The organism is Bacillus sp. FSL K6-0042 (genome assembly GCF_038006685.1).
Lineage (GTDB): Bacteria > Bacillota > Bacilli > Bacillales > Bacillaceae_G > Bacillus_A > Bacillus_A pseudomycoides.
In genome coordinates, this window is record NZ_JBBOVS010000005.1 from 1 (window position 1) to 57,671 (window position 57,671).

The following is a 57,671-nucleotide window of genomic DNA, read 5'->3' on the forward strand; positions in this document are numbered from 1 at the left end:
CATAACGTGTTGAGGTTTTTTTCTATTTGGTTGTTCTACATATATCTCATCAAGGGAACTATCTTTGCCCCACTTTTGTCCATGTTAAATTCTTACCCCACATAAGCATCATATTTGCCTTGTTCATTCTCAATGATTTTAGGAATAATAAGAAAATACATATTGGCTGTGATTTCAATGCTTTTATGACCTAATCGTTCTGTATATATTGTCGTTAATATGAGGCGTTGCTTCTTTCTGACAAAAGGAATCACGAAGAGGACGCGTGATTCCTTGTATTTGTAACTTATATAGTTTAAATGAAATGTTTGTTTGGGAATGAAATGGATTACATATAACTTATTTAGAGGGAATAATGTTGGAAGGAATAAAATGTTTCGAGTTAATAGGCATAAGAGCAAACTTATATTCACCCTGAAAGAACAACGTGGTCTATAAAAATTGTTATTTTCTTTTTTTAAGACTGCGAGTATTGTTTAATTTGGTTAATACATAAATTTCTCATCTTTGCACTGGAGTACGTATTGTAATTTTTATACCAATCTACCGTATAGTCTAAAGTCTGTTGGAGGGACCATTTTGGTTCCCAATTGAGTTTGAATTTCGCTTTACTTATATCAAGGTTTAGGAATGTTGCCTCATGAAATTCTTCTTGATGTACATTTGATGATATCCAATTCCCACATCCCCAAGTCTTTATTATACCGGTAACAAGTTCTTTTACTGAGGCAATATTATTTAATTTTGGACCAAAGTTCCATGCACCAGAAAAAAGGATACCATCTATTAAAATTTTTTCTGTTAGAAGTAAATATCCACTTAAGGGTTCGAGTACATGTTGCCAAGGTCTTATTGCATTAGTATTTCTAATAAAGATTTCTTGATTTGATTCCAATGCTCGTATACAATCAGGAATAATCCTGTCTATTGACCAATCCCCTCCGCCAATTACATTGCCAGCTCGAACACTTGCGATTATTTTTTTATGATGCTCATATTTTTTTTCTGGAAAGTAAGAATTACGGTAGGAAGAAATTAAAAGTTCACAGCATCCTTTGCTAGAGCTATAAAGGTCATATCCGCCTATTGGGTCATTTTCGCGATATCCCCAAACCCATTCACTGTTCTCATAACATTTGTCACTTGTAACTATAATTCCTACTTTAGTTGATTCATGTAAACGAATTGCTTCTAATATATTCATTGTTCCCATAACATTTATATCATACGTGTCTCTAGGATAATCATAGGAATATTTAACAAGTGGTTGTGCGGCTAAATGAAATACAATCTCAGGTTTATATTCTTTGAAAACCTTATTTAATTTATTAAAGTCTCTAATATCCCCACGAATATCAATTATGTCGTTTTGAAGATTTGTTAACATAAAATTATCTTTTTTATTTTTAGGATCTAAAGAATATCCAATTACAGTCGCACCTAATTCTTTTAACCATATGGATAGCCAAGAGCCTTTAAAGCCAGTGTGACCTGTAATTAAAATCTTTTTTCCATGAAATACATTATTAAAGCTATTATTTAACAATTGATTCACACCTTAGAAATAGATTTTCATACATTCAGATATAGATGTGCATTATGTTTATACCAATTAACAGTTTTAATAATACCTTCTTCAATACTTATGCGTGGATCCCAGGAGAGCATACTTTTAATTTTATTAATATTCGGCTTAGAAATCGTTCGTTCATTAGTTCTATAGGATAATGCACCATAATTGGGTCTGTTATTTGTCTGCAAGTGTTTAAAGAGTAATTCCACATAATGTTTTAAAGAGTAAATTTCGCCACTTCCAATATTAAAAATCTCATTTCGTATAGAATTATTTTCAATTGTTAGCATACAAGCATCTATAATATTATCTATATAGCAGTAATCTCTTAATTGATTACATAAGGTTAAATCTACAGTTCTATTCTGCAATACTTGTAAAATAATATAACAAAAAATTTTATGTGGTTCTTCACCTTCTCCAAATATTCCAAAGGGTCTTAAGGTTATAAGATTAGTATTATTTTCAGCAGCAATTTGGTGAGCAAGTATAGTGGCTGCCGCTTTGCTACTTCCATAAATATCTATTGGTGTTAGTGCCATACCTTCATGAATAGAGTCTGTTTTATTTCCATACTCAGAACTACTTCCAATATTAATAATCTTTTTGCAATCTATAGACTTTGCCGCTTGAATAATATTAATTGTACCTAAAACGTTTGTTTCAATGGCATTCATGTAATCTGTATGAGCTGAATTTACCCCATATGCAGCAAGATGAAAAATATAATCGGGACGAATTTGTTTTATAATATTTTGAACTTTCATTTTATCGCGTATATCTACTTCATACAGTTTGATACTTTTTGATACGTCTTTAAGACGCCAAGGGTTCGATGACTTTCTTGTCAAAATAACGATTTTTGCTTGTAATCTTAATAATCTTCGTACTAAATGAGAACCAATAAAACCGTATCCGCCAGTGATAAGAAACGTTTTATTTTCAAAATGATCAATCGTATTCATAGAATTTCATTCGTCTCCTTGAAAAAATTTTTAGGTAAAGGGGATAAATAATTTTACTTAGAAAGTTTTGTAGGAATTAGGGAATAATACCATTTATATAAAAGAGAGAACGGATTTCATCTGAAATGCGATGTAGGGTATTGAAAATAGTTTTTTACTGAGGACTTATCTAATTGTCCAGCAAATAAAGGGGTAAGAGAAAAAACATTTTGAAGTATGCGACATGTATTTTTTATTTTTTCGATATAAGGGATATATATATATTCTAAAATTGATTGATCAATTTCTACATGTTCTTGTTTCCATAAATCAAATTCATTTGGATTAATAATTTTCATACTCCCAAAGTGGAAAGTGATTAATTCATCTTGGTCTATAAAAATCTTACTTTCTGTTTTTGTTATAGAAGAATGATTATTTAAAATTAGATTCCAAGGTGCAGTGTTAATACCCTTTTGAGTCATGATTTTGATATTAGAAAATAAATCAGGGATGTGATTTAAATATTTTTGATCTCCCCATCTATTCATCTCAATATCATATACATCCTTGCAATATTCTAGGCACTTATCTTTCCACCATGTTAAAATATCTTTACTGTTTTGATCATTTTTAAATCCTATTAGGCCCGCCTGATACATACCATGTACATTTTCCAGTTCAGTAGTACCTCTCTGTGGACAAAGAAATACAGAGTACTTCCACCATTCATCTAGAATTATATTAGGTTTTGCAAAGAAAAACATATCTGCATCACAGTATATAATGTGATCAACTTCAGAATAATGATTAAGAATATGGAGGCATAGAGGGGCTTTTAATGTCCAACAGTATTCCTGTAAACTTCTTTCATTTTTTATATTTAAGAGTTCTTGATTTTCTATGTCTTTCACATGAATCAGTATAGCATGCTTCAATTTTAGATTTGTTAAAATTTGATAAGTTAAATTATCCATACAACAGATCCATACAGTAAAATTTGTGCCATGGCTTTCAAGTGAATAATAACAAGTCAGACCTTGAATTAAACGTTTTTGACTTATAATCATTGAGTAATTCATAAAATGATTTGATTGATTCATTTTTCTTCTTAATTGTGAATCTTTATATAAAGTTTGCGCTTCATTTATATCTTTAACACTTAATAGTCGCTTTGCTGTTTCACCTAATTTTTCTGTTGATTTTTTGAGAGTAAACTGAATTTGTTCTAAATAGGGGGTATAGATATGGTTTAATATATTATTTGGTATTGAGATTTCACCTAAAGACCAAAGGTCAAAATCCTTTTCATTGAAAATGGTAATGCAAGCAAAATGATATACAACTAGTTTATCTGTTTCGATGTATACCTCACTTTGATTTTTATCAATTTTATAATTGTTATTATAAATACAATTCCATGGTGCAGCATTTATACCTAGATTTCTGGAGATTTTTACTTTTGGAAAATAAATAGGAATAAAATCTAAATATTTTTGGTCACCAAATCTTCCATTATCAGGATTAGCACTACACCAATCTAAGCATTTATCTTTCCACCATCGTACGCTTTTTAATCCGTAGAAATCGTTTTTAAATCCAATTAACCCAGCTTGATATTTCCCATATTTTTCTTCTACCCAGTCACGGTCTCTCTGCGGACAAAGATAAATAGAATTGTCACCCCATTCTTCAAATATCGTATTAGGATCAGAGAAGAAATATAAATCACTATCGCAATAAAGAACAGATGGCAAATCATAATTTACCAATAAATATTCAATAAGTACGGACTTTAAAGTCCAACAATATTCATTGACTGTCCTATTTCGTTTAATGGCTTTCAAATTTGCATCCTCTATATCATCGACCTGTAAGAGATTTACATTATTCAAGTTCATTTCTTTCAATACTGAATACGCAAATGAATCTATACAACAAATCCATAATGTGAATCTTTGTGAATTTTGTATTAGAGATTGTCGCAAGGCAATTGTTTTTAAGACATATTCTGTTCCAACAATGGCACAAAAATGATTTCCGGAGTGGGGCTGTTTATTATAAAATAGAGGGTTGATTTTTTTGATTGTAGATTTTTTAGAATGATTTATATCAGGAGCATCTGAAGTATCTGGGGATAACAGAACATCTTTTTCTATTTTAGAGGGAATATAAAGGCGCGGGTAACTTTCCTTTCTATCGTTAAAATTCAATGTTCATTCATTCCTTTCAACTATTTTTGTTAGGGTTCCAGCTTTCATTTGCGTCTTTAAGATCTTTAGGTGTATCAACGCTAATCCAAAAATCATTGTGCTCATAAACTGAAAGTTCCTTGTTTTTTATTAAATTAAGTAGAGGTTCCTCTTCAAGCATACAATCATTATCATTCAAATAATTAAATATTCCTTTATTAAATACAAAGAACCCTCCATTTATTACAGTATTAAGTAGGGGTTTTTCCTTAAAATCTATAGCAATCCCATTTTCAACCTGTAATAAACCATATTGACTATTTTTTTTAATGCCAGTTAATGTTGCAGTTTTCCCTTTGTCTTTATGAAATTTTATAAGTTCATTAATATTTATCTTTGCTAATCCGTCACCATAAGTTAATAAAAATATCTCATCCTGTATATGCTTTTCAAGTTTTTTTAATCTGGTTCCGGTCATTGTTTCAAGCCCTGTATCTATAAATTTTATATTCCACTGTTTTGGTTCTTCAAGCAACTGGTAATGATTATTCCTTAAATCTAAATTAAAATCATGTTCTTTCCATATATAGTCCATGAAATATTCTTTGATTTTTTCACCTCCATATCCCAATGGTAGGATGAATTCATAATGCCCAAACCTGCTATACCAATCCATTATATGCCAAATGAGAGGTTTTCCTTGAACTTGAACTAGTGGTTTAGGAATATCTTTGAGAATCCCTTGCATCCTCAGGCCTTTTCCACCACACAAAATTATGACTTTCATAACATATTTGCCACCCTTCTGTTTATATAACTAATTTAAACTATGTGGTACATATATAACTTGTATCCACGTATGTACGGACATTTATAAAAAAATGAAAATTTTAAAATATGGATTTACCGAATAGTTATGACTTACTCAGACTACTTAAAACAATCTTACTAAAATATGATTCTTTACTAAGAGTCTCGGCCTTTTGACATATAACAGTAATAATATGTACTTTAAATTACTTAATTATTCTTATTACTCAACAGTAAGCAAATAGGGAACTAATAGGTATTAATTTTGATTTTAAGCATATAAGTTTAGAAAGTTTATCTTGATGGCCAAGGAGTGAGCAGAGTGAACAGGGTAGGAAAAGATGATTTTGTTTCAGGATTTGTACCTAATCATAATCATGGTTCTGTTGATTATACATCTGTTGAGGCGGGGCATGTACATCAATGTTTAGATGTAACCTCTCCGCCAATTTCGGTACAGGACGGAGGACATATACACTATACAGAAGGATATGTAGTATTCGAAGATGGACATACGCATTATTATAAGGCGCACTCAGGGCCAGCTATTCCCGTTGGAAATGGGATGCATGTCCATTATTACGATTTTTATACAACAGAAGATAATGGACATAAACATCGTATTAGGGGAGTGGACCAGCCTGCGCCAGGTAATAAATAAAAAGATATTTTTTAAAAGGAAAACTCACGTCCTAATGAAATGTGAGTTTTTTATTTGTAAGTATCTTTTCTTTACAAAACACTAGATTTACAGTTCTTAATGATGCAGTTTAAGTATGATGGGAATCGTCTATTCATATACATGGTGTAGTAGTGAAATTTTCACAAATGAAGTGGGATTTTAATGACTAACGGACAACAACCAATTCCTGATTATTTTGTCATGGATAAGCAAAGGGCTATGCTGCTTCCGTCGGAATTGAAAGCTGCGCCTTTTGAATCATTAACTGAACAATTATTTATTGAACGCTCTTTAACTGAAAATCGATTTTGGTTACGGATTATGAAGGAAGATGCACTTTTTCTTGGTGAAGGATTTAATCGGAAAGCTAAATAAAGATAGTGAAAATGCCACAGTTGAATTGAGAAATTTCAAAAAGGCGGGATTGGAACTTATTCAAACATGCCAAATTCGAAATGTAATTAATCCATTACTAGCTGATCATGTTACAAGAGAAGCTGAGCATTTCTTATTTATGATTCATGTGTTGGAAGAAAGGTTGAAACAAAAACAAATGCAGCAATCGATGGAATGAGTGCTTTGTTATCATGATGGATACATACTAGAGTATTCATTTGTTAAAAAAGTCCATTTGATGGTGCGCTTTTTTATCATGCAACAACTCAGGTCATTTTCATCATGAAAAGGTCGGTAATTCTTGTACTAAGGAATGATCGGTCTTTTCTACTCTTACATTACAAACCATGTATGAGGAATATTATTTTTTCTTTTTATATGGGAATTATAGATAAAAAAGGATGGTGAAAATATGACAATTGATCGAATTTGTACAATTGGACCGGCGAGTAATAATAAGGATACTTTGTCTCAGTTAATAAGAAATGGTATGAATATTATCCGCCTTAATTTATCGCATGGTTCCCATGAAAGCCATAAGGAAATAATTCAATTAGTAAAATCTTTAGATGATTCCATCAAAATTTTAGGGGATTTACAAGGGCCCAAGATAAGATTGGGAGTTATTGAAGAAAATGCAGTTACTCTTCAAGCAGGAGATACTTTTACTTTATACATTCATTCTATTTCTGGAAACAAAGAAGAAGCAAGTGTTGATTATCCAGGGATTATTAATGACGTGAAAGTTGGAAATAGAATTCTTATTAATGATGGACAAGTTGAGTTAACGGTTGAAAAGATAAGCGAGGATAAAATAGAAACAAAAGTAAAGGTAGGTGGCGATATAGCTTCTCATAAGGGGGTGAATTTACCAGGTACAATCGTTAGCTTACCAGCTATTACAGAGAAGGATAAAAAAGATATTCAGTTTCTTTTAAGTGAGAACGTTGATTTTATTGCATGCTCATTTGTTAGAAAACCTTCTCATATACAGGAAATCCGGAACTTTATCCGCCTAAAAAATGAAACTTCACCAAATCTAATTGCTAAGGTGGAAACGATGGAGGCCATCGAGAATTTTCAGGAGATATGTAAAGAAGTGGAGGGTATTATGATTGCCAGGGGTGATTTAGGTGTAGAATTACCGTACCAATTTATTCCGCTTTTACAAAAAATGATGATTCATGAGTGTAATCGCACAAATACATATGTGATTACGGCAACGCAAATGCTTCAATCCATGGTGGATTATTCTATTCCTACAAGAGCTGAGGTGACTGATGTATTTCAAGCTGTATTGGATGGAACGAATGCTGTTATGCTTTCTGCTGAAAGTGCATCAGGTGATCATCCGATTGAAAGTATTAAAACATTGCGTCTAGTTTCTGAGTTTGCTGAGCGTGTAAAAAAAGATGCCCCCTTTGTTATGAAAGATGTGCTGGAATTATTACATAAATCCATTTAGTGTATAGAATTGTATGATATTATTTATCACGATTTCTCCATGTTTAGGTAAGGGGAATCGTGATTCTTTAATTTGTTTGGTATAAAGAAAAGAGAGGCGGAAAACGGTATTTTATTAAATAGATAACAAACAGTACCTTGCAATAAACAATAGTAAATGGTATATTATGGGTGACGCAAGTACCTTGCATTGAGTGGTACTGATCGGAAAGGAGGATTATCTTTGAACGTCCAGTTTAAAAAAGGTGTGCTAGAACTTTGTGTACTGGCACTTGTCAAACGAAAAGATTGCTACGGTTATGAGCTCGTTCAGCAAATCTCCAATAAATTTTTAATATCGGAAGGGTCTGTATATCCGTTATTACGTCGATTAACAAAAGAGGGCTATTTTCAAACATATTTAAAAGAATCAACAGAAGGGCCACCGCGTAAATATTATCAATTAACAAATCAAGGCGAAGAACAACTCCATTTACTTGTAACGGATTGGCGTGTTTTTGCTAGAGGGGTACAAGAAATTATTGAAGAGGTGTAATGAGATGAACAAAGAACAGTTTCTTCGAAATCTATCAGGACATCTTAGAAAGCTATCAGAAGAAGAAAGACAGGATATTTTATACGATTATGAGGAGCATTTTCAGTTTGGATTAGAGGAAGGGAAGACAGAGGTAGAAATTATAAAAGGACTCGGTTCGCCAAAAGCAATTGCGAAAGAGATGTTGGCGTTATATCGTTTTGATGAGATGAAAAAGGATCCATCTGCTTCAAATATAACAAGAGCTGTAATGGCGGCAATTGGTCTTAGTTTATTAAATTTTATTCTTGTATTAGGTCCTTTAATCGCAATTATAAGTTTTATATTTGCACTTTGGGTTGGTGGAGTTGCTAGCGTTGTGGCACCACTATTTGTAGTAATTAAAATCCTAACTGGTACTTTTTTGTGGCTTGAGGTATTCGTGTCTATTACGTTTGTTGGTGTTGGATTATTGTTATGTATAGGTGCTTACTACTGTACAAAATGGTTTAAAAATTTTTGTGTGCGCTATGTCAATTGGAATCTCAAAATGATTAGAGGGGAATAGATGAGATGAAAAAGATATTGTTAGTAGCGGTCGCTTGTATCATCATTGGTGTTGTTGGTATATCACAAACATATTCAAAAACAGTAGATGCGGCGGAAAAGGGAGAAACTGAAAGAGTTATAAAAAATGAAGCAATTAAAAATCTAGAAATTGATTTGGATGCTGGGGATGTTACAGTTCAAAAAGGGGATGATTCTTCTTTTTATATAAAACAATCAGGAAATACTACGAAGCAAAAAATAAGTATTGATGAAAAAGGAGATATATTAAAGGTTCAAGGTAAGATAAAAAAAGGAATTTCATTTGATTTTTCATTTTTATCTTTCGGATTTAAAACGCCAGGTGTAACAATTGTTGTTCCGGAGCGTTCCTATCAAGAAATAAAAGTAAGTTCATCTGCAGGTGAGATAACAGTAAATGATGTGAAAAGTGAACGTGTAGAAGCAACAACGCTTGGTGGAGATGTAGAAATAGAGCGGGTGACAGCGAAGAAAGTGGAAGGATCTTCAAAAGCGGGCGGAATTAAAATGAAAAAAGTAAGTGGAAAAGTTGTTGCGAAAACAACAAGTGGAGATGTGGACGTTATTGATCATGACTCTAAATATGATGTGGAAGCAAGCTCGACTGCAGGAGATGTTGATATTCGTCTACTTGAAAAGCCTCAAGATGCGACTGTAAGTGGGAAGACATTTACCGGTGAAGTTAAGGTTTTCAAGGAAGAAGAAAGAAATGTAGTAGTAGGGAATGGGAGCGTAAAAATTAGCGGACAAACATCTGCTGGAGACGTGACAATTGAAGCGAATTAAAAAATAGACCAGTTAAACTGGTCTATTTTTTAATGTAAATCACGATATACACCGATTACTTTTCCAATAACAGAGACTTCATCTAAAATGATTGGCTCTAAAGAAGAGTTTTCGGGTTGTAAGCGGAAATGATCTTTTTCTTTGTAAAAACGTTTTACAGTTGCTTCATTATCTTCTGTTAAAGCAACAACGATTTCTCCATTGTATGCAGAATGTTGCTGACGAACAACAACTAAGTCTCCATCCAGAATACCCGCTTCAATCATACTATCTCCAGAGATTCGTAGCATAAACACCTGGTCTGCTCCAGCAACAACGCTTGCAGGAAGCGGGAAGTGTTCTTCTATACTTTCAACTGCTGTAATTGGTAAACCAGCTGTAACTTTTCCGACAATTGGGACTTGAACAACTGATTGTGTGTTTGTTTCGATTCTTACTTCTCCTAAAATTTCAATGGCTCTTGGTTTTGTTGGATCACGTCGAATATAACCTTTTTCTTCTAGACGTGATAAATGTCCGTGCACCGTAGAACTAGAAGCAAGGCCAACCGCTTGACCGATTTCGCGTACGGAAGGTGGATAACCTTTTTCTTGTACTTTTAGTTTAATGAAGTCGAGAATGTCTTGCTGGCGTTTTGTTAACTTTTCCATGTTTTTTTAACACCTCGTTTTCTTTCAATTTTCTTACTTATAAGTATAACATGCAAAAAAACATTCTACAAACATAAGTTCGAACAAAAGGGCGATTTGTGATACACTAAAGGGAAAATTGAAATGAGGAAGAAGGTTTTAAAATGAATGCAATCATTTATGCCCGTGTAAGCACAACGAAAGAAGCGCAGGAAACTTCATTATCACGCCAAAAAGATGAATTATTGCATTTAGCTGAGCGGTATCAAATGAATGTTATAAAGGTGATTGAGGAGAAGGCAAGCGGCTATACGATTGAACGAGACGGTATATTAGAAGTGTTAGATATGATTCGAGATGAACAGGTCGATGTGCTTCTCATTCAAGATGAAACGCGGCTTGGAAGAGGGAATGCAAAAATTGCTTTAATGCACTGTTTACATAAAGAAGGAATACAAGTATATACACATACGCATAATGGTGAATTACAGCTTTCTGATTCGGATTCTATGGTGCTAGATATTATTGGTATAGTTGAAGAGTATCAGAGAAAGATTCATAATTTGAAGATTAAACGTGGAATGCAGAGAGCGGTAGAAAGAGGGTTTCGTCCAGAAAAAAACTTAAAAAACCGACATTTAAGTACAGGACGTGAAAAGAAAGAAGTGCCGATTGAAGAAATTGTACGTCTGCGTCGCAATGAATTAACATTTGAGGAAATTGCAGCAACGCTTCGTGGTTTTGGACACGATGTATCTAAAGCAACAGTACATCGCAGGTACGTGGAATACACGAAGCAATTGCTTGATAAACAAGACTAACTATTGTATGATAATAATCAGTTTTAAGTAGAAAGGGGATTCGAGATGCTAAGTCACGAACTCATTGAACGCATTAACTTCTTAGCGAAAAAAGCGAAAGCTGAAGGATTAACTGAAGAAGAACAACGTGAGCGCCAATCGCTCCGTGAACAATATTTAAAAGGATTTCGTCAAAATATGTTAAACGAATTAAAAGGCATTAAAGTCGTTAACGAAGAAGGTAAAGATATTACACCGGCGAAATTAAAAGCATTGAAAAAACAAGATAATACAAAGTTAAATTAAGAGGTGGGCGCAGCCCATCTTTTTTTGATTTTAATAGAATTGTTTATTTGATGACTTTCCAATTATGGTTGGTCTTTGCTTCAATTGTCCCCCGTTCTAATATGTAATTCGCGATAAGCTCAGACATATCAATTGGTATGTCTTTTATGATGGGTTTATTTTGATACATAAAATAATTTCCGCCACCACTTGCGCGATAATTATTCATGACTACGTCATATTCTTGATTAAAGCGAATGGGAGATCCGTTATATTCTAAGGAAACGACTCGTTCACCAACTGGTTTTGAAATGTTTAATATGTATGAAATTCCTTCCCACATATCGTAATTGTAATGCTGTGGTTTTGGTGTAGTGTAAGCGGGATTTGCAATAATATCTCCCTCGGTATTTAATGTGAAATATTCAGCTGATAGTTCAAGAGCATCTTTAATATCTTTTCCTGTAATATGTATGACCTTTAATGTATTTGGATAAATATAATTCGATACAATATCTCTCATTGTAATTCGATTTGGAAAGCCAGAAGATTCATTATGAAATAGGCTTGTACAAGAAATGTTGACTCCAGCTACCTCCATTTGTACTTTGTTTATAAATTCAATAAAAGGATTGTCTTGTAAACGTGTTTGCATCGCAGTGTGAATTTGCATGTCACCAATAATGGTGCCGATTGGTTGATCTAGCCATTGTTGCGTTTGATTTTCGTAGTCAGATACAAGTGAAAGTGCTTTTTCGTCTGCTTGAACGCCTTTAACAGACAACAGTTCCGAATGACATTTTTTAATTATCCATCGATCTTTATTTTGTTCTAACTCCACTCGAACTTTTCCTAATGAATGGCCATTAGATCCGGGTTGTACAACTGTTACACCATTTACTTTCGTATTTGCAATAGAGCGATGTTGGTGACCTGTTAGTAATATATCAATACCATCTATTTCTTGGCACATCGCATATCCTTGATTCTCACCGGTTAAAATTTCTATTGGTTCTCCAGATTGTAAATCCCTTTCAAAGCCACCATGATATGCTACGACTAATAAGTCAGGTTGCTCTTGGTTATGAATGAGAGAAACCCATTTTTTTGTTGTTTCTAGTGCATCTTCAAATAGTAAATCTTTAATATGATGTGGCTGCTCCCAATTTGGGATGTAATGTGTTGTAACTCCCAAAATAGCGACTTTTATATTAGGATGTATGTGTTTAATGATATAGGGTTTCCTAAAATAAGGATCCTTTGTATGTTTATTTAAAATATTTGCAGATAGATAAGGCATATTCGCGTTTAATACAGCTTTGTTTAATACATCCATTCCATAGTTGAATTCGTGATTTCCGATAACGGCCGCATCATAACCAATGTAATTCGCGATAAGTGACATTGGGTTGTTTTTATGCTGTATATATTTAGCGTAGTGATAGGTGAATGGAGTTCCCTGTATAAAATCGCCGTTATCGATCACAATTACATGTTCATGTTGGTTACGCTCTTGTGTGATACGTGTTGCAAGTTTGGCTAATCCTATTTCTGCATTTTCATTATTTTGATAGTGAATCGGATAGACTGTACCATGTACATCGCTTGTTAGTAGAATGTTTATATGAACAATGTTGTTCTTATTCAAGCTTATCAACCTTCTTTTTTTGTTATCTTATGATAAATCATAACAGATAATATAGGTTTGTTTTTTTATTGAATGTTTAGAAAATCTAAAATTTATAAAGAAGAAAATGAAAATGTTTTCGGAGTATCGTATGATGACAGGAGGAGGGTATTGTGGCTTTGCAACATGAATTTGTATTTGTTTCAAATGAAAAAGGAGAGCTAAGTTCTGAAGATTTTTCTTGGCATGACAGGGAGTTTTTTTATAAAGATGGAATGGTTGTTGAAGAATGCGTGATATTCAGTGATGAAATTGTTTTGTATGTGTCAGATTTTTTACAGTGGATTCCAACATATAATCCTTTTAAGAAAGAGAAAGGGTTTGGTATCCATTATTGGTATTACAAAAATCGAGAAAGAGGGAGCAGAAATAGCGATCAACCTATTTCGCTCATTAGTCAATCTCATTTCATTGGGACCTGAAAAAATAGAACTCACAGGCTCATTTCAATGGACGGTATGAACACCTTGTTTTTAATCGAGATATTCTTTGTACAGAGTTAGAGTCTTTAATTAGACTACTCTATAAAGTGAACGCAGGAGAAGGACACCTTTTGCATTTTGGAATTTAATTTTTTATCGAGCGTAGTGCTCAGACATAACAAATGTTAATTTTTTCTAAATAAAGCTGAAATAAAAGAAATAGCAATTGCTATAAATAAAGAAATAATGGCGATAAGTAACGAGAGGATTGCAATGAGACTATATAAATAACCTAATCCTTCACTTGTTATCATTACACCCCGATCAAAATACAGTATGCCAAACGTACCAATGGAGAGAATAAGTATGACAACACCTGGGATGTATTTATGGGGTGATTTTAATTTTACTGAAAGGTAAATAGAACTAATTGTAATAAGGGAAAAAACAATTAAAAAGGTGTAGGAAGCCACTTGTTCACTCATCATTTCTCCTCCCGCAGTTTTTATTTGATATATACGATGAAAATCAATATATATTCATTTCTATCTATATGTTGTGAATAAATGGTAAATAAAGGAGTGGTATGGAGGGGGGCAGAATATTTGCTAAATATTTTTATGAGCCACGTATGAAAATGCAGATAATTCCCTTTATTATCAATAAATGAATAATAAAAAAGTATAGCAGATTGAAACCCTATACATTGTGAAATTAAGTATGTTTTTTGAACAAATTCGAAAAAACATCAACATATTTGTCGATACATGTTGTATAATCTTGCGTGGGAAGCTATCATATAAATGTGTAAAACGTTTACTAATATAAGCGAAGGGAAGAATAGCATGTCACATTCAATCGAACAACTTTCTATCAACACGATTCGCACATTATCCATTGATGCGATTGAAAAAGCAAACTCTGGTCACCCAGGAATGCCAATGGGTGCAGCACCAATGGCTTATACATTATGGACTCAATTTATGAAACATAATCCAAATAACCCAACGTGGTTTAACCGCGATCGTTTCGTATTATCTGCAGGTCATGGTTCAATGTTATTATACAGCCTACTTCATCTATCTGGTTACGATGTAACAATGGATGATTTAAAGAACTTCCGTCAATGGGGAAGCAAAACTCCAGGACATCCTGAGTATGGGCACACAGCAGGCGTAGATGCAACAACTGGTCCGCTTGGACAAGGTATTTCGACAGCTGTTGGTATGGCAATGGCTGAGAGACATTTAGCAGCGAAGTATAACCGTGATGCATACAATGTAGTTGACCATTATACATACGCAATTTGCGGTGATGGCGATTTAATGGAAGGCGTTTCTGCTGAAGCATCTTCATTAGCTGCTCACTTAGGATTAGGTCGACTTGTTGTATTATACGATTCTAATGATATTTCATTAGATGGTGATTTAAATCGTTCATTCTCTGAAAGTGTAGAAGATCGTTATAAAGCATACGGTTGGCAAGTAATCCGTGTTGAGGATGGAAACGATATTGCAGCAATTGCGAAAGCAATTGAGGAAGCGAAAGCTGACGAAAAACGCCCAACGCTAATCGAAGTAAGAACAACAATCGGTTTCGGTTCTCCAAACAAATCAGGAAAATCAGCTTCACACGGTTCTCCACTAGGTGTAGACGAAACAAAATTAACAAAAGAAGCGTATGCTTGGACAGCTGAACAAGACTTCCATGTATCAGAAGAAGTATATGATAACTTCCGTAAAACGGTACAAGATGTTGGCGAAACAGCTCAAGCTGAGTGGAACACAATGCTTGGTGAATATGCACAAGCATATCCAGAATTAGCAAATGAATTACAAACAGCGATGAAGGGTCTTCTTCCAGAAGGTTGGGATCAAAACTTACCAACTTATGAATTAGGATCAAAAACAGCAACTCGTTCTTCTTCAGGTACTGTAATTAACGCGATTGCAGAAGCTGTACCATCATTCTTTGGCGGATCTGCAGACCTTGCTGGTTCTAACAAAACATACATGAATAACGAAAAAGACTTTACAAGAGCTGACTACAGCGGTAAAAATATTTGGTACGGTGTACGTGAGTTCGCAATGGGTGCAGCAATGAACGGTATCGCACTTCATGGCGGCTTAAAAACTTACGGTGGTACGTTCTTCGTATTCTCTGATTACTTACGTCCAGCAATCCGTCTTGCAGCGTTAATGCAATTACCTGTAACATATGTGTTTACACATGACAGCATCGCTGTTGGAGAAGATGGTCCAACGCATGAACCAGTTGAACAATTAGCAGCGCTTCGTGCAATGCCGAATGTATCTGTTATTCGTCCTGCTGATGGTAACGAATCTGTTGCAGCTTGGAAATTAGCGTTAGAATCTACAAACACACCAACTGCATTAGTCTTAACTCGTCAAGATCTTCCAACATTAGAAGGTGCAAAAGACGATACGTATGAAAAAGTAGCAAAAGGTGCATATGTCGTTTCTGCAAGCAAGAAAGAAACAGCTGATGTAATTTTACTTGCAACTGGTTCTGAAGTAAGCTTAGCGATTGAAGCGCAAAAAGCATTAGCAGAAGATGGTGTTGATGCAGCTGTTGTCAGCATGCCATCTATGGATCGCTTTGATGCGCAATCTGCTGAATATAAAGAATCTGTATTACCAAAAGCAGTAACAAAACGTTTCGCAATTGAAATGGGTGCGACTTTCGGATGGCACCGTTACGTTGGTCTTGAAGGAGATGTACTAGGTATCGATACATTCGGTGCTTCTGCTCCTGGTGAAAAGATCATGGAAGAGTATGGATTCACTGTAGAAAATGTTGTTCGTAAAGTAAAAGAAATGCTTTAATGGTTTGTGAAAAATCTCTCCGGCATGGAGAGATTTTTCTATGTAAATGAGTTTATTCGACAGAAAAAGTTTTTTCTTTCTCCGTAGTCAGACAATCATTGCATATTTTCTTCTATATAATGAAGAGAAAAGGTTGTCCAGAGCGGGAGGGAAAGTATGAAAACGTATGAATTGTATTTAATTCAAGAAGATATTGCGAAGGCATACTTTGGTCGGGAGTATTTGTTTTTTGATTTATTTGCTCGATTTTCAGAATCTGATTCCCTTTCGGAAAAGAAAGTGTTATATAAGCAGATGATGTATATTACGATGCCATTACAAGTAATGAGAATTCACCATAAATTAGAACAGGTTTTACGTAGTTTTGGGAAGTATAATAGAACACATCATACACACATGCTTTATACTGGGGCAGAATACGGCGAAATAACGGTGAAATCACAATATATTCAAATGAGTACATCCGGAAATGTATCGATGGAAACGACTTTCTTTGAGGTTCTCAGGAAATGCGAATTGACATTTTTAGCAATGGATTATGAAAATAAAAAGTATGGTTGGTTAAATCCTCTGAAACAAGCACGAACATATGTGTAAAAAATGTCGAATACAATCTTGTCTTATTGAAAAGGTTTTAGTACACTGTAAGGTAGACAACATGAAGGAGGAAAATATATGTCAATTTGGGTAGTTGTTCTAGTGGGCGTATTAGCACTAGTAGCAGGCGTGGCGTTAGGATTTTTCATCGCCCGCAAATATATGATGAATTACTTACAAAAAAATCCACCAATCAATGAACAAATGTTAAAAATGATGATGATGCAAATGGGACAAAAACCATCCCAAAAGAAAATCAATCAAATGATGAGCGCAATGAACAAACAACAAATGAAATAAGCGCTAAAGGGGCACTCGATAAGAGTGTCCTTTTCTTTTGGAAAACTGTAGTGTTTAAAACTTTTAAAAATTCTGTATTTTTGATAAACTGAAAACATCGCTCATTTCAAGGGAGGGGGATATAATGAAGATATTTTTTAATTTAGCGTGGTTTTTTAAACAAGAAAAACGGGCGTACATAACGGGAATTATTTTGTTATTTGGTGTAGCACTTCTTGAGCTTGTTGCACCAAAAGTAATTGGAGTTGTTGTAGACCAAATTAATAACCAAACGCTAACATCTGAAAAGTTGTTACAATGGGTTGTTCTTTTAGTAGTTGTCGGGATTACAATGTATATATTACGTTACATATGGCGTATTATGATTTTTGGGTCTTCTTTAAAGCTCGCGCGCCAATTACGAAAGAAATTATATGAACATTTTACAAACATGAGTCCATCTTTTTATCAATCACATCGTACAGGGGACTTAATGGCCCATGCAACGAATGATATTCAAGCAATCCAACAGACAGCTGGAGCGGGCGTTTTGACGCTTGTTGATTCGTTAGCCGTAGGTGGATGCGTGCTAGTGGCTATGGGGTTTACGATTAGTTGGAAGTTAACATTGTTAAGTTTAATCCCAATGCCGATTGTAGCGATTTCAACTAATTATTATGGTACTTTATTACACAGACGTTTTCATAAAGCACAGCAAGCGTTTTCTGAGATCAATGATAAAGTACAAGAAAGTATGAGTGGAATGAAGGTGATTCGCTCAATTGGTCAAGAAAAGGAAGATTTACAAGCATTTCGAAAAAAGTCAGAAGATGTTGTGCATAAAAATATGTTAGTTGCGCGCATCGATTCATTATTTGATCCAACAATTTCTCTTATTGTCGGTTTTTCATTCTTAATCGCTGTGTGCTATGGATCACTATTAGTTGTTCGCGGAGAACTGACAGTTGGTGAGTTAATTACATTTACAACATATTTAGGGACGCTTGTTTGGCCGATGCTCGCATTTGGTTGGCTGTTTAATATTATGGAACGTGGTCGTGCTTCATATGACCGTGTGGAAAAAATATTATCTCAAACTTCAGATGTTGTGAGCAAAGATGGGGCGGTACATAAAGAGGCAAGCGGTGATATAAAGTTTGCAATTGATGCATTTTCCTATAAGAAAAATGAAACTCTCCATTTAGAAGATATTCATTTCACACTGAAAAAGGGTGAAACATTAGGTATTGTTGGCCGCACTGGTGCAGGGAAAACGACATTGTTAAAATGTTTAATCAGGGAATATGATCATTTTAATGGATCGCTGCAAGTTGGTGGGAAAGATATTCGTGATATGACGCTGCATGGCATTCGATCTGCTATTTCGTATGTTCCTCAAGACCATTTCCTATTTTCAGCAAGTATAGGTGAAAATATTGCATTTGGAAAGGCTGATGCTACATATAAAGAAATTGCATGTGCTGCTGATATTGCTTGTATTCATGATGATATTGTTCAATTTCCAGAAGGATACGATACGGTAGTAGGGGAACGAGGAGTGTCTTTATCAGGTGGACAAAAACAAAGGATTTCTATTGCACGTGCTTTACTAACGAATGCTGAAATTTTAATTTTAGATGATTGTTTATCAGCAGTTGATGCAAAGACAGAAGAAACAATTTTAACAGCGCTGAAACGAGAAAGAGAGCAAAAAACAACGATTATTACAGCACATCGGTTAAGTGCTATTCAACATGCAAATCTTATTCTTGTTGTTGATGAAGGGAAAATTGTAGAGCGTGGTACACATGAACAACTAATGAGGCAAGAAGGTTGGTATAAAGAGATGTATGAAAGCCAGCAGTTAGAAGCGTTAGTTGAGAAGGGAGGCATATAATGGCTGAGAAAAAAAGAAGCGATTTATGGCGATTACTTTCTTATATGAAACCATATAAAGGCTTATTGTCACTAGCATTTCTATTTCTAGTTGGTGCAACTGTTACAGAAATGATGGGTCCGTTTTTAATTAAACAGTTTCTTGATGAACATTTAGTTCCGCGTAACTTTGAACAATCAGCACTTGTAACCTTATTTGTTGTATATATGATTGCTCATCTATTAAAGGTTTTATTTACGTATTTAAATTTATTATATTTCCAAAATATAGCTTTCAAAATTGTGCAAGATATGCGAGTGGAAGTGTATGAACATGTACAACGGTTGTCATTAAGCTTTTTTGACCGTACACCAATTGGTACCCTCGTATCTCGTATAACAAATGATACAGAAGCAATTAAAGATTTCTATGTGAGTGTGTTATCAACATTTGTAAAAAATGTAGTATTTTTAATTGGAATTTTAGTGGCTATGTTTTTACTTAATGTGAAACTTGCATTGTTTTCTCTTTTATTAATTCCAATTATGTTGACGATTATGACCATGTATCGCAGGAAAAGCTCTGTTTTTTATTTAGAACTTCGCAATCAATTAAGTATTTTAAATGCAAAGCTTAATGAATCGATTCAAGGGATGAACATTGTGCAAGTGTTTCGTCAAGAAAAACGGATGCGAAAAGAATTTGAAGAAGTGAATAATAAGCATTACAGTGCTGGGCGCCGTACGTTAAAATTAGATGCATTGTTTTTACGACCGGCAACAGATTTTGTTCATATTGTGGCGATTGCATTGGTGCTCGCATTATTTGGAATTGACGCTTTGAATAGTCCAGTTGAAGTTGGGGTATTATATGCTTTTGTTAACTATATTCATCGTTTTTTCCAACCTGTAAATGAAATGATGATGAAATTATCTTTCTTCCAACAAGCACTTGTTTCTTCATCACGTGTCTTTCATTTGATGGATGAAAAAGATTTAGCGCCTGTTCAACAAGGGAATGGAGAGCCGAAAGTACATGAAGGAGAAATTGAATTTAAAGATGTTACATTTTCATACGACGGAAAACGTGATGTTTTAAAAAATGTATCTTTTCATGTAAAACCTGGGCAAACAGTTGCTTTTGTTGGACATACTGGAAGTGGGAAAAGTACAATTATGAACTTGTTGATGCGGTTTTATGATATTAAAGCGGGTCATATTTTAATAGACGGTGTAAACTTAGAAAAGTTTGAAGAGAAGGAAATTCGAAAGAGAATTGGGCTCGTATTGCAAGATGCCTTCTTGTTTGCCGGAAATGTGAAACAAAACATTCGCATGTATAATGAAAGTATTACGGATGAAGAAATAAAAGAAGCAGCACGTTTTGTTCAAGCAAATACGTTTATTGAAAAGTTACCAGAACAGTATGATACAGAAGTAGTAGAAAGGGGAGCGGCATTCTCAAGTGGACAAAGGCAACTCATCGCGTTTGCTAGAACGATTGCGACAAATCCGAAAGTATTGGTATTAGATGAAGCAACGGCCAATATTGATACAGAAACGGAAGAGGCAATTCAAACAGCGTTGCAGCGTATGCGAAAAGGTAGAACAACAATTGTGATTGCACATCGCTTATCTACTATTCAAGATTCTGACCAAATCTTTGTTATGCATGATGGAGAAATTATAGAAAGAGGAACACATCAAGAGTTACTGAGTAAGCAAGGATTATATTACAATATGTATTTACTTCAGAATAAAGGAAGCCTTCAGAAAGCCTTGTAGTATTAAGGTTTTGAAGGCCTTTTTTTTATTCTTTTAAAAATGATCACATTGCTGTAATTTCTGTTACGCCTTACATACTGAATTCGTAGTGATACTCTGTTCTTTCGATACATACACCAAATTCTAAATCATCACCAACTAAAACAAAATCTTCAGCACCATTTAAGAACGTTGAAATTATTGATATTTCTTCTAAGTTATTAAATCGTTCATTTTCTAGTGAATTTTTTTAATTCAGCATTATTACCGATATAGTGTGTGAGATTTTTGTTGAGAAACATTCGTATTTATTATGAGTGAAAGGAATTAAGGAGCATAGGAAGAATATCGTTTATAAAGAATAAGACGATGCTGTCAAACTATCATACTTATGAATTGAATAAATATGACTCTTAGAAACTTTAGAAGAAAATGAGATTTGGAAATAATAGCAGTTATTGTATTGCAACAGCATAGTAATCTATAAACTTTGCATCATCTTTCTAAAAAAAGGAGGGGTTATTATGCGAGCATTTAAAAGATGTATGGTGTTGATTACTGCATTTATTTTACTCGTTACTACTTTTGCTATTACAACTGCTGAGGCGAATGTTGTATCAACTTACAGAGAAGCACTTCCACCAAAAGAAACATTTACTCCGGGAGATTGGTTTTTAGGTGAGAAGCCTTTAAATTATGATGAAAATAGGTCCCCTATTGTTTTTGTACAAGGGAGAAATGGAAGTGCGGATAGTTGGTATGGAAAAACAGTTTATCATGATACAAATGATATGTATGATTATGCTTATCGTGCAGGGTATCAAACTGTGTTTGTTCAACTATACGATGCAGCTGGAAAGGGATCTGCAAGTCAGTGGGATAATGGTAAACTGTTGGCTGCAAAGCTAGAAGAGATTTATAATCATTTTGGTAAAAAAGTGAATATTGTGGCTCATAGTAAAGGTGGAATTGACACTCAAGCAGCACTCATTCAATATGGTGCGAATCGTTTTGTAGGAAAAGTCATTACACTGGCTTCGCCGCATTATGGATCAAATTTAGCAGACTTATCGTATAGTTGGTGGGCTGGTTGGCTGGCTTCATTACTCGGACAAAGAGACGATGGCACTTATTCTTTACAAACAGGTGAAATGGCACAATTTCGTTCCGTAATAGATAGCAATCCAAATGTTAAATTAAATCGTTACTATACAGTTGCAGGTACAAGTTGGGGACCGGCTTTCTCTGCTCTATCTTTAGGTGGGCTATATCTTTCCGCGTATGGCTCCAATGATGGATTAGTGAATGAATGGAGTACAAAATTACCTTATGGAACACACTTATTTACCGATTCTAGATTTGATCATGATGATATACGAAAAGGTTCGGCGGTGTTTTCTCGAATTGAACCGTATTTACGTACTTCTACCGCCACGTTCGTTCCTGATACTTTAAATAATAATGATAGAGAATTTGTTAATGATTTAAATACTACTTCTAATCAAACCGTTTTAGGTGGAGAACTAATACAGAATAAATGGATTGATCAAACGTTTGCTGTAGATACAAAAACAGAGGGCGTTGTCTCGGTGTTAACAGCATCTTCAGAAGTGAAAATACAACTTATTTCTCCGTCGGGAAAAGTATATACAAACGAAGATAGTAAGGTCACGATAGGAGATGAAACTTCCTACTTTAAGGGTGCGTCTATTCGGACATTTAAAATAAATCGAATGGAAATAGGGGAATGGCATGTTAAACTAATGACAGCACATGCAAAAGATGCTTATATGATTGTTAGTGATTATAAGCAAAAAGCACCGTTTACTTTGAAAATGCCAGGGAAAATCAAAGCTGATAAAGTTGAATTTCAATTGAAACAATCTACTAAAGAACTAGGAAAACAAGAGGATCTTTCTTTCACTGTCCGAGTTGTTGATCGAGAAGGGAATTTAGTATCGCAATCGAATCAGCTGCAAAGGTTAGATGAGGCTGCATTCACAGGCCTTTTGAATCATATTAAAAAGTCAGATGTATATAATGTGACGATTGATATTAAGGGTATTAACTCAGAAGGTAAAGCTTATACTCGTACGATTGTACGTTCGGTGTATATTGAAAAATAAAAAGTATGGAGGCATTACAGTTTAAAGCTTATTTTATGATTCAATTATTGAGTATATTCTTTTCAAAAAGATATAGAAATATGGAAAGAAAATGGATTATAGTAAATAATCAGGTCTAAATGTAGTAAGGCAAAGAATTATAAATTAAAATATATATTTACTTCAAAATACAAGAGGTCTTCAGGAAAAACTGCGAGAACAAGGTTTTCCTGAAGGCTTTTTTATACTATCATATCTGATTATCGATATTTTCACTCTACTTTTAAAAATTCAATATGTATTCTATCAACTTCAATTTCAACATATTTGTTAAACCATTTGCTATATTCCGAGAGATACCCATTGCTATCTGTGATAAGTATTTCCACATCGATAAAATCCTGATTCAAAATTCCTCTTATACGATATTTGAAAAAAATGGTTGATTCCTCTTAAGTTCTTAACTCCTCGTCTCCCTTCATGTATTACAATGTCATCAAGAACTGTAATGTCTAGAATGATTGGATAACTTTTTCCTTCTTCAATTTTATATGGACAAATAGTAGAAAAGCCTGTAACTATTATGCCGTTAATATTTAATGTGATTTCTTCTTCAACTAGTCCATCAATTTTTCTGTATATGCTAAATATTTCATATATTTTCCTCCTGTCATGAATCAGATGAAGGATAACTTGTTCACTTTCCTATCGAAGGAATATTTGAGTGTATTGGGATAGATGAAGTTTTTAAATGTAGTTTATCCCGCATTAACGGGCAGTAAGACTCCTACCTCAAAATTCAGCGAAAGCAAAGAAGTTAGGAGAGAGATTAACTGCCCATAAAAGTCCGATTGGTGAGGGGGAATAATCAGTGGGGGCGTATATTTCTAGATTTCAAGTTACCTTCATTTTATATAGTGAATAAAGTGTACAAAGTATATCCAAATTTTACAGAGAGTTATTTTAATACGTAGTATAATAGAATAAAATTGATTTTAAAAGTTTAGGTAATATTTTACTAAGCCATAAAGGAGAAAAAAGATGGAATATGTACTTATATGTGTAATTTTAGCTTTATTAGCTGGAGTATTTGTACTGTTTTATAAGAATAAACAGTTAGAATCAGAAAACCAACAAGTGGAATTTGAAAAGACAAAGTCAATAGAAAACTATCAAAGTGAGATGGCTGCAGCTGTAGCGGATTATGAAGAAAAGCAGGAGACATTAAAAAACATAGAGCGTAAAAAGTACAATAATTTAAAAGAGAGTGCAGCTAGAGAAGTAGAAAACATGAGAGTGATGAAGAATCAATTAGCGATGCAGCATAGTAAAGAGCGTAGTGAAATGCAACAGAAACACAGTAATGAGGTACATATGTTACAAGATCTAATTACAGAATTAAGAGCGTATTCTAGAAATGGTGAAGAAATGAATACGCATGAAATATTACATTATATGAAACGGGGATTTGTTCAGGAAGGAATCATAACTGAAGACGAACTACATATTATTCCAAATGTATTTCTTCCCAAAGTACATAGTAGAAGAGAAAATAAAATGGGGAATACTCGAGTTGATCATATATTGTTATCGACAACCGGAATATATGTAATTGAGACAACAGAATGGCAAGGAAGAATGATACACGGATTGACGAAAGAAAATGCAGGGGTATATTCATTTATGATTGATGAGATTGGTAAGTATCAAAATGAATATGAGAAGGAAGAGACATTTGTTTTTATGAAAAAGGGAGATTCAATGACTCTAATGGTAGAAAACGTAGGAAACCCTGTTTATAAAGCAAAACATCTTTCAACAATTGTATATGATTACTTGAAAGAGGTTCATTCGCAAGCTCTAAAAGAAGAAGTTAAGCCCACTGTATATTTCGGTAATGAGACAAATGGAAGTGGAAATGAAATGATCGATCTTTCCAATGAAGTACTTCCGAGGTTGAAGGATAGAGAGCAACTTGTTACGTATTTTAGAAAGGAAAGATTGGAAGGGAAAGTACTATATACAGTGCAAGAATTACAAGGGATAAAAGAAATGATTGAATGTATGGGAGAAGTGAAGTTGTAAAAAATCTGATGTGATAAAGGTGATTTTTCATTGGGAGCGTATAGAGATTTTTTATTGCGGGCAACATTGTATGTTTATGTTTTTTTATATTTGTTTATATGTATCGCTTTCATATTCATCATTGGCATGACTCATTCGTCTTATAATACTGTGAGTATTTTAGTGGTATCAATTCCGTTTATTCTTTTACTGGCTCTTCAGTGGATCGTTTTTCACTTTTCTGGTGGTAATAATAAGGGAATATTTAAAAGTATTACAATTGTGGGAGCGGTATTATTCAGTATTTGTATCGTACAACTAGGTGTAAATGGGTATAATTCAAAGTTTCAAACAGATAGATGGCTAAAAGATGAATGGAAACGAGTATATATGATAGATGATCTTCTAACGAAACATAAACTAGTGGGAAAACCTAAGAAAGAGATTGTACAATTGTTAGGAAAACCAACTGAGACAAGGCGTTTTGAGGAAATGAATCAAACTGTTTATTACCTTGGAGATGAAAGAGGGTCTATTTCTATAGATAGTGAATGGCTCATTCTTCAATTTGATAATGATGATAAGGTGGTAGAGTATAGGTTATATAAAGATTGAAATGAAAAGCAGAAGATCATTATGAGTTATGGTCTTCTGTTTTTTTGTTAATGAATGTAAAAAAGTGAAAAATGGGATTTCTTGTCTATGTGAATTGGGAAAATTTCATTCTACTTTAAACTAGTTTTGTAATCTAGAAGTTTATTAGTCAGAGGGATGTTAAAAAGTTAGAATTTTATAAAAATAAATGGAATTAAAATAGGAAATGATATAAAATTAATTTATTTAATATAAAGATAATAAGAAAAAGGGATATGCATATGGAAGATTTACAAACACTCGGTTCATTCTTTTTAGGCCTAGGTACAATGTTTGCGGGGCTAGGGGTATTGCTTGCAGGTATTGGTGTGTATACAAAATTTTCACGTGAATCAAAATGATGAAAGCATCCGTACAGGATGCTTTTTTATTTTTTTTTCAATATGCTACAAAAAGGAATCGTATATTCTTTATGGAATAAGGAATGAAAATGGCAGGGGGAGTGTATATATGGATGCATTGGAACAATTTCATAATCTTACATGCCAGATTCATGACGAGATATTACTGATATAAGGTAACAAGAATGAAAAGGAGGTAAGACGGTGAAAAAAATACCAACTGAAGCCTTGAGTAAGGAATTGATGGAAAGAGAAGGGGTTATATCTATTACAGTTAAAGAATTTGAAAAAATTGAAGTCGCTGGAGTGGTAGTATCTGGGCCAGCAGTCATTTTAATTAATCAAGATTAACAGAGTACATATAATGAATATAGAAAAATAGTGAAAAGCATCCTATGTGGATGCTTTTTTATTTGCTAAAAAAGAAATATATAAGATAATTGAGCCATTGGAGGGGAAAGAAAGTGGCTATTATTATTACAATGTTTCTAATGGGGATTTTATTAGGGTTTGTTGGAGCAGGTGGAGCTGGGTTTATTATTGCAGTGCTCACTCTCGTATTTCATGTGCCAATTCACATAGCGCTTGCGACATCATTAACAGCAATGGCATTTACAACACTTTCTGGAGTGATAAGTCATTATCGAGAAAGAAATGTTGTCATGAAAATTGGCTGTGTTGTAGGAGGGTTTGGTGCGCTTGGATCATATGTTGGATCTAAAATTGGTGCTGGGATTCCTGCACAACTCCTTCATTGGTTTACGGCTGGTATGTTATTTTTATCAGCGATATGCATGTTAATTCGTTTGTTTTTTGTGCAAAATCAAAAAGAATTGTCTGCTAGTTTATCAGATCAGTTATCTCCATCTGTACTGGGGAAAGGTGCTCTGTTAGGAATTGCAACTGGGATATTAGCAGGAGCATTTGGAATTGGTTCAGCACCTTTCATTCAACTAGGATTAATGGTATTACTAGGTTTATCAATTCGTCAGTCAGTAGGGACTACAATGCTTGTTATTTTACCAATTGCAATTGGTGGAGGAGTTGGATATACTTCAGCAGGATATTTAGATTACATGTTATTAGTACAAGTTTTAATGGGAACAATGCTCGGAGCATATATAGGAGCGAAGTTTACAAATTATGCACCCCGTGTCATTTTGAAATTTTCGATGATTATGACACCTGTGTTGGCTGGATGTATGTTATTAATGGAATAAGAAATAAAATACTGGGGGGAAGTGATGTGTCTGTTCATCTTCATAAATTGTTGTGTGTAAGTTTTTGGATTGCATTACTTATATCAGGAATATACCCAAAAGATTCTTTTACATGGTTTTTAGAGGTCGCACCTGCAGCTATTTTAGTACTCATTTTAATGATTACATATCGACGTTTTCGATTTACAACGTTCACATACGTATGGATTTGGATTCATATGTTGATATTGCTCATTGGGGGCCATTATACATATGCAGAAGTACCATTATTCAATTGGCTACGCGATGCTTATGATTTAGAAAGAAATTACTATGATCGTGTTGGGCATTTTATGCAAGGATTTGTTCCAGCATTATTAACAAGAGAAGTACTTATAAAGGTAGTTGAGATTCAAAAAAAAGGATGGCTAGAACTACTTGTAATATCAGTTTGTTTAGCATTTAGTGCATTATATGAGTTGTTAGAGTTTGCAGTTGCAAAATTAACGGGGACAGGAGCAGAAGCATTCCTTGGAACACAAGGAGATGTTTGGGACACGCAGTGGGATATGACACTTGCATTAATTGGGGCGATGTTGGCAATGCTATTATTTCGTAATGTTGAAAATATAAGATAGATTAATATGTTTTACGTATGAATTATGTAAGTAATTCATATTTCCCATATAAAAGGATTTACTATAATATGATGAGTATAGCGTTCGAGTATTCGACGCATTACTAGTATTATATCCCTATCCCTTTTCTAAAAATGCGAACAAGTTTTGCCCTATTCTATTCTATTCAATGTTTGATTGTATAGAAATATATTGTTCGATGCCCATTATGGAACGTACATAATGGGGAAATCCCGATCCTTAAAGAGGATGCCCCTAATCTTCATGTGAAAATATGATCGGATGAAGAAAGCTGACCAATGTATGGTCAGCTTTCTTTTTTGTGTAAAAATAATTCTTCTGTAATTTCGGTTTGTAATAGCAGTGTTTTTCCAAAGCGGCGTTTGCATTCATCTCTTACTTTTTGAATGGCAAGTGTATGAGAAGTGGCAGACACGGTGACAGTTGCTTGCCGAGATTTTCGGTTTTCTTCACAAAAGACACACTCCACAACATATTTAGAAATCATACTCTCATCCTTCCGCTTGAATTTCTAGGAATGAGTTGTCTCTGAAGTTGATATAACCCTTCGTTACAAATTCAGCATTTTCCTCTATTTTCAAGGAGAAGAACAGGATAAGAAAGAATATTAGGTATGGGAGGAGAGACACATGAAAAGATGGATTGGAACAGCAGCTATATGTGTGAATGAAAAAATGAAATTTTGATGGTATTACAGGGGAAGAAAGAGGAACCGAAAAGGTGGTCAGTACCAAGTGGTGGACAAGAAGAAGGAGAAACATCGGAATATTGTTGTGATTTTCAGATAATTTAAAAGAAAAGTCAATATTTTTTTGTTTGCGTTTGCAACCTTCTGATAGTATGTTTTTTTATTTTCGGAAAATTCAATAATTTAATTGATTTCAGTTTGAATTTTTGTTAAATTGATAGTTAATTAAGGTTACTAACATATTACAAGTAAAGTTGAGGCGAGTTATGGTACAATCCATTGATCGAGCAATAAGTATTATTAAGTTATTGAATTCTATAAATGACAAAGAATATTGGGCTATTTCTGATATAGCTGATAGAACACATCTACCAGTTAGTACAGTACATAGGTTACTTAACTCTCTAATGGAGCATAGATTAGTTACTCAAATTTCAGAAACAAAACAGTATACGACTGGACCGATGTGGATGGAAATAGGATTACGTCAATTAGAGAAGGTAGATTACAGATCCGTTGCAAGAGAAGTGATGAAGCGTTTGGCTTCTGAAGTTGAAGAAAGTATCTACATGAACATTCCAAATGGAACACATTCTATAATTATTGAAAGAATTGATAGCCCTTTAAAAATTCGAGTTATCGATAACTTAGGGGAACAGATTCCTTTTTCGATTGGCGCTGCAAATAAAACGATGCTTGCCAATATGAAAACAAATGAAATGGAACACATTGTAGAACAGTTACTTTCTTCTTTACCAGAACAAAAGCAAATGCTTTTTGATCAACTCGCAATGATAAGAAATGAAGGATATGCTGTGAGTTATGGTGAGAAAACAGAAGGAACAGCTTCAGTAGCTGCACCTATTATAGGATTTAATCATAAAGTAGTAGGAGCACTAAGCATTGGATTAATTAGTCATTGCATTAACGATGATCGACTATCTTTTCTTATTAGTAAGGTAAAAGAAGCGGCTAATGAAATATCAATAAAAATCGGCAGAACATCGGAATAATAATTTTGATAGCCTGTCGTTATTTTTTTATTCATATAACGGAAATGAATTTCATTATGTGGAAAAATAGGGGGATTTATATGTCAAAATGGCAATCAAAAGAACAATTGGTTCAATTATTAAGCGATCTTGTTGAAATTCCTAGTATTACTGGTTCGGAAGCTGAGATTATATTGCCAGATTTTGTTGTTGGCCAACTAACGGATCTAGATTATTTCAAACAAAATCCCAATCATGTGCAAAAAAATCCAACGGGGGATGGACGATATTTCGTTACGGCTCTAGTAAAGAAAAATGATAGTACAAAAAATACAGTAATTCTTGTTAGTCACTTTGATGTTGTAGATGTACAAGATTACGGAGTGTGGAAGGCAGATGCATTTAACCCTAAAAAATTAACATCTATGTTTTATTCTCATAAAGATGAGCTACCGAATCCTGTACGTGAAGATATAGAACAAGGGGATTGGCTATTTGGTAGAGGAACAATGGATATGAAATGCGGTCTAGCTTTACAAATGGCGATGATTGAGCAAGCCTGTGAAGGAAGATTTGATGGGAATGTCCTTTTATTAGCTGTTCCAGATGAAGAAGTGAACTCTGTAGGGATGAGAGCTGCTGTTCCAAGATTATTAGATTTAGCAAAAGAACATAACTTAGAATATAAAACAGTCCTAAATTCAGAGCCTATGTTTACGCGACATCCTGGTGATCAAAATAAGTATATTTACACTGGTTCTATTGGGAAAGTGTTACCTGGTTTTCTTTGTTATGGAAAAGAAACACATGTAGGTGAACCTTTTGCGGGATTAAATGCGAATTATATGGCTTCATTATTAACAGCTGAATTAGAATTGAATACGGAACTTTGTGATATTGTAGAAGGGGAAGCGAGCCCCCCACCAACTAACTTGTTTCAAAGAGACCTAAAGGAGGATTATTCTGTACAAATTCCTCATCGTGCAGTCACATTATTTAATTTATTTTTACTAGAAAAAACGATGACAGATGTAATTTCGTTGTTACATCAAAAGGTAACGAAAGTAGCAGAGAAAATCGAAGAGTCGTATGAGAAGCAAGCATATCGTTTTTCTAAGTATAATCCATTTATACCGCCTAATCTCAAAGTGAATGTATTAACGTATGAAGAGCTTATCGCTTATGCAATTGAGCAACATGGGCAAGAAAAAATAGATGATATTCAATCTACTGTTATAAAACATAGAGAAGATAAAGATGATCGAGCGGTAACAATTGATTTAGTTGATAAATTAGCTATTTTATGTAAAGAAAAGGCACCAATGATTGTACTTTTCTTTGCCCCGCCGTACTATCCAGCTGTAAGTTCACGTCACAATCCTTTAATTAAAGAGGTAGTTGGGGAAATGGAAAGATATGCTCACTACAATCATAGAATTACATTTGAAAATCAAAATTATTTTGGAGGAATTTCAGATTTGAGTTATGTGGGTTTACAGTACCCAGTTGATTCAATGAGTTCACTTGTAGACAATATGCCATTATGGAATAAAGGTTATTCGATTCCACTTCAGGAATTAGAAGAGTTTGATGTTCCGGTATTAAATATGGGACCAGTCGGAAAAGATGCACATCAATGGACAGAACGCCTGGACATAAATTACGCATTTGAAACGCTATTAGATATGTTGCCTATATGTATTGAAAAATTACTTGTTCCTAATAAAATTACACAGTCATAGTTATGTTTGTATAGGAAAGAAGGGAATGAAGAAAAGGATAGAAATTGTAGCGATATACTACAGTTCCTATTCTTTTTCTTGTAATGATTTGTTTTTATCCAAAGCTCGATTGATGGGGATAAATAAAATAAGAGTATAGTGTTGTTTAATGTAACCAGGATAAGAAAAGTGGCACAATGACTAGACTTGCACCAGCTGTTAGAAGCATGGATAAACTTGCAATTGTACCTTCAACTGGCCCGATTTCAAATGCTTTTGAAGTACCAGTTCCGTTTGCGCTAGTACCTAGCATAATACCTTTCGCGATGGCTGTTTTAATACGGCATATGCGAATAAGAAAAGGGCCTAAGAGTGCTCCAGTTAATGCTGTAAGTACAACGAATACTGCTGTTAATTGTGACATACCACCAATCATTTCTGAGATTGCCATTGCAATTGGTGTTGTGACAATGTGCGGTGCTAAGCTATGTTCTAGTGATGAATCAATGTGAAAAGCATCTGCTAGAAGAGCTGAAGTAATAACAGATAAAAATGAACCGACAATGACGTTAATTAAAATTGCACTCGCATGTTTTTTTAATAAATCAAAGTATTTATAGATGGGCCATGCAAAAGCTACGGTTGCTGGTTTTAATAGTTCAGTTAACCAATGGCCACCAGAATCGTATGTTTCATAAGATGTATCTAGTCCAAGTAATAACACGATTAAAACAATTGGACAAACGAGAAGTGGTGAAAGTATACTCCAATTCCAGCGCTGATATAGTTTCTTAGAAATCCAATATGTTAATAGTGTTAATAGTAAACAAAAAAAGCCGATCATTGTGTTGATCCTTTCCGCTTTAATAGCAGTTCTGTTAAGATTCCAGTGACGAGTGTTACACAAAGGGTACTAATCATGATAATCAAAATGAGATCGATACCATATTGTGATAATGTATCTTTGTAGCGGATAACAGCGACGGCAGAAGGAATAAAAAATAAAATAAGTTCTTTTAATAAAAAATCCGCTCCGTCTTGAATCCACTCTTTTTTCACCAAGTTAAATTTTAATGAAATTAATAATAAAAAAATTCCGATAATACTTCCTGGAATTGGGAGGTGTGCCTGCTTTGCGATCCATTCACCTGTCCAAGCGAAACAAAATAATAGTAAGATTTGTCCGCTTAATTTCCACCATTTCATACAGTAACACCTCTTTCGCTTTTTTCATAAAAATTGTAAAAAGAATTAACAATTTCTACTATACGTCCTTTCAAAATGTTTGTCTAATATATAAATTATATGTTATTAATTTATTATACATATTAATCGAAAAGAGGATCTCAAATGGAATTACGGCATTTGCAATATTTTGTTGTTGTAGCAGAAGAGCTACATTTTGGGCGAGCAGCTGCTCGTTTACAAATGACACAGCCACCACTCAGTCAACAAATTCAGCAATTAGAGAAAGAAATGGGAGTTATGTTATTTTCAAGAACGAAGCGGAAAGTTGAGATGACAGAAGCAGGAGAGAGGTTTTTAAAAGAAGTGAAAAAAGCATTTGATCAAATTGAGAAGGCAGTAGAAGTCGCGCAAAGTGCACAAAGGGGAGAAGTTGGATCACTTTCAATTGGATTTGTAGGGGCAGCGATATATGATATTTTACCGTCTATTGTTAGGGAGTATCGAAAGAAGTTTCCAAGAGTATCTGTTGCACTGCATGAATTATCGACACCGGATCAAGTTCATGCGCTTCATGATAATCGAATTGATGTTGGATTTTTACGTCCACCAATTAATACGCAATTGCTAGAATTAGAACCAATTCAAAAGCTTTCGTGTACACTATGTTTACCAAAAGCGCATCCACTAGCAGAGAAAGAAGAAATTCACATTGAAGATTTGCAAGATGAACCATTTGTATTTATAACAAGACCGGTTTGGCCTGCGTTATATGATACAATTTTATCGTTATGTAGGAATGCTGGATTCAGTCCACACATTGTGCAAGAGGCAACAGAGTATCAAACTGTTATGGGGCTTGTAGCGGCAGGAATTGGTATAACCGTTATTCCGGTATCGGCAAATAAGTTATATAAAACAGAAGTGGTGTACAAGGCAATATTTGATTCTAAATTTGTAGCTGAAATGTCAGTGGCGTATCGGAAAACAAATAGCAGTCCTGAGCTGTTAGAGTTTTTAAAAATTGCGAGAGAAAAAAAACGAATTGAAGTTGAAAATGATAAGTAAGGTGACACAAATGTGATAAAAGAGGAGATGCTATTGTGATGTATCTCCCCTTCTTATTTCAATACTGAATAAGTAGACATGTTCATTTTCTTGAATTAATCGTTGGCGGGATTCTTCATTTTTTATAGAAAGTGCGGATATATGGTTTGTGTTTGTTTTTACCCAAGCAGCAAGAACTGTTTTTTTGTTATATTTTATTTTTTGGGAGCTGTTAATCTCTTCGAATGTAGACCCGTTAATATCAGGTAAGCTGTTTTCGGAAGCGGTCATTGAACCACCATCAATTCCCATAAACCATTGCCAAGTTTCGTTGTTTGCATGTTGGAATGTTTGCTGACCAACGGATAATCTTATTTTTTTATCTTTAAAGTCGGAAGAAGAAAACCCACCCATATCTTTTACCTTTTCTCCATTCTGGTAATATTCAATATTTGTAAATATTTCAGCTTGTTTATGAGGAATGGTAACTTCATAAAAAGAGACATGTCCTTGTTGTAAGGGTAATAATTGCAAAAGCGAAGTTTCTTTTTTTGATAAATTATATGGTTTTACAGTTGTGTACGAGTTTACATTTTGTTGGACGCCGCAACTACTAAGAGAAGTAATCAATAAAATGATGCTGAGAAGTAGTGTTTTTTTCATTTAATCCCCCTATATTAATATATTAGATTTTTATAGGAATCTTCCTGTTTCAGTATAACCTTAGACATAAAGTCATTTTTCTGCGACTTAAGACCTAGTAGAGACTCCGATTATAGTTCGATGTTAAAAAAGTCATATTTTTATACACTAGTAGTATGGAATACTGGACGTTAAGAAGTAAGGTAGGGGAATCAATTATGTCTTTATTTCGGTTAGCAAAGAAAAATATACAAAACTATGCTGTCCAACGATTAAAGCAATTTATATGGATTGCAATGAGTACAATGCTATATTTTTTTATTATATCTATCCAATCTAATGAAGCGGTAATAGAAAAAACACAGCATATACCGTTTTTGTTAGCTACGCTATATTATGGGGAAGTACTGTTGTTTTTTGTATGCACTGCTGTCACATACCAAATGACAAAAAGATTCTTAAAAAATAGGAAACAAGAATTACTGTTGTATGAAACTGCCGGTATGAAAAAAAGAAAAATTTTTTGTTTGTTATGTCAGGAGCAGTTTTTGATTTACGGAGGAGCGATTCTTTTTGGTTTTATTCATGGGATGCTGTTTTTGAAATTATTTACAGTAATTTTTATAAAGTTAATAGGAGTTCATGGAATAAATAGCGTACCGATTACGTTATACGCATTATCGATAACAACAATGTTGGTCGTTATAATCATCTTATTATCAATATGGCAATGTTATAAGTTTATTCAAGAATTTAAACGTGAACAATTATATAAAGTTGAGGAAAAGGCATGAGGCATCGTGCCTTTTCCTTCGTTTTACAGTGAAAAATATTCATGATACAGTGGAAGGAAGTGAAAAAAGAGTTGGTCAGAAAGGTTGTATAGAATGGTAAATGAACAATCTATAGTGCGAGTAGAACAATTAACAAAGCGAATCGGATCAAAGACATTAGTAGAAAATATAAGTTTTGAAGTAAAGAAAGGCGAAGTTGTTGGTTTATTAGGACCAAACGGTGCTGGGAAAACAACATTAATGCGAATGATGGTTGGTATGATTCGCATGACGGAAGGTGAAGTCTGGATAGATGGTCAATCTGTAAAACAGAAATTTGAAAGTACAGCTGCAAAAATTGGTGCTGTAATCGAGAATCCAGAATTCTATCCTTTTTTAAGTGGTTATGAAAACTTGGCATATTTTGGTCGTATGAATGGTAATGTTACAGAAGATCGCATTGATGAAGTTGTACAATTACTAGGTATGGGACAGGTTATTGACCGAAAAGTAAAAGCCTATTCACTTGGTATGAGGCAACGCTTAGGAATTGCACAAGCACTTATACATAACCCGGATGTACTTATTTTAGATGAACCAACAAATGGGTTAGATCCAAACGGTATTCATGAAATGCGAATGTACATAAAGAAAATTGCACATGAACAAGGAAAGGCAGTTCTTGTATCGAGTCATTTATTATCTGAAGTTGAATTAATGTGTGATCGGGTCATTATTATTCAACATGGAAAATATGTGGCAACACAAAATATTAAACAAGCTGAAAGTTTGGAAATGGAGACGATTCATATACGTGTTGATGATATGAAGCAGGCAGCGGATCTTTTAACGTATGATGTCTTAATTCAAGATAATGAACTGATTCTTACTGTGGAAAATGAAGAAATTCCCAATGTGATTCGTACATTAACAGAAAAAGGCATTCGTATTTATCGTGTGTATGAAGAAAGAAAAACATTAGAAGAGAAGTTTTTAGAATTAACAGGAGGCAAGGATATTGTTTAATTTAGTTTATAACGAACTGTATAAAATTTTTAAGCGAAAGCGAACAATGATACCGTTTGTTGTTATTGCAATTTTAGTTATTGGTTTAGGATTGGTTTCTGTTAAATACTTTCCGTCTTTATCAGGAGATTGGAAAACAGAGTATACGGAGCGAACGGCAGAAATTGAAAAAAAACTTGGGAGTACAAAACAGGATATTATCAATCAAAAATCAGGAGATGAGCTTGTTAAAGAGTATCAGCTTAAAATGAAGCATTTAGATACGAATACACCACCTGCAGATGGTTCACCTCTAACTTTTATGAGAGATACCGGATTAATTGTTTTTCCGATTTTATTACCATTTATTCTTGTATATGCTAGTACAATTTTTGCAAATGAGTACAACTGGGGAACTTATAAATTCTTAATGATTCGCCCGGCGAATCGATTTAAAATTTTAACAGCGAAATATGTTGCGATTGTTATTTTTTCTGGATTACTATTTATATTTAATATGCTTTTCTCACTGTTATGTGGGTTTGTTATTTATAAGTTTCAACAGCCAGCATGGACGGAATTTATTGTACAAAATGGTAGTATTATTGAGCGGAATATCTTTGGTGATGTGAGCCAGTATTATATATTAGAATGGCTACCAACTCTTGTGTATGCAGCGCTTGCTTTTATGATTTCTGTTCTAACAAGATCAAGTGGGGGTGCAATAGGTATTTCTTTATTTGTGGCATTATCTGGTGGAATCATTTTAATGCCAGCATCTAGATATGAATGGATGAAATTTTTATTACCGGCAAATACAGATTTATATGGAATATTACAACATGGAAGCTTAGTTTCAGGGATAACATTCCCATTTGCCTCTTGTATTCTGATGATTTATTTACTTGTTTTCCTAGGTATTTCCTATACTGTATTTTCAAAGCGCGATTTAACATAATAATAGATGGAAAAACCGTTAAGAAGAATGATCTTAACGGCTTTTTTTTATCGTAATTTATTAATAGCTTCTTGAGCTAATAAAGCAAAATATTGTGCGCTTATAGGTAATGCTCCTTCATCTAATGTAAAAGCAGGGTGATGCCATTCTTGTGTCCCAGCTGTTCCCATAAAGACGAATGAACCAGGTATGTTTTGTTGATAAAATGAAAAATCTTCTCCTGCCATAGAAGGTTTTGGTGAAATAATTTGGAGGCCCATTACTTGAGCAATATGGGTAGATAATTCTGTAAGTTTTATATCGTTATGAACGGCAGGAGGACCTGGATACCAATGCAATTTCGTTTCAACACCTAGTGCATCAGAAACCCCTTTAATAATACGTTCCATCAGTTCTGGTATTCTTTGGCGTGTTTCAGGTTGGAATGTACGAACGGTTCCTTCTAAAGTTGCTTTTTCAGGGATAACGTTCCATGTATTTCCTGAATGAATGTTTGTTACACTCACGACAGCGTTATGAAAAGAGCTTACATTTCGGCTTACAATTGTTTGTAGTGCCATAACAATTTGAGAAGAGGCAACAATTGGATCAACACCAGCATCAGGTACAGCTGCATGTGTTCCAACTCCTTGTATTTCAATCTCAAAACGATCAACGCCGGCCATAAGTGGTCCATCTTTTATACCAATTGTACCAACTGGTAAATCGGGCTTATTGTGCATACCAAAAATGGCTTGTACGTTTTCTAAATGACCAGCTTCTATTACTTTGCATGCTCCGTCTCCGCTTTCTTCAGCAGCTTGGAATATGAACCTAACAGTTCCGTTAAGTGAAGATTCATTTTCTTTTAATAAGTAGGCAGCGCCGAGAATAGATGCTGTGTGAAAATCATGTCCACATGCATGCATTTTACCAGGATTTTTAGAAGCATAAGATAAATTAGTTTCTTCATGTATAGGAAGAGCATCAATATCAGCACGGAGCGCAATAATTGGTCCATTTTTATCACCGGAAACTTCTGCGATTACGCCAGTTTTTAAATTAGAACTAATAATTGTGATGTTAGCTTCGTTTAACCAGTACTGTATCGCTTTTGTTGTTTCTGTTTCTTCATAAGATAGTTCTGGATATTGATGTAAATGACGGCGGATGGAGATTAGCTTCTCTGTTAATTGATTTGTGATGGATGTCATCTATTTTTCCTTCTTTCTCAAGATAAACTTCAATTTCTGTTTTTAGTAAAATATATTTATTAGTAATTATATAGGAATTTAGTTCTTTTGGAAGAACCTGCAAGAAAAGAGGTTTCTCAAATGAGAAACCTCTTTTCTTTTATGCAGCAACTTTCTTGTGTGTATGATGTTTTTGATAACGGCCGCGCATTGTATACGCAATTTGCGGAATTGCAATTCCAACCAAAATAAGCGCCACACCAAGCCATTGAGAAGAAAGTACTGCTTCTTTTAAAACGAATACAGACATAATTGTTGTAACAGGTAGTTCGGCTGCCCCAAGAATAGTTGCTAAGCCGGAACCGATTTTTGGAATTCCGATTGTAAAGGCAATGGATGGAATGACAATACTAAATATTCCTAGTCCTAAACCGTATTTCCAAAGCCCTTGTGAAATCGCTCCGTTAAAAATAAATGTTGGTGGGAATACGATCATTACTAAAGTTAAAGCACCCGCCATTAAAAGGACACCCCGTGGTAATGATGGTACTTCAACAGCAACTTTACCACTGACAAAAATGTAGGTTGCAAATGTCACAGCAGATAGTAAACCTAGTATAATTCCAGTTGTATTAAAATCACCTACTGATTTTTCTAATAATCCGCTCGATAAGAATGTACCAGCAAGTAAAAAGATAACAGAAATGACTTTTTCTCTTGATGGCAATGTTTTTGTCGCAACAGCTTCAATGATAATACCAACCCAAACGAATTGGAATAAAAGGATAATGGCAATAGATGCCGGTACAGTTTTTAGTGAAGCGTAGTAAAAAATTCCTGTGAAACTTGCAGATGTTCCAGCGACAAATAAAACAAGCATTTGTTTAAGGGGAACACGATGTCTAGAAAATAGGAGTGTAATTCCAAGTAAAATAAACCAACCGAACAAATATTGACTACCAATTACTTCTCCAAGTGAAAAACCTTCTGCGTATGCAAGTTTAACAAAGATAGCTAAAATTCCATAGCTACATGCTCCTAATAAAACCAATAGAGAATAACGAAGCATGAAAATTCCTCCCATCTTATATATTCAATTGTTCCAAAACGGACATATATAACTAGATGGAAGTATACAAAATTAAAAATGAAGGGTCAAATAAAAGAAAAGTGTGACATTTTATAGAATAATAATAAAAGTATGATATTTATGCATAATCTTGAAAATTATAATTATAGAAGTGTTGTAAGATAAGGTGAAGGGTGTATAAAGGTATCATTTTAAAAAAATATTTTCTTACAGGAAATGTATAGTATACAGAGGTGTGGTATACAAATTATTTGTTGTTTGGAAGAAGCTTTGATATGTTAATGAGTAACAGAATATTATTTATAATAGAAGAGAAATGAAAGCGCTTCAGAAAATATGCATTTTAATTTTTCGATATATAAGCTACAGTTATGGATAACAAAAGGTGACCGCTACTTGTTTTCTCTCTTTGTTTTCACTTGGCATGGGGCAGGAAAAGAATCTGACCGCTTCTATGCATGGCGGGATGCTCTCTCCCACCTAAAAAGAAGGATTTTATTTCGGTTTTTTAATTTGTATTTATATAGCAGTGTGCAGCTATTTTTCTTATTAAAATGTTGTAAATAGTGAATTCATGAATTGTACATAGTATTTTCTTTTGTTTTTGCTACAATATTGAAGAGGAGAGGAGTGTAACGATGCAAGATATTAATATTTTTTTAGCGTTTGGTGCGGGATTCTTATCATTTATTTCCCCTTGTTGCTTACCGCTTTATCCAGCATTTTTATCGTACATAACGGGAATGTCGGTTTCTGAATTAAAAGAAGAAAATGCGATGCTTCGTAAAAGAAGTATGATACATACGGCGTTTTTCTTACTTGGATTTTCAATTGTCTTTATCGCAATTGGTTTTGGTACAAGTTTTATTGGATCATTCTTCCAAGATTATAAAGATTTAATCAGACAGTTAGGGGCGCTATTCATTATTGTATTTGGACTTGTAATTGTGGGGGTATTTAAGCCAAAGTTTTTAATGCAAGATCGAAAATTTACATTTAAAAGTCGTCCTAGTGGCTATATTGGATCTATTTTAATTGGTTTGGCATTTGCTGCTGGTTGGACACCTTGTACAGGGCCGATTTTAGTAGCTGTAATTGGACTGGCTACTACGAATCCAGAATCAGCAATGATATATATGATTGCTTACATACTTGGGTTTGCAATACCGTTTTTTATACTTTCATTTTTTATTACGAAAATGTCTTGGATTAAACGGCATAGTGGAACGTTTGTGAAAGTAGGCGGATATATCATGATTGTTATGGGTATATTCTTATACTTTAATTGGATGACGAAAATTATTGCGTATTTCTCAAGTTTATTTGGTGGTTTCACGGGTTTTTAGTATTATCCTGTGAAAATGTTGGAAATACTAACAGAAAAGCATATAATGAAACTGTATTTTCATATTGCCACAAAAAAGGATGAGAAAGTATGAACTTAGTTCTTTTATCAAGTATTGTTGCCATTTGTATGGCTGTAGGTGCGATGTTTATTCGTTTAAAAGCAGCAAAGAAACCAGCAACATTGAAAAAAATTATTCTCCCACCGTTTTTTATGAGCACGGGGGCATTGATGTACATTTTTCCGGAATTTCGTCTAACACCAGCAGAAATGTTAGAAGCAATCGGTGTAGGTTTGTTTTTCTCAATTTTTCTTATTAAAACATCTAAATTTGAAGTTCGTGGACAAGATATTTATTTAAAGCGTTCAAAAGCTTTCGTATTTATTTTAATTGGCTTACTCGTTGTACGTATTGTGTTTAAAACATATTTGAGTCAATCACTTGATTTAGGACAGCTAAGCGGTATGTTCTTCTTACTTGCTTTTGCAATGATTGTATCATGGAGAATTTCCATGTATCGTTCATTCACGAGATTGCAAAAGGAAATGGAAAAAGAAGATGGATTTTATAATGAGAAAGATATGAAATTAACGTAAAAAACCTCAAGATTCCTTGAGGTTTTTTATTATGTTAACCGAGAAGATCCCCTTCTCTAAACGAAGTGAAGGTAGGGGTAGGTCAATTAGCCAGCAGTGATTGATAACGGGAATAGTCAATTTGCTTTTCTTGTAATTTTTTAATTAAAAACTTATGATCTCGTTTTGGAGTTGCTACAATATACCCCTTAATGATTAAATCTTCAGTTATTTTTGAGGCTTTTTCTTTTAAAGCGAGCTCTCCAATTTTACCAGCAATTTTAGATCTTGCAACATCACGAAATAGTTCAGGAACAGGACTTACAAGCTCCTCTAATAATTGCTTTTGCTCGTCATTCCATAAATGCCGTGTTTGATCGATATAGTGTTGTTCCCAATCTAAAATAGACATGCCGTCTTCTTTCGGTAGGCGTTTTAAGAATTTTCGGAACATGAAATATCCACCAATAGACATAAGGCCTAGTAAAATAACAGTCCAAGTAACAATAAACCAACTAAACCATCCTTCGAGCAAGTGTATACCCCCTTTGCGATAACAGTTTTCCTTTTACTAGTATTATAAGCAGTGGGATTGATAGAAAGCAAGAACGCTTGGTCATTTTGACCAAGCGTTATGAATTAAATAAAGTATAGTTGTTCGACACGTAATATGTCAGTATCATCTTCTAAATATTCAATAATAAGTGTGCCGACTTTACGATCTTTATCTTCAGTTGTGAAAATAGAGTAAGAAGTAAAACGTTTTGTTGATAGGCCACTAATATGTGTAGGAAGAGAAATGTAGTCGTTATCGCGGAAAAACTCCATGAGTTCAACATCTTCAAATTGTTTTCGATCTACTGCTTGATTTGTGTAGCGACGTTGTAGTTGTTTTAAAGATTCGTTCCAAGAAATTACTTTTGTATCGTATACCATTTGTTCTATCTCCTTACTATATGTAATCATTCAGAACGTATGTTCTAATCTAGTATACTCTGTTTCTAATAAAAGGGAAAGCAAAAAATAATGTAAGCTTGGATTTCCAAGCTTACATAAAAGGCGTCCATAATCGTCTCTGTTTTTTATTATAAGCTAGATAGAAATAGGAAACAAGGTAGGAAGTATTTTGTTGATAGTTTATAAAATTCCGTTTATTGTAAAAAAGAGGTTTATTTTAGTGGAAAAGGGTGGAAGAAATGACGTGTATAATTTCACTTCAAGGACCAATGGCAAGCGGGAAAACAACGTTAGCAAGGAGATTAGAGCAAAGAGGTTTTCAGATAGTATATGAAAATCCTTATGAAATTGTAGAGAAGAGAAAAAAATAAATTTGGATATTTACACAAAAGAGGGATTTATTACAAATCAAAGAATGTTTATTGGAGCAAAAATAAAAGAAATTTAGAATGCGCGAGGGTGCACTGTAATATTTGATCGTGGTCCGGAAGATATTGAGTTTTATACACTACATTTTCCAAAATTGATAGGGATGGATTGGGATATTGAAAATGAATTAAAAGATGAATTGTATCAATTAAGAAAATGTCGTTCGAATGCAATTTTTTATTTGGATGTTTCTAAAAAGATATTGCAAGAGAGAAAGAAGAATGATAATACGAGAAGACGCAGTACATTTGAAGAACAGCTAGAGTTAATAAACACTGAAAAACAGTGGTATCAACAGTTTCCAGTTACATATGTGAATACTGATGAGGCGACAGTAGAGGAAACAGAGGTGTTTCTTGTGAAATGGTTAAGGGAGAAGAAATAGGAAGAAAACGCACTTGAACAAGGCTTTTAATATAAAGAAAAAGATTATATTAGATCGACTAGTCTATCAATACAAGGAGATGGGGGATCATTATGATGAAGGTAATAGAGAACGTACATGAAGCCTCGATATTACTGTTAGTATTATGTTCATTTTGTTATTATAGACATTTAAAAAAAGTGAAGCGAGAGAGAAAGCTTTCTGCTTTTGAATTTACAATGTACATCTTAACTCAACTGGCATACTTCCTTTGGGCAGGCAGTAGCCTTCTTAAGATTTTGTCAAAATCATAGCATGTATATGAAAACCACCTATTTATAGGTGGTTTATCATTTGAATTTATACGTAGGATTTCATAAGATGTTTCTTTGCTCTTTATATAGGAGAGGACGAATAGGCTTGTTGCATCAATGTAAGTAAGTGTTCCGTTACTTTTTCACGAAGTGTCCCATGCTTTCTATAGTTATATTGATACTCGTTATGAAACCATTTTTTATTTTGATATTGTCCAACAGGATAATTTTTTTTCTTCGGGTTCCTAACATGACCATCAAGCTAATTCATTTCAATGCCCTCAGAATGAAAAATTTATATAGTTTTCAATTTTAATATTTTGGAGGCTTGTATGTAACTTTTTTGTGATTTATAAATCCATGTTACGAAACCGCCCATATCTTTATAATGATGAAGAAATCTCAAGATTGTTGAGTTATGATACTAAAAAAGTCGATTTCTTATTGGGAAATCGACTTTAAAGCTATTGTTCAAGAAAAACACCTGTTTAGCGTAATAACTAAGACTTTATTGCATCTATAATTAACGATGGAAAAACAAGTTTATCCCCTTGATTTCGTGGATCATATTTTTTTGAACGAAAAATAACCCCATCGGCTCCATCCCACTCATTGTAATGAAAATTCCCCTCTTCATCACAATATTCAAGTAATTTTACTTCGAATCCAACAGTTTCAAACATTTTCCTTAAAGTTTCATAATTATGAACTATTTTATGACTAGCTGCGGGATGGTCTTTAGGTCCAGGTCCCCCAACTTGTACACCCTCCTGGTATTCTTCATCTGGGAAAAATGCATCAGGAACGGCGCATCGAATATAACCACCATGCTTTAAAAATTCATAACATACTTTCGCTGCTTCTATGCCTTCTTCATATGATAAATGTTCCCATACATGCTCCGCTAAAATTACCGCTAAAGAATTAGGATCAAACCTTTTTATCCAATCTTCCCTTTTTAATAAATTCAATTCTTCCTCATTCGTATGTAACCAGCCAGGATTATTATTATATTCCCCTGCACCAATTACCAGCTTAATTTCCTTTTGTTTTATAGCCAACAGTTTCACCTCTTATATTTTTGTCTATTGTTATATTTGTAATATGTAATTTTCTTCTTAGGGTATCGCCATATCAACATCAACCTAAGATAAATTTGAAGAATTTGTTATAAAGTAGATTCAAACTTATTTTGTACAACGATAAATAGCAAGTGTTTTCGGATCACGCCATATCCCGTTATGAAGGGCTAACTCATGGTCTATTTCATTTGCAAGCCATTTTTTCATTTCTGAATGAAGATGAATATCATCAGGTATGTTTAAAGATGGAAACATACTAGAGATATAGTTAACGATAGGTGTAGCATGATGAAATAGAAGTGCATTATGAATAACTGTTTCCTCCACAGTTTGAAAAACAGATTGTAATAATTGTTTTCCGTTCTCTAAACAAAATGGAGTAGCTGTTGGTGTTTTTTCAGGTAGACCAAATGCGACTAACATTTTATTACACATCTCATCTATATAAGGTAATGAAACCTGAGAATTTGTTGTGGCTAGAAATTTACCTCCAGGATAAATTACTTTATGGAATCCTTGAATTGTTTTTTCAACATCCGTCATGTGATACAGCATATGTCTTGCGATAATCCAATCATAGGAATCAGCTGGGAAAGGAAGTTTGGTAGCGTCTCCAAGTTTCCATTCAATATTTACATGTTGCTGTGCTGCATTCATAGCAGCTTCTCGCAGCATAGTTGTAGATTGATCCAGACCAGTGAGATGCCCCTTGTGCCCGTTTACGTGTAGTAGTGCAAGGAATTTCCCATTAGCGCACCCAACCTCTAATATTTTTTCTGTTCCTTGTAATTGTAAATGCTCAATTACAACTGTATCTAAATCGACTCGTTTTTCTTCATATTTTTTATGGGTATCAATCCGTGTTTGAAGATGATTACTTACAGCGTATTGTCTTTTTACGTCATTCATTTTTTCTGATTCCACCTTTATGCAAAATTGCTGAATAGCATGTGTTAAAACATCTGTTTTATTTAGGCCTTCATAATGAAGTGTTGCTTCAAATCTTTCTAGTAATCTTTCGTCAATTCGAAAGTGAATATCTTTTCTCTTAACCAATTTTGGGTCCCCCTTACAGCTGTTAGTGAGACTATAGCACGCTTTAGAATTTTCTGTAAATAAAGTGTGTACACAATGGTAACAGAGTATTGAAAAAATTATTCAAATAATCGTTTAAACTATTGACGATTAAACCGTTTTCATATATTCTTAAATTAAGTAATATTCAAATAATTCACAAGAAATGAGAGAGTCACATGCTTCTTCAAGGAACACATCGAATTGGTCGTATGGCCATGTTGTTGGCGCTTGCGGACGAGAATGAAAGTCCTGTATTATCCATTCCAAAAGGTTGGAAATATTGTACTGGGAAAGTTGGTTCTATGAATTCGCAAAAGGTTGTCGCAGCAATGGAAACAGCGGCTAAAAGCAACCAAGTTATTGAAACAGACGTTTACAGAGAAACGCATGCACTTTATCATGCAATCATGGAAGCGTTGTACGGAGTGACGAGAGGTCAAATTCAGTTAGCAGACGTTCTTCGTACGGTAGGTCTTCGGTTTGCAATTGTGCGCGGTACACCATACGACGGGAAAAAAGAAGGCGAATGGCTTGCTGTTGCACTTTATGGAACGATAGGTGCGCCTGTAAAAGGATCTGAGCATGAGGCGATTGGTTTAGGAATTAATCACATATGATTTGCCCATAGTCTATTAGTTAGAAGGGGGCCTTGCTTTTTGGGACAGAAGTCTGTCTTAAAAAGGTAAGGTCCCCTTTTGCTCTTTTAAGGAGGAAAAAGGATGATTACGTTAACAGGATATTCATTGACAGTAGAAGAAATGAAACGTTTGTTGTTTGAAGGGGAAGGGGTAACAGCTTGCCCAAACAGCATGCAAAAAGTGGCTGAGTGCCGTGAAGTTGTAGAAAAAATCGTAGAGGATGGAAAAGTTGTTTACGGTATTACAACTGGGTTTGGAAAGTTTAGTGATGTACTCATTCAGAAAGATGATGTAAAGGCACTACAACATAACTTAATTCAATCACATGCATGCGGAATTGGCGATCCATTCCCTGAAGAAGTATCGCGAGGAATGTTGATTTTACGCGCTAATACGATGTTAAAAGGTGTATCTGGTGTTCGTCCACTTGTTGTAAATAGGCTGTTAGAGTTTGTAAATCGTAAAATTCATCCAGTTGTCCCGCAGCAAGGTTCATTAGGCGCGAGCGGTGATTTAGCTCCATTATCCCATCTTGCTCTTGTTCTATTAGGTGAAGGGGAAGTGTTCTATAAGGGGAAACGCGTTCATGCGATGGTAGCTCTGACAGAAGAAGGTTTAGAGCCAATCGAATTAGAAGCGAAAGAAGGGCTTGCATTAATCAATGGTACGCAAGCGATGACAGCGCAAGGAATCCTTTCTTATATAGAAGCTGAAGCGATTGCTTATCAATCAGAATTAATTGCTTCAATGACAATCGAAGGATTGCGCGGCATTATCGATGCATTTGATGAAAATGTGCATAAAGCACGTGGCTATAAAGAACAAGTGGAAGTTGCAAAGCGTATTCGCGATGTACTTCAAGATAGTAAACTTGTAACAAAGCAAGGGGAACTTCGTGTACAAGATGCATACTCACTTCGCTGTATCCCGCAGGTACACGGTGCTTCTTGGCAAGTTTTAAATTATGTTAAAGAAAAATTAGAAATTGAAATGAACGCAGCAACAGATAATCCACTTATTTTTGATGGAGGGGAAAAAGTGATTTCTGGTGGGAACTTCCACGGTCAGCCAATTGCATTTGCAATGGACTTTTTGAAGGTCGGAATGGCAGAACTTGCGAATATTTCTGAACGCCGTATTGAGCGTCTTGTGAACCCGCAGTTAAATGATTTGCCGCCATTTTTAAGTCCAGAGCCAGGACTACAATCTGGTGCAATGATTATGCAATACGCAGCAGCTTCACTTGTTTCAGAAAATAAAACGCTAGCTCATCCAGCAAGTGTTGACTCAATTCCATCATCCGCTAACCAAGAAGATCATGTAAGTATGGGAACAATTGCTTCGCGCCATGCACATCAAATCATTCAAAATGTAAGACGCGTTCTTGCAATTGAAATGATTTGTGCAATGCAAGCGGCGGAATATCGTGGTACCCAAGAGATGAGTACAGTAACGAAAGCATTTTATCACCAAGGACGTCAGCAAGTACCGTCAATTACAAATGACCGTATTTTCTCAACAGATATTGAAAATATTACACATTGGTTAAAAACAAGTCGTTTTACATTAGAACGATTGGATGCAAATGCAACACTATAAAAAGGGAAAAGGGAGAGATTAAAATGGAAAACGTAAAACAAACAATTCGCGCGCCAAGAGGGACAGAATTACAAACTAAGGGCTGGATTCAAGAAGCGGCACTTCGTATGTTAATGAATAATTTAGACCCAGAAGTAGCTGAAAAGCCAGAAGAATTAGTTGTATATGGTGGCATTGGTCGTGCAGCTCGTAACTGGGATAGCTATCATGCCATTGTTGATTCGTTAAAAACTTTAGAGAGTGATGAAACGTTACTTGTTCAATCTGGTAAACCAGTTGCAATTTTTAAATCACATGAAGATGCACCGCGCGTACTTCTAGCAAATTCAAACTTAGTACCTAAGTGGGCAAACTGGGATCACTTCCGTGAACTTGAGAAAAAGGGTCTTATGATGTATGGACAAATGACAGCTGGTAGCTGGATTTATATTGGTACACAAGGGATTTTACAAGGAACATATGAAACATTTGGAGAAGCAGCACGCCAACATTTTGGTGGTTCATTAAAAGGGACATTAACGCTTACAGCTGGTTTAGGCGGTATGGGTGGTGCACAACCTCTTGCTGTTACGATGAACGGTGGGGTAGTCATTGCGATTGATGTAGATAAACGCAGTATCGATCGTCGTATTGAAAAAAGGTATTGTGATATGTACACAGAATCGTTAGAAGAGGCATTAGCTGTTGCGAAAGAATATAAAGAAAAGAAAGAGCCAATTTCAATTGGACTATTAGGAAATGCTGCAGAAATTTTACCAGAGCTTGTGAAACGTGACATTACACCAGACTTAGTGACAGATCAAACGTCTGCACATGATCCATTAAATGGTTATGTTCCAGTAGGCTATTCATTAGAAGAAGCGGCAAAACTTCGTGAAGAAGATCCAGAACGCTACGTACAATTATCAAAAGAAAGTATGAAAAAACATGTAGAAGCAATGCTTGCAATGCAACAAAAAGGTGCCATTACATTTGATTATGGTAATAACATTCGCCAAGTTGCTTTCGATGAAGGGTTAAAAAATGCATTTGATTTCCCAGGATTCGTTCCAGCGTTTATTCGTCCATTATTCTGTGAAGGAAAAGGGCCATTCCGCTGGGTAGCACTTTCTGGAGATCCAGAAGATATTTATAAAACAGATGAAGTAATTTTACGTGAATTTGCTGATAATGAGCATTTATGTAACTGGATTCGTATGGCACGTCAGCAAGTTGAGTTCCAAGGTCTTCCATCACGTATTTGTTGGCTTGGTTACGGAGAGCGTGCAAAATTCGGGCGTATTATCAATGAAATGGTTGCAAACGGTGAATTATCAGCACCAATCGTTATCGGCCGTGACCATTTAGATTGTGGATCTGTAGCTTCACCGAACCGTGAAACAGAAGCAATGAAAGATGGCAGTGATGCAGTAGCGGATTGGCCAATTTTAAATGCTTTAATCAATAGTGTTAATGGTGCAAGCTGGGTATCTGTTCACCACGGTGGTGGCGTTGGTATGGGGTATTCACTTCACGCTGGAATGGTTATTGTTGCAGACGGAACAGAAGCAGCGGGAAAACGCATTGAACGCGTATTAACTTCTGATCCTGGAATGGGAGTTGTTCGCCACGTTGACGCAGGGTATGACTTAGCTGTTGAAACAGCAAAAGAAAAAGGCGTTAACATTCCAATGATGAAATAAGGAGGAAGAAACATGCTGGACATTTTACTAACGAATATCGGTCAATTGCTAACAATGGATCAAGAAGATGGCTTGTTAAGACAGGAAGCGATGAACACGCTTCCTGTTATCGAAAATGGTGCAGTGGGTATTGAAAATGGTATTGTTACTTTCGTTGGCACAGCGGAAGAAGCAAAAGGGTTGCAAGCAAAAGAAACCATCGATTGCGAAGGGAAAATGGTTTCTCCAGGGCTTGTTGATCCGCATACGCACCTTGTATTTGGTGGGTCTCGTGAAAATGAAATTGCTCTTAAGTTACAGGGAGTACCGTATTTAGAAATTTTAGAACAAGGCGGCGGTATTCTTTCAACTGTGAATGCAACAAAACAAGCGTCGAAAGAAGAGCTTGTACAAAAGGCGAAGTTTCATTTAGATCGCATGTTGTCATTTGGTGTTACGACAGTGGAAGCAAAGAGTGGCTATGGATTGGACGATGAAACAGAGTGGAAACAATTAGAAACGACGGCACAATTGCAAAAAGAGCATCCAATTGATTTAGTTTCAACATTCTTAGGAGCACATGCAGTTCCGAAAGAGTACAAAGGGAAAGCAAAAGAGTTTTTACAATGGATGTTAGATTTATTACCAGAAATGAAAGAAAAACAATTAGCTGAGTTCGTTGATATTTTCTGTGAAACAGGGGTATTCTCTGTAGAAGAATCGAAAGACTTTTTATTAAAAGCAAAAGAACTTGGATTTGATGTAAAAATTCATGCAGATGAAATCGACCCACTTGGCGGTGCAGAAGTAGCGGCAGAAATTGGTGCGGCATCAGCGGACCATTTAGTTGGAGCATCAGATAAAGGGATTGAAATGCTAGCGAATTCCAATACAGTTGCAACGTTACTCCCAGGAACGACTTTCTACTTAAATAAAGAAAGCTTTGCACGTGGGCGTAAAATGATTGATGAAGGTGTAGCGGTTGCGTTAGCGACAGATTTTAATCCAGGTAGTTGCCCAACTGAAAATATTCAACTTATTATGAGCATTGCGATGTTGAAATTGAAAATGACACCAGAAGAAGTCTGGAATGCTGTAACAGTTAACTCAGCGTATGCGATCAATCGCGGCGATGTTGCTGGGAAAATTCGTGTTGGACGTAAGGCTGACCTAGTTTTATGGGATGCATATAATTATGCGTATGTACCATATCATTACGGTGTAAGTCATGTAAATACAGTATGGAAGAACGGTAATCTTGCATATAAAAGAGGTGACAAAACGTGGAGCAAGGCCACTATTTAAAGAAAAATGCAAAGTTTATTGATCGTGAAGTAACGAAATGGAGTGATATGATTAAAGGCTGGGAAGAGGGAGAAGAAATCTTTGGTGCAGCATTAATTGGCGCACCGCTTTCTAAACCATCTATTAGTCATTCTGGTGCATGTTTTGCGCCGAAAACCATTCGCGCAATGCTAGATGCATATAGCACATACGCGATTACAGAAGAGCATGATATGAAAGAAAGTGTCTTGTATGATTGTGGTGATATTAGTATGCATGTTACAGACATAAAAGAAAGTCATGCTCGTATTACTAAGACGCTCGGCAGTTTGATGAAATTGAATCCGCAAATGGTACCAATCGTTCTTGGTGGTGATCATTCCATTAGCTTTCCTAGTATAAGTGGTTTTGCAAGTAGTAAAGGGAAAGTCGGTATTATCCAATTTGATGCGCATCATGATTTACGAAACCTAGAAGATGGGGGACCGTCTAATGGAACACCATTTCGTAGTTTACTAGAGAATGATGTGATCACAGGGAAACAGCTTGTTCAAATTGGAATTCGTAATTTTTCAAATGCTCGCACGTACCATGAATATGCAAAAGAGCATGGTGTGACGGTGTATACAATGAAGCATGTTCGTGAGAGAGCGATTAAAGATATTATTACAGAAAGTATTGACATCTTACGTAGACAAGGGGTTACAGCTATTTATGTTTCTCTTGATATGGATGTATTAGATCAAGCATTTGCACCAGGGTGTCCAGCGATTGGTCCAGGAGGCATGGATAGTATAACTTTACTTGATGCTATAACAGCACTTGGGCAAGAACCAATCGTTCAAGGTATGGATATTGTAGAAATTGATCCAACGCTTGATTTTCGTGATATGACAAGCAGGATAGCTGCTCAAGTGATTATGAGTTTTTTATTAGCAAGAGAAACGATTAGTAGGCAGGTTAGTATATAAGCGAAGGGATTCTCTTATACTTAGTAACATGAAAGATAAGTGAATGCACATGAGGAATTTTAAAAGCGATGTCTCGTCTTTCATGTTGCGCATTATATAAAAAACACATCACTTTTATATGAAGTGATGTGTTTTTTTTGTTCTACAAGTTTTAAAATTAGCGAGGTATGAGGTGTTTTAGTTGTGTCCAAAAGAAAGTAAGTTATTTACTGCATATTTCATAATGCAAGTAGACAAAGAACATGAATCACTAGTGCTCTTTTATAATCATATAAAGTTTTTTAACATAAAGGTGTAGAGCTTTATGTTGAAAGAATCGTAGAGTGAACAGGATAGTGTTTGTCATGAATTGAAACTTATTTTTTTATGATAAAAGCATATTATTTTAGTGTTTTGTGCCATTTGATTTTTTAAGGGTAAATGAATTGACATGGAAAATAATTCTGTGATATTATAAAAATTTTGCTAAAAAAATAAATGTGTGTTAAGCTTGAGAAGGTTACCATATATGGAGGTGGATTATTTGTTTCAAATTGGCGATAACATTGTTTATCCAATGCAAGGAGCAGGTATAATTAAAGCCATAGAAGAAAAGGAAATCTCAGGTGAAAAACAACAGTATTATGTCATAAAAATGTCGGCCAGTAATATGGAAGTAATGATTCCTACGGGGAAAATATTGAATTCAAATATACGACCAGTTACAGATATAACGGCATTAACACACATAATGGATATTTTTCAGCATGGAGAATCAGATAGATTACTTACGTGGAAACAAAGATATAAAGTGAACACAGATAAAATAAAAACGGGTAAAATACAAGAAGGTGCTGAAGTTGTACGTGATTTAATGCGTATGCAGAAAGAAAAAGCACTTAATGCAAGCGAAAAGAAAATGTTAGATAACGCACATGAATTTTTGATTAGTGAACTGGGATTAATTGAAGGTATCACAGAAAATCAAATAAAAAGCTTTTGTTAAGATTTATTGTAGATAATGTATTACATCCCAAAAAAGATCTTGAATTTTTTGGGGATATAATTATAGAGAATCAATCATTTCAAAGACATTCAACTCTTTCAAACCACTTTTAGAGCATTAACCTCTTTTGTTATTACTATAAACTAATCCATTTTTATTTTTTAATTTCTTTTACGAATGTTCGAAGTTTAATTAAATAACTCGATAAAATAGTTACTTGATTTTTGCAATCCTGATTCACACTGGCACGGACGAGGAGCCGTAAGGATGGAAGAGAGGTAGGGCTTTCATTGTTTTAGGTATATATAAGTTATTATTTCTGGAAGAATAATGAATCAATCGCACTTCTATCTTTAAGAATTTTTCACATTTGCTAATATAGTAAATAGTAATTGTTTATCTTTGTACGAAAAAGAGATAAACGAAATGATAGCGCCATATGGTCAACTATAAAAAGGGTTTCCTAATTTGGAAACTCTTTTTATTTTATGTTTATTATTTTTGTTAATTTAATATGCAGATACTATATGATGAGAACTTATAAATTGACGTGGTCGTTCAAGAGAAATTATGATGCGTTTATAGTTAGTTTTTTGATTGAATCAAGGGGGGAAAAGAATGACAAGTTCAAATAATAAAGCGGTAAGTATTTACGAAGGTACGAACATAAATAATTGGGGATCCTTTGAAAATATTGAGGAAATAAAGTTGTTTAATCCGATTCAAATTGGGACATGGTCTCTTCGTAATTGCGTGGCGATGGCACCGATGACTCGTTGTTTTGCTAATGATGAGACGGGAGTAGTTGGGTCTGATGTAGTCGAGTATTATCGTAAACGAGCAGCTGATGGTGTTGGTTTAATTATTACAGAAGGAATAGTAATTAGCCCAAGAGCAAAGGGGAATCCAGGTGTCCCAGGTATTTATACACAAGAACAAATTGATTCCTGGAAACCAGTAACAGATGCAGTACATAAAGAAGGTGGAACAATTATTGCGCAAATATGGCATGTAGGACGTATGAGCCATCATGAACTAACAGGTGGATTCTTACCACAAGCACCTTCTGTGATTGCTGCTCAAGGAAATGTCCCACGTTTTCGGAAGCCTTTTGATAATCCAGAAGCGATGACGATAGAAGAAATTCAAGAAGTTATTGGGCAGTATGCACAAGCTGCTAAAAATGCAATAGAGGCTGGATTCGATGGCGTCGAAATTCACGGTGCACATGGATATTTAATCGATCAATTCGCTTATGAATTTGCGAATGATCGAAAAGATAAGTATGGTGGAGATTTAAAGCAACGATTAACGTTTATGAAAGAAGTTGTGCAAGCTGTAATAGAGGCGGTTGGTGCAGATAAAACACTACTGCGTTTCTCAGCCTTTAAAGGGGATAACCCTAGTTATATGTGGGGAAATCCGGAGGAAGCAATTAAAACGTTTATAAATATGTTCCGTGAAGTAGGATTAACGATGATCCATCCTTCAACAATGAACTATACGCAAGTTATAGCTGACGGAAAAAACTTACATCAATTAGTTCGTAAATATTGGAATGGTATAATTGTAGGAGTGGGGAATTTAAATCCAAAAGAGGCAGAAGAAGCACTACAAGAAGGAACAATTGATGTAGCAGCATTTGGTAGACCATTGATTTCTAATCCGGATTTTGTTCATCGTGTTAAACGCGGGGAAAATTTAGAGGAATACGATGCGAAACAGCATCTTGCTACATTGATATGAATAATAATAAAAGAAGAGCACATAAGGTGTTCTTCTTTTATTATGTAAGCAAAAAATATAAGAGAATGGCATGATAGGGGGAAGCGAAAATGAATGAAACGCTACTCGTTATTATTAGTATATTACTATTGTTAATCTTGCTGTTCATTATCTTTTTTATGGCTACATTCTTTATTAAGAAACGAACACATCATTCTATATTGAAACTCCATCCGTATCTAGGAAGGATGCGTTTTTTATTGGAGAAGATAGGGCCTGAATTTCGGCAATATTGGTTTGATAATGATACAGACGGAAAACCTTTTTCACGTTATGATTTTCAAAGTGTAATGTTTTTAGCAAAATATCGATCTGAAGTTCTAGGTTTTGGCTCGAAACGGGATTTTAATGCATCTGGATATTATATTGCAAACACTCTATTTCCAGTTCTTACAGAAGAACTCAATGTGGACCTTTCTGAAGAGCATGCTGCAAAAAAATATGTAATTCATAAAGAAGGTGTGTTTTCTAGAAAAGAAAAATTAACTGTAGATGAAACAAATCTTTGGCTATATGAGGAAGATGATGCAATTGTAGTTGGAGAGAATCGTAAATTTCCATGGAAAATATATGGAATGTTTGGGGCATCTGCTACTTCTTATGGTGCAATTGGTGAAAATTATATTTTATCTACAGGATATGGATCGAAAATGGCAGGGGGGTCATGGATTAATACAGGTGAGGGTGGTGTAATTCCAGAGCATATACAAACAGGTGCAAATATTATTGCTCAAATCGGTCCAGGTTTATTTGGATATCGTGATGAAGAGGGGGGGTTTTCAATGGATGAGTTCGTAGTTAAAGCTAAAGAGCCGAATATTAAAGCATTCGAACTGAAATTTGGGCAAGGTGCAAAAATACGCGGTGGACATTTAGAGGGACAAAAAGTGAATCGGAAAATAGCTGCTGTTCGAAAAGTAAAAGAAGGGGAAACGATAAATTCACCAAATCGTTTTGCGTTTTTATATCATGCTAAAGACGCCTTGCGTTTTATTCATGATTTGCAAGAAAAAGGTGGTAAACCAGTTGGAATGAAAATAGTTATCGGGCAACAAAAACCGCTAGAAGAGTTATTACAAACGATGAAGGAATTAAATATTTATCCAGATTTTATTACAATTGATGGCTCGGAAGGAGGCTCCGGTGCCACTTATAAATCGATGGCAGATAGTATGGGGATACCACTTATACCAGCACTCATTACGTTTGTTGATACAGCCTGTCGTTTTGATGTTCGAGATAAGTTGAAAGTTTTTGCATCGGGAAAATTAGTAACACCTGATAAAGTAGCAATAGCCTTAGCAATTGGTGCCGATGCAGTTAATTCTGCACGCGGATTTATGATGGCAAGTGGGTGTATTATGGCACTTCAGTGTCATTCCGGACAATGTCCTTCGGGGGTTGCGACAACGAATCCACATTATCAAAAAGCATTAGACCACAATGAAAAAAAGTGGCGCGTGATGAATTATATTGTGAGCATGAGATATAGTTTGTTTGCGTTATCAGCAGCGGCAGGGGTGAAAAGTCCACGGCATTTAACAAGGGATCACATTGTATTTAAAGATGAAACAGGTAGAGTTATTCCGTTATCGAAATTATTTCCAGTAGTAGGTGAAAAGTGAGAGAAATAGCACGAAACATTCCTTGCACTTTGGCGGAGGGGATGTGCAAAAAAACATCATTATATTTTCTGGATATTTTGACTTTAAGTTTTTTAGAAAGTGGGTTTATAAAGATTTTTTCGTGGATGGAAACAATACTGGAGCAAGTGACAGAATAAAATATTAGTAAATTACTATAAAAAGAGTAAATAGAAAGATCTATTTACTCTTTTTCCATTTCGTTATTATTTGGCAACGGGGAGATGGGTAATCGAATATCTACAGTTGTTCCTTTATTTAACTCACTTGAGATTTGAAGTTTACCGTAATGTTCTTCGATTATTTTGTAGCACATCATTAAGCCTAATCCAGTTCCTTTTTCTTTCAAACTATAAAAAGGTTCTCCTAAACGAGAAATACGATCTTCTGGAATGCCACACCCCTCATCTATAATACGGATTAAAATGAAATTCTCATCTACTTGCTTTGTTTGAATGAAGATATTTCCTCCGCGAGGCATGGCTTCAATCGCATTTTTAAGTACATTAATAAAGACTTGCTTTAGTTGATTACCATCACATTGAATTTCTGGCATAGTCGAAAGATGATCCATAATAATATGTGTACTATGCATGATGGCGGTAGGTAAAATAAAGGTTACTACTTCTTCAATTAATGATTGGATTTGGTGAGAATGAATAGATAACACTTGTGGCTTAGACATTGCCATAAATTGACTTGTAATGGATTCCATTTGTGAAATTTCGCTAAGCATAACATCTATATACCATTTGTTTTGTTCGCTAATATCGGGTTGCAATAATGTTAAGAATCCCTTTAAGGCCGTTAACGGGTTGCGGATTTCATGAGCGATTCCTGCTGTTAGTTGTCCGACTACTGCTAATTTTTCAGATTTTCGTAGTAATTTTTCTGTTTTCTTTAATTCAGTAACATCCCTGCCCATAACAATAAGGCCTTTTCGTGAGCCATCAGGATGGAAGAGTGGAACTTTTGAAAGATCCAAGATAAGGTTGGACGTACTTTTATGAATAATAAATTCTTCGCCATGAATAATTTTCTTTTGTTGCCATGCGAGTTCATCAATTTGTTCACAATGTAAAAATGCTTCGCGGTACGCTTCATTATATTGAACGAGTTCACTATCTTTTTTTCCGTGATAAGGAACATCATGAAAATCAAAGCAAGAAAGTGCGTAATCATTTGCTTCAAGCCAGCGCCCTTCATGATCTTTAAAGATGACAAAGGCAGGCATTGAGTCCATCAATGTGCGCAATCGTTTTTCGCTCTCTTTTAACATTTTTTCGATTTTTTCAGATTTCTCGAGTGGCTTCATAATTGCATATACACCTGAGAGATGATTTTTAATAAAAATAGGGACTAATTTTGTAACTACATCTATTTGATATCCATCTTTATGGTGGATAGAAAGTATGTATTCTTCTTGATTATCAGCTGTAGTATTTTTTATAAATTGCAGTACTTGATCAGAAATATGTGCTTCTATAATAGAAGTAATTGTTTTTCTTTCTAATTCCTCTGAAGTATATCCCA

54 protein-coding genes and 4 pseudogenes (1 of these 58 running past the window's edge) are annotated in these 57,671 nt (G+C 34.7%); 39 read left to right on the forward strand and 19 right to left on the reverse strand.

Annotated elements, in window-relative coordinates:
• Positions 1-457: 457 nt before the first annotated feature.
• The 4 genes from rfbG to MHH45_RS27180 form a co-directional block, all read right to left on the reverse strand.
• Positions 458-1,546, reverse strand: a complete 1,089-nt coding sequence (gene rfbG, locus MHH45_RS27165) for a CDP-glucose 4,6-dehydratase (protein WP_016115793.1) — start codon at positions 1,544-1,546, stop codon at positions 458-460.
• A 26-nt stretch (positions 1,547-1,572) separates the two neighbouring features.
• On the reverse strand, positions 1,573-2,538 hold the full coding sequence (locus tag MHH45_RS27170; RefSeq protein WP_088094292.1) for an NAD-dependent epimerase/dehydratase family protein: 966 nt from the start codon (positions 2,536-2,538) through the stop codon (positions 1,573-1,575).
• A gap of 116 nt (positions 2,539-2,654) precedes the next feature.
• On the reverse strand, positions 2,655-4,730 hold the full coding sequence (locus MHH45_RS27175) for a hypothetical protein (protein ID WP_016115791.1): 2,076 nt from the start codon (positions 4,728-4,730) through the stop codon (positions 2,655-2,657).
• Positions 4,731-4,746: 16 nt separating this feature from the next.
• The gene (locus tag MHH45_RS27180; RefSeq protein ID WP_016115790.1) at positions 4,747-5,496 is read right to left on the reverse strand and encodes a sugar phosphate nucleotidyltransferase; all 750 of its coding nucleotides are present in this window, start codon (positions 5,494-5,496) and stop codon (positions 4,747-4,749) included.
• 345 nt (positions 5,497-5,841) lie between these two features.
• Here MHH45_RS27180 and MHH45_RS27185 point away from each other — a divergent pair, with 345 nt between their 5' ends.
• The 6 genes and pseudogenes from MHH45_RS27185 to MHH45_RS27210 all read left to right on the forward strand — a co-directional run bounded on the left by MHH45_RS27185 (position 5,842) and on the right by MHH45_RS27210 (position 9,949).
• Positions 5,842-6,180, forward strand: a complete 339-nt coding sequence (locus tag MHH45_RS27185; protein ID WP_016115789.1) for a YmaF family protein — start codon at positions 5,842-5,844, stop codon at positions 6,178-6,180.
• Positions 6,181-6,363: 183 nt separating this feature from the next.
• Positions 6,364-6,775, forward strand: a pseudogene (locus MHH45_RS27190) (DUF2935 domain-containing protein).
• 234 nt (positions 6,776-7,009) lie between these two features.
• On the forward strand, positions 7,010-8,062 hold the full coding sequence (locus tag MHH45_RS27195) for a pyruvate kinase (RefSeq protein ID WP_016131842.1): 1,053 nt from the start codon (positions 7,010-7,012) through the stop codon (positions 8,060-8,062).
• Positions 8,063-8,284: 222 nt separating this feature from the next.
• The gene (locus tag MHH45_RS27200) at positions 8,285-8,596 is read left to right on the forward strand and encodes a PadR family transcriptional regulator (RefSeq protein ID WP_088094291.1); all 312 of its coding nucleotides are present in this window, start codon (positions 8,285-8,287) and stop codon (positions 8,594-8,596) included.
• Between the two features lie 4 nt (positions 8,597-8,600).
• Complete coding sequence (locus MHH45_RS27205; RefSeq protein ID WP_088094290.1) at positions 8,601-9,143, forward strand: DUF1700 domain-containing protein; 543 nt, start codon at positions 8,601-8,603, stop codon at positions 9,141-9,143.
• A gap of 5 nt (positions 9,144-9,148) precedes the next feature.
• A complete protein-coding gene (locus MHH45_RS27210; protein ID WP_088094289.1) occupies positions 9,149-9,949 on the forward strand; it encodes a DUF4097 family beta strand repeat-containing protein in 801 nt (266 codons plus the stop codon).
• 29 nt (positions 9,950-9,978) lie between these two features.
• Here the strand turns inward: MHH45_RS27210 and lexA are convergent, their stop codons facing one another.
• Positions 9,979-10,599, reverse strand: a complete 621-nt coding sequence (lexA, locus tag MHH45_RS27215) for a transcriptional repressor LexA (RefSeq protein WP_088094288.1) — start codon at positions 10,597-10,599, stop codon at positions 9,979-9,981.
• Between the two features lie 143 nt (positions 10,600-10,742).
• On the opposite strand from lexA, the gene MHH45_RS27220 reads away from it, so the two are divergent.
• Positions 10,743-11,399: a YneB family resolvase-like protein gene (locus tag MHH45_RS27220; protein WP_016115781.1), complete on the forward strand. Its 657-nt coding sequence runs from the start codon at positions 10,743-10,745 to the stop codon at positions 11,397-11,399.
• 45 nt (positions 11,400-11,444) lie between these two features.
• Complete coding sequence (locus tag MHH45_RS27225; RefSeq protein WP_016115780.1) at positions 11,445-11,684, forward strand: DUF896 domain-containing protein; 240 nt, start codon at positions 11,445-11,447, stop codon at positions 11,682-11,684.
• A gap of 43 nt (positions 11,685-11,727) precedes the next feature.
• Here the strand turns inward: MHH45_RS27225 and MHH45_RS27230 are convergent, their stop codons facing one another.
• The gene (locus MHH45_RS27230) at positions 11,728-13,311 is read right to left on the reverse strand and encodes a bifunctional metallophosphatase/5'-nucleotidase (RefSeq protein WP_016131839.1); all 1,584 of its coding nucleotides are present in this window, start codon (positions 13,309-13,311) and stop codon (positions 11,728-11,730) included.
• A gap of 152 nt (positions 13,312-13,463) precedes the next feature.
• On the opposite strand from MHH45_RS27230, the gene MHH45_RS27235 reads away from it, so the two are divergent.
• Positions 13,464-13,772 carry a hypothetical protein gene (locus MHH45_RS27235; RefSeq protein WP_016131838.1) on the forward strand — a complete coding sequence of 103 codons (309 nt, stop codon included), beginning with the start codon at positions 13,464-13,466 and terminating at the stop codon, positions 13,770-13,772.
• A 185-nt stretch (positions 13,773-13,957) separates the two neighbouring features.
• Here the strand turns inward: MHH45_RS27235 and MHH45_RS27240 are convergent, their stop codons facing one another.
• Entirely contained in the window at positions 13,958-14,257 is a 300-nt protein-coding gene (locus tag MHH45_RS27240; RefSeq protein WP_016115777.1) for a hypothetical protein, read from the reverse strand.
• Positions 14,258-14,617: 360 nt separating this feature from the next.
• Here MHH45_RS27240 and tkt point away from each other — a divergent pair, with 360 nt between their 5' ends.
• The 5 genes from tkt (at position 14,618) to MHH45_RS27265 (ending at position 21,154) form a co-directional block, all read left to right on the forward strand.
• A complete protein-coding gene (gene tkt / locus MHH45_RS27245) occupies positions 14,618-16,618 on the forward strand; it encodes a transketolase (protein ID WP_016115776.1) in 2,001 nt (666 codons plus the stop codon).
• A 156-nt stretch (positions 16,619-16,774) separates the two neighbouring features.
• A complete protein-coding gene (sirA, locus tag MHH45_RS27250; RefSeq protein WP_016115775.1) occupies positions 16,775-17,215 on the forward strand; it encodes a sporulation inhibitor of replication protein SirA in 441 nt (146 codons plus the stop codon).
• A gap of 78 nt (positions 17,216-17,293) precedes the next feature.
• Entirely contained in the window at positions 17,294-17,515 is a 222-nt protein-coding gene (locus tag MHH45_RS27255; RefSeq protein WP_003199214.1) for a YneF family protein, read from the forward strand.
• 124 nt (positions 17,516-17,639) lie between these two features.
• A complete protein-coding gene (locus MHH45_RS27260) occupies positions 17,640-19,391 on the forward strand; it encodes an ABC transporter transmembrane domain-containing protein (RefSeq protein WP_016131837.1) in 1,752 nt (583 codons plus the stop codon).
• Positions 19,391-21,154 carry an ABC transporter ATP-binding protein gene (locus MHH45_RS27265; protein WP_088094287.1) on the forward strand — a complete coding sequence of 588 codons (1,764 nt, stop codon included), beginning with the start codon at positions 19,391-19,393 and terminating at the stop codon, positions 21,152-21,154. The genes MHH45_RS27260 and MHH45_RS27265 overlap by 1 nt, the downstream gene beginning before the upstream one ends.
• Before the next feature lie 70 nt (positions 21,155-21,224).
• Here MHH45_RS27265 and MHH45_RS28165 read toward each other — a convergent pair.
• Positions 21,225-21,365 (reverse strand): annotated as a pseudogene (locus MHH45_RS28165) (YxiF family protein); the annotation flags it as partial.
• A gap of 292 nt (positions 21,366-21,657) precedes the next feature.
• Here MHH45_RS28165 and MHH45_RS27270 point away from each other — a divergent pair.
• The 6 genes from MHH45_RS27270 to MHH45_RS27295 all read left to right on the forward strand — a co-directional run bounded on the left by MHH45_RS27270 (position 21,658) and on the right by MHH45_RS27295 (position 28,134).
• Positions 21,658-23,259, forward strand: a complete 1,602-nt coding sequence (locus tag MHH45_RS27270) for an esterase/lipase family protein (protein WP_016131835.1) — start codon at positions 21,658-21,660, stop codon at positions 23,257-23,259.
• Between the two features lie 1,020 nt (positions 23,260-24,279).
• Positions 24,280-25,323: a nuclease-related domain-containing protein gene (locus MHH45_RS27275; RefSeq protein ID WP_016131834.1), complete on the forward strand. Its 1,044-nt coding sequence runs from the start codon at positions 24,280-24,282 to the stop codon at positions 25,321-25,323.
• Positions 25,324-25,353: 30 nt separating this feature from the next.
• A complete protein-coding gene (locus tag MHH45_RS27280; RefSeq protein ID WP_016131833.1) occupies positions 25,354-25,917 on the forward strand; it encodes a hypothetical protein in 564 nt (187 codons plus the stop codon).
• Positions 25,918-26,501: 584 nt separating this feature from the next.
• The gene (locus tag MHH45_RS27285) at positions 26,502-26,648 is read left to right on the forward strand and encodes a BC1881 family protein (RefSeq protein WP_003199195.1); all 147 of its coding nucleotides are present in this window, start codon (positions 26,502-26,504) and stop codon (positions 26,646-26,648) included.
• Positions 26,649-26,779: 131 nt separating this feature from the next.
• The gene (locus MHH45_RS27290; RefSeq protein WP_255851297.1) at positions 26,780-27,517 is read left to right on the forward strand and encodes a sulfite exporter TauE/SafE family protein; all 738 of its coding nucleotides are present in this window, start codon (positions 26,780-26,782) and stop codon (positions 27,515-27,517) included.
• Between the two features lie 26 nt (positions 27,518-27,543).
• Positions 27,544-28,134: a DUF2238 domain-containing protein gene (locus MHH45_RS27295; RefSeq protein WP_016115768.1), complete on the forward strand. Its 591-nt coding sequence runs from the start codon at positions 27,544-27,546 to the stop codon at positions 28,132-28,134.
• A gap of 307 nt (positions 28,135-28,441) precedes the next feature.
• Here MHH45_RS27295 and MHH45_RS27300 read toward each other — a convergent pair whose 3' ends face one another.
• A complete protein-coding gene (locus tag MHH45_RS27300; protein WP_016115767.1) occupies positions 28,442-28,642 on the reverse strand; it encodes a DUF3903 domain-containing protein in 201 nt (66 codons plus the stop codon).
• A gap of 142 nt (positions 28,643-28,784) precedes the next feature.
• Between MHH45_RS27300 and MHH45_RS27305 the strand changes: the two are divergent.
• The 3 genes and pseudogenes from MHH45_RS27305 to MHH45_RS27315 form a co-directional block, all read left to right on the forward strand.
• Positions 28,785-28,930 (forward strand): annotated as a pseudogene (locus MHH45_RS27305) (NUDIX hydrolase); the annotation flags it as partial.
• Between the two features lie 179 nt (positions 28,931-29,109).
• Positions 29,110-29,856, forward strand: coding sequence for an IclR family transcriptional regulator (locus MHH45_RS27310; protein ID WP_088094286.1), 747 nt, complete (start codon positions 29,110-29,112; stop codon positions 29,854-29,856).
• 80 nt (positions 29,857-29,936) lie between these two features.
• Complete coding sequence (locus MHH45_RS27315) at positions 29,937-31,577, forward strand: M20/M25/M40 family metallo-hydrolase (protein WP_088094285.1); 1,641 nt, start codon at positions 29,937-29,939, stop codon at positions 31,575-31,577.
• Between the two features lie 145 nt (positions 31,578-31,722).
• Here the strand turns inward: MHH45_RS27315 and MHH45_RS27320 are convergent, their stop codons facing one another.
• A complete protein-coding gene (locus MHH45_RS27320; protein WP_016131828.1) occupies positions 31,723-32,400 on the reverse strand; it encodes an LrgB family protein in 678 nt (225 codons plus the stop codon).
• Positions 32,397-32,762 carry a CidA/LrgA family holin-like protein gene (locus MHH45_RS27325; protein ID WP_016115763.1) on the reverse strand — a complete coding sequence of 122 codons (366 nt, stop codon included), beginning with the start codon at positions 32,760-32,762 and terminating at the stop codon, positions 32,397-32,399. Before MHH45_RS27325 ends, MHH45_RS27320 begins: the two co-directional genes overlap by 4 nt.
• 144 nt (positions 32,763-32,906) lie before the next feature.
• On the opposite strand from MHH45_RS27325, the gene alsR reads away from it, so the two are divergent.
• Complete coding sequence (gene alsR / locus MHH45_RS27330) at positions 32,907-33,809, forward strand: acetoin biosynthesis transcriptional regulator AlsR (RefSeq protein WP_088094284.1); 903 nt, start codon at positions 32,907-32,909, stop codon at positions 33,807-33,809.
• Between the two features lie 30 nt (positions 33,810-33,839).
• Here alsR and MHH45_RS27335 read toward each other — a convergent pair whose 3' ends face one another.
• Positions 33,840-34,451, reverse strand: a complete 612-nt coding sequence (locus tag MHH45_RS27335) for a hypothetical protein (RefSeq protein ID WP_088094283.1) — start codon at positions 34,449-34,451, stop codon at positions 33,840-33,842.
• A gap of 197 nt (positions 34,452-34,648) precedes the next feature.
• Between MHH45_RS27335 and MHH45_RS27340 the strand changes: the two genes are divergently transcribed.
• The 3 genes from MHH45_RS27340 to MHH45_RS27350 all read left to right on the forward strand — a co-directional run bounded on the left by MHH45_RS27340 (position 34,649) and on the right by MHH45_RS27350 (position 37,166).
• Positions 34,649-35,224: an ABC transporter permease gene (locus MHH45_RS27340; RefSeq protein WP_016115760.1), complete on the forward strand. Its 576-nt coding sequence runs from the start codon at positions 34,649-34,651 to the stop codon at positions 35,222-35,224.
• A 93-nt stretch (positions 35,225-35,317) separates the two neighbouring features.
• Positions 35,318-36,229, forward strand: a complete 912-nt coding sequence (locus MHH45_RS27345) for an ABC transporter ATP-binding protein (RefSeq protein ID WP_140386081.1) — start codon at positions 35,318-35,320, stop codon at positions 36,227-36,229.
• Complete coding sequence (locus MHH45_RS27350; protein ID WP_088094281.1) at positions 36,222-37,166, forward strand: ABC transporter permease; 945 nt, start codon at positions 36,222-36,224, stop codon at positions 37,164-37,166. Before MHH45_RS27345 ends, MHH45_RS27350 begins: the two co-directional genes overlap by 8 nt.
• 47 nt (positions 37,167-37,213) lie before the next feature.
• Here MHH45_RS27350 and MHH45_RS27355 read toward each other — a convergent pair whose 3' ends face one another.
• Together MHH45_RS27355 and MHH45_RS27360 are read right to left on the reverse strand one after the other, a co-directional pair.
• Positions 37,214-38,359 carry a M20 peptidase aminoacylase family protein gene (locus MHH45_RS27355; protein WP_088094280.1) on the reverse strand — a complete coding sequence of 382 codons (1,146 nt, stop codon included), beginning with the start codon at positions 38,357-38,359 and terminating at the stop codon, positions 37,214-37,216.
• A 139-nt stretch (positions 38,360-38,498) separates the two neighbouring features.
• The gene (locus MHH45_RS27360) at positions 38,499-39,407 is read right to left on the reverse strand and encodes an EamA family transporter (protein ID WP_016115756.1); all 909 of its coding nucleotides are present in this window, start codon (positions 39,405-39,407) and stop codon (positions 38,499-38,501) included.
• A gap of 659 nt (positions 39,408-40,066) precedes the next feature.
• Here MHH45_RS27360 and MHH45_RS27365 point away from each other — a divergent pair.
• Positions 40,067-40,774, forward strand: coding sequence for a cytochrome c biogenesis CcdA family protein (locus tag MHH45_RS27365; protein WP_016115755.1), 708 nt, complete (start codon positions 40,067-40,069; stop codon positions 40,772-40,774).
• Positions 40,775-40,863: 89 nt separating this feature from the next.
• On the forward strand, positions 40,864-41,370 hold the full coding sequence (locus tag MHH45_RS27370; RefSeq protein WP_016115754.1) for a CcdC family protein: 507 nt from the start codon (positions 40,864-40,866) through the stop codon (positions 41,368-41,370).
• Positions 41,371-41,452: 82 nt separating this feature from the next.
• Here MHH45_RS27370 and MHH45_RS27375 read toward each other — a convergent pair whose 3' ends face one another.
• The gene (locus tag MHH45_RS27375) at positions 41,453-41,884 is read right to left on the reverse strand and encodes a DUF2621 domain-containing protein (protein ID WP_016131823.1); all 432 of its coding nucleotides are present in this window, start codon (positions 41,882-41,884) and stop codon (positions 41,453-41,455) included.
• A gap of 104 nt (positions 41,885-41,988) precedes the next feature.
• Complete coding sequence (locus MHH45_RS27380; RefSeq protein ID WP_016115752.1) at positions 41,989-42,285, reverse strand: hypothetical protein; 297 nt, start codon at positions 42,283-42,285, stop codon at positions 41,989-41,991.
• Positions 42,286-42,545: 260 nt separating this feature from the next.
• On the opposite strand from MHH45_RS27380, the pseudogene MHH45_RS27385 reads away from it, so the two are divergent.
• Positions 42,546-43,120 (forward strand): annotated as a pseudogene (locus MHH45_RS27385) (AAA family ATPase).
• Positions 43,121-43,212: 92 nt separating this feature from the next.
• The gene (locus MHH45_RS27390; RefSeq protein ID WP_016131820.1) at positions 43,213-43,413 is read left to right on the forward strand and encodes a hypothetical protein; all 201 of its coding nucleotides are present in this window, start codon (positions 43,213-43,215) and stop codon (positions 43,411-43,413) included.
• A 500-nt stretch (positions 43,414-43,913) separates the two neighbouring features.
• Here the strand turns inward: MHH45_RS27390 and MHH45_RS27395 are convergent, their stop codons facing one another.
• Entirely contained in the window at positions 43,914-44,474 is a 561-nt protein-coding gene (locus MHH45_RS27395) for a class I SAM-dependent methyltransferase (RefSeq protein ID WP_016131819.1), read from the reverse strand.
• 126 nt (positions 44,475-44,600) lie between these two features.
• Positions 44,601-45,551 carry a class I SAM-dependent methyltransferase gene (locus MHH45_RS27400; RefSeq protein ID WP_016131818.1) on the reverse strand — a complete coding sequence of 317 codons (951 nt, stop codon included), beginning with the start codon at positions 45,549-45,551 and terminating at the stop codon, positions 44,601-44,603.
• A gap of 197 nt (positions 45,552-45,748) precedes the next feature.
• On the opposite strand from MHH45_RS27400, the gene hutP reads away from it, so the two are divergent.
• The 8 genes from hutP to MHH45_RS27440 all read left to right on the forward strand — a co-directional run bounded on the left by hutP (position 45,749) and on the right by MHH45_RS27440 (position 56,120).
• Positions 45,749-46,189: a hut operon transcriptional regulator HutP gene (hutP, locus tag MHH45_RS27405; protein WP_003199156.1), complete on the forward strand. Its 441-nt coding sequence runs from the start codon at positions 45,749-45,751 to the stop codon at positions 46,187-46,189.
• A gap of 102 nt (positions 46,190-46,291) precedes the next feature.
• A complete protein-coding gene (hutH, locus tag MHH45_RS27410; protein WP_016115747.1) occupies positions 46,292-47,809 on the forward strand; it encodes a histidine ammonia-lyase in 1,518 nt (505 codons plus the stop codon).
• 23 nt (positions 47,810-47,832) lie between these two features.
• Positions 47,833-49,491 carry a urocanate hydratase gene (gene hutU, locus MHH45_RS27415; RefSeq protein WP_016131816.1) on the forward strand — a complete coding sequence of 553 codons (1,659 nt, stop codon included), beginning with the start codon at positions 47,833-47,835 and terminating at the stop codon, positions 49,489-49,491.
• A gap of 12 nt (positions 49,492-49,503) precedes the next feature.
• Complete coding sequence (hutI, locus tag MHH45_RS27420; protein ID WP_016115745.1) at positions 49,504-50,775, forward strand: imidazolonepropionase; 1,272 nt, start codon at positions 49,504-49,506, stop codon at positions 50,773-50,775.
• Positions 50,754-51,725 carry a formimidoylglutamase gene (gene hutG, locus MHH45_RS27425; protein ID WP_016131815.1) on the forward strand — a complete coding sequence of 324 codons (972 nt, stop codon included), beginning with the start codon at positions 50,754-50,756 and terminating at the stop codon, positions 51,723-51,725. Before hutI ends, hutG begins: the two co-directional genes overlap by 22 nt.
• A 523-nt stretch (positions 51,726-52,248) precedes the next feature.
• Positions 52,249-52,710 (forward strand): CarD family transcriptional regulator, encoded by a 462-nt coding sequence (locus tag MHH45_RS27430; RefSeq protein WP_170927953.1) that lies wholly within the window; start codon positions 52,249-52,251, stop codon positions 52,708-52,710.
• A 618-nt stretch (positions 52,711-53,328) separates the two neighbouring features.
• The gene (locus MHH45_RS27435) at positions 53,329-54,456 is read left to right on the forward strand and encodes an alkene reductase (protein ID WP_016131814.1); all 1,128 of its coding nucleotides are present in this window, start codon (positions 53,329-53,331) and stop codon (positions 54,454-54,456) included.
• A gap of 89 nt (positions 54,457-54,545) precedes the next feature.
• Positions 54,546-56,120, forward strand: a complete 1,575-nt coding sequence (locus tag MHH45_RS27440; protein WP_016131813.1) for an FMN-binding glutamate synthase family protein — start codon at positions 54,546-54,548, stop codon at positions 56,118-56,120.
• 202 nt (positions 56,121-56,322) lie between these two features.
• Here MHH45_RS27440 and MHH45_RS27445 read toward each other — a convergent pair whose 3' ends face one another.
• Positions 56,323-57,671, reverse strand: the 3' portion of a protein-coding gene (locus MHH45_RS27445) for a BA3702 family sensor histidine kinase (RefSeq protein ID WP_016131812.1). The gene runs 193 nt beyond the window's last position; only the last 1,349 of its 1,542 coding nucleotides appear in the window; its start codon lies off the right edge, out of view; the stop codon is at positions 56,323-56,325.

What these genes read in the sequence shown, in the direction of transcription:
- MHH45_RS27325 (WP_016115763.1), bottom strand. Translation starts at nt 32,762, where the DNA reads ATGAAATGGTGGAAATTAAGCGGACAAATCTTACTATTATTTTGTTTC.
- MHH45_RS27170 (WP_088094292.1), bottom strand. Translation starts at nt 2,538, where the DNA reads ATGAATACGATTGATCATTTTGAAAATAAAACGTTTCTTATCACTGGC.
- MHH45_RS27320 (WP_016131828.1), bottom strand. Translation starts at nt 32,400, where the DNA reads ATGATCGGCTTTTTTTGTTTACTATTAACACTATTAACATATTGGATT.
- MHH45_RS27360 (WP_016115756.1), bottom strand. Translation starts at nt 39,407, where the DNA reads ATGCTTCGTTATTCTCTATTGGTTTTATTAGGAGCATGTAGCTATGGA.
- MHH45_RS27210 (WP_088094289.1), top strand. Translation starts at nt 9,149, where the DNA reads ATGAAAAAGATATTGTTAGTAGCGGTCGCTTGTATCATCATTGGTGTT.
- MHH45_RS27265 (WP_088094287.1), top strand. Translation starts at nt 19,391, where the DNA reads ATGGCTGAGAAAAAAAGAAGCGATTTATGGCGATTACTTTCTTATATG.
- MHH45_RS27380 (WP_016115752.1), bottom strand. Translation starts at nt 42,285, where the DNA reads ATGGTATACGATACAAAAGTAATTTCTTGGAACGAATCTTTAAAACAA.
- MHH45_RS27270 (WP_016131835.1), top strand. Translation starts at nt 21,658, where the DNA reads ATGCGAGCATTTAAAAGATGTATGGTGTTGATTACTGCATTTATTTTA.
- sirA (WP_016115775.1), top strand. Translation starts at nt 16,775, where the DNA reads ATGAAAACGTATGAATTGTATTTAATTCAAGAAGATATTGCGAAGGCA.
- MHH45_RS27435 (WP_016131814.1), top strand. Translation starts at nt 53,329, where the DNA reads ATGACAAGTTCAAATAATAAAGCGGTAAGTATTTACGAAGGTACGAAC.
- MHH45_RS27370 (WP_016115754.1), top strand. Translation starts at nt 40,864, where the DNA reads ATGAACTTAGTTCTTTTATCAAGTATTGTTGCCATTTGTATGGCTGTA.
- MHH45_RS27310 (WP_088094286.1), top strand. Translation starts at nt 29,110, where the DNA reads ATGGTACAATCCATTGATCGAGCAATAAGTATTATTAAGTTATTGAAT.
- MHH45_RS27195 (WP_016131842.1), top strand. Translation starts at nt 7,010, where the DNA reads ATGACAATTGATCGAATTTGTACAATTGGACCGGCGAGTAATAATAAG.
- hutU (WP_016131816.1), top strand. Translation starts at nt 47,833, where the DNA reads ATGGAAAACGTAAAACAAACAATTCGCGCGCCAAGAGGGACAGAATTA.
- MHH45_RS27390 (WP_016131820.1), top strand. Translation starts at nt 43,213, where the DNA reads ATGATGAAGGTAATAGAGAACGTACATGAAGCCTCGATATTACTGTTA.
- MHH45_RS27290 (WP_255851297.1), top strand. Translation starts at nt 26,780, where the DNA reads ATGTTTCTAATGGGGATTTTATTAGGGTTTGTTGGAGCAGGTGGAGCT.
- MHH45_RS27240 (WP_016115777.1), bottom strand. Translation starts at nt 14,257, where the DNA reads ATGAGTGAACAAGTGGCTTCCTACACCTTTTTAATTGTTTTTTCCCTT.
- hutI (WP_016115745.1), top strand. Translation starts at nt 49,504, where the DNA reads ATGCTGGACATTTTACTAACGAATATCGGTCAATTGCTAACAATGGAT.
- MHH45_RS27340 (WP_016115760.1), top strand. Translation starts at nt 34,649, where the DNA reads ATGTCTTTATTTCGGTTAGCAAAGAAAAATATACAAAACTATGCTGTC.
- MHH45_RS27345 (WP_140386081.1), top strand. Translation starts at nt 35,318, where the DNA reads ATGGTAAATGAACAATCTATAGTGCGAGTAGAACAATTAACAAAGCGA.
- MHH45_RS27300 (WP_016115767.1), bottom strand. Translation starts at nt 28,642, where the DNA reads ATGATTTCTAAATATGTTGTGGAGTGTGTCTTTTGTGAAGAAAACCGA.
- MHH45_RS27220 (WP_016115781.1), top strand. Translation starts at nt 10,743, where the DNA reads ATGAATGCAATCATTTATGCCCGTGTAAGCACAACGAAAGAAGCGCAG.
- alsR (WP_088094284.1), top strand. Translation starts at nt 32,907, where the DNA reads ATGGAATTACGGCATTTGCAATATTTTGTTGTTGTAGCAGAAGAGCTA.
- lexA (WP_088094288.1), bottom strand. Translation starts at nt 10,599, where the DNA reads ATGGAAAAGTTAACAAAACGCCAGCAAGACATTCTCGACTTCATTAAA.
- MHH45_RS27365 (WP_016115755.1), top strand. Translation starts at nt 40,067, where the DNA reads ATGCAAGATATTAATATTTTTTTAGCGTTTGGTGCGGGATTCTTATCA.
- MHH45_RS27260 (WP_016131837.1), top strand. Translation starts at nt 17,640, where the DNA reads ATGAAGATATTTTTTAATTTAGCGTGGTTTTTTAAACAAGAAAAACGG.
- hutH (WP_016115747.1), top strand. Translation starts at nt 46,292, where the DNA reads ATGATTACGTTAACAGGATATTCATTGACAGTAGAAGAAATGAAACGT.
- MHH45_RS27225 (WP_016115780.1), top strand. Translation starts at nt 11,445, where the DNA reads ATGCTAAGTCACGAACTCATTGAACGCATTAACTTCTTAGCGAAAAAA.
- MHH45_RS27180 (WP_016115790.1), bottom strand. Translation starts at nt 5,496, where the DNA reads ATGAAAGTCATAATTTTGTGTGGTGGAAAAGGCCTGAGGATGCAAGGG.
- tkt (WP_016115776.1), top strand. Translation starts at nt 14,618, where the DNA reads ATGTCACATTCAATCGAACAACTTTCTATCAACACGATTCGCACATTA.
- MHH45_RS27355 (WP_088094280.1), bottom strand. Translation starts at nt 38,359, where the DNA reads ATGACATCCATCACAAATCAATTAACAGAGAAGCTAATCTCCATCCGC.
- MHH45_RS27440 (WP_016131813.1), top strand. Translation starts at nt 54,546, where the DNA reads ATGAATGAAACGCTACTCGTTATTATTAGTATATTACTATTGTTAATC.
- MHH45_RS27335 (WP_088094283.1), bottom strand. Translation starts at nt 34,451, where the DNA reads ATGAAAAAAACACTACTTCTCAGCATCATTTTATTGATTACTTCTCTT.
- MHH45_RS27205 (WP_088094290.1), top strand. Translation starts at nt 8,601, where the DNA reads ATGAACAAAGAACAGTTTCTTCGAAATCTATCAGGACATCTTAGAAAG.
- MHH45_RS27255 (WP_003199214.1), top strand. Translation starts at nt 17,294, where the DNA reads ATGTCAATTTGGGTAGTTGTTCTAGTGGGCGTATTAGCACTAGTAGCA.
- MHH45_RS27315 (WP_088094285.1), top strand. Translation starts at nt 29,937, where the DNA reads ATGTCAAAATGGCAATCAAAAGAACAATTGGTTCAATTATTAAGCGAT.
- MHH45_RS27275 (WP_016131834.1), top strand. Translation starts at nt 24,280, where the DNA reads ATGGAATATGTACTTATATGTGTAATTTTAGCTTTATTAGCTGGAGTA.
- hutP (WP_003199156.1), top strand. Translation starts at nt 45,749, where the DNA reads ATGCTTCTTCAAGGAACACATCGAATTGGTCGTATGGCCATGTTGTTG.